The organism is Brachybacterium sp. GU-2, assembly GCF_030866705.2.
GTDB classification, from domain to species: Bacteria; Actinomycetota; Actinomycetes; order Actinomycetales; family Dermabacteraceae; genus Brachybacterium; species Brachybacterium conglomeratum.
In genome coordinates, this window is the sequence record NZ_CP133037.2 from 3,342,316 (window position 1) to 3,399,986 (window position 57,671).

Here is a 57,671-nt window from a genome sequence, read left to right on the forward strand (position 1 = left end):
GGGCGCGGGAGCGGGCTGGACCAGGATATGGAGCGCCGCGGCTCCGTGCCGTTCGGGGCGAGCGCACGGAGAAGGGGCCGGGGCGGATCACCGCACGGTGATCGGCCCCGGCCCCGGTCAGGAGCGCGCCGCGGTCACAGCGCCGCGGAGATCTCCTCGAGGATGCGGTTGAAGGTCGCCGACGGGCGCATCACCGCGGCGGTCTTCTCCGGGTCGGGGCGGTAGTAGCCGCCGATGTCCGCGGGCTCGCCCTGCACCGCGAGCAGCTCGGCGGCGATCGTCTCCTCGCCGCCTACGAGCTCCTTCGCGATGGGGCCGAAGGCGGTGGCGAGCTCCGCGTCCTCGGTCTGCTTCGCCAGCTCCTGCGCCCAGTACATCGCGAGGTAGAAGTGGCTGCCGCGGTTGTCGATCGAGCCGAGCCTGCGCTGCGGGGACTTCCCCTCGTTCAGCAGGGTCTCGGTCGCACGGTCCAGCGCGTCGGCCAGCACGGCGGCGCGGGCGTTGTCCGCGGTGCGGGAGAGGTGGCGCAGGGACTCGGCCAGTGCCAGGAACTCGCCGAGAGAGTCCCAGCGCAGGTAGTTCTCCTCGATGAGCTGCTGGACGTGCTTGGGCGCGGAGCCCCCGGCACCGGTCTCGAACAGGCCGCCGCCGTTCATCAGCGGCACCACCGAGAGCATCTTGGCGCTCGTGCCGAGCTCCATGATGGGGAAGAGATCGGTGAGGTAGTCGCGCAGCACGTTGCCGGTGACGGAGATGGTGTCCTCGCCGGCGCGGACGCGGGCCAGGGTGTGCTTCGTCGCCTCGATCGGGGAGAGGATGCGGAGGTCCAGGCCCTCGGTGTCCTCTTCGGCGAGGTAGGCATTCACCTTGGCGATGAGGTTGCGGTCGTGGGCGCGGGTCTCGTCCAGCCAGAACACGGCCGGCATCCCGGACTGGCGCGAGCGGCGCACGGCGAGCTGCACCCAGTCGCGGATCGGCGCGTCCTTCGCCTGGCAGGCGCGGAACACGTCGCCGGCGGCGACCTCGTGGGTCATCAGCGCCGCACCGGAGGAGTCGCGCACCTCGACGCGCCCGTCGGCGGCGATCTCGAAGGTCTTGTCGTGGGAGCCGTACTCCTCGGCCTTCTGCGCCATGAGGCCGACGTTGGGGACGGTGCCCATGGTGGTGGGGTCGAAGGCGCCGTTGCTCTGGCAGTCCTCGATGGTCGCGGAGTAGACGCCCGCGTAGGAGGAGTCCGGGATCACCGCGAGGGTGTCCTGCTCGGCGTCGTCCTTGTTCCACATGTGGCCCGAGGTGCGGATCATCGCCGGCATGGAGGCGTCGATGATGACGTCGGAGGGGACGTGAAGGTTGGTGATGCCCTTGTGGGAGTTCACCATCGCGAGGTCGGGGCCCGCGGCGAGGTCCTGGTCGATCGCGGCGCGGGCGCCCTCGCGCACCGACTCGTCGAGCTCGTCGATCCCGGCGAGCAGGCCGCCGAGCCCGTTGTTCGGGGACAGGCCCGCCTCGGCGAGCACGCCGCCGTACTGGGCGAACAGGGTGGGGAAGAAGGCGCGGACCGCGTGGCCGAAGAGGATCGGGTCGGAGACCTTCATCATCGTGGCCTTGAGGTGCAGGGAGAAGAGCACGCCCTGCTCCTTCGCCGCGGCGATCTGCTCGCGCAGGAAGGTCTCCAGCGCCGCGACCCGCATGACGGTGGAGTCGACGACCTCGCCGGCCAGCACCGGCACGGACGGCTTGAGCACGGTCTCCGTGCCGTCGGCGGCGACGTGCACGATCGAGAGGGTGTCCTCGGCCTCCATCACCACGGACTGCTCGTTGGAGCGGAAGTCGTCCGCGCCCATCGTCGCGACCGAGGTCGTGGAGTCCTTGCTCCACTCGCCCATGCGGTGGGGGTGCTTCTTGGCGAAGTTCTTCACCGCGGCGGGGGCGCGGCGGTCGGAGTTGCCCTCGCGCAGGACGGGGTTGACGGCCGAGCCCTTGACGGAGTCATAGCGGGCGCGGACGTCCTTCTCCTCGTCGGTCTCGGGGCTGTCGGGGTACTCCGGCAGGGCGATGCCCTGGCCCTGCAGCTCGGCGATCGCGGCCTTCAGCTGCGGCACGGAGGCCGAGATGTTGGGCAGCTTGATGATGTTCGCCTCGGGCGTCTTCGCGAGCTCGCCCAGCTCGGCGAGCGCGTCGGCCTCCCGCTGCTCCTCGGGCAGGAGGTCCGAGAACGCCGCGACGATGCGTCCGGCCAGGGAGATGTCACGGGTGGTGACCTCGATCCCGGCGGTGTCGGAGAAGGCGTCGAGGATCGGCAGGAACGAGGCGGTCGCCAGCATCGGTGCCTCGTCGGTGTGGGTGTAGATGATGCGCGCCATGTGTCGCGGGGCTCCCTCGGGTCGATGCGTCATGGATCTCGGGCCAAGACTATCTTGACGTCAAGAATTCTTCGACGGCGGGCACGGCCGTCCGCCGAACCGGACGCCCCCACGGTACGTGAGCGGGGTGCGGGGCGCAGTCCCGGGCGGCCGGTGGATCGACGGAGCGGCCGACGGGACGACAGAACGGCCGTGGAGGAGGCGAGCCGCCGCGGCGGCGAGGCGGAGAGGCGGCGAGTCGCCGCGGCGCTCAGCCGTCCTCGGGCTCGGCGCCCTCGAGCACCTCGAGGTCCCAGGGGTCGGAGAGCACGACGTGGGTGGCGCCCTCGGCGTCGACCGTGACGGCGAAGGCGTGGGCGCGGTAGTCGCCGGGGGAGAGGGCGCCGTGGCAGGTGCCGTGCGTGGTCCAGGCGGTCTCCGCGGTGCTCACCCCCTCGCCGTCCATCCACTGCAGCGGGATGCTGCCGGCGTTCCGGGCCCCGGCGACGATGACGCCGTCCCCGGGGCGGGTCACCACGATCCCGGTCATCACGGGCAGGGTCCCGTGGTCCTCGGAGGCGGCGGTGACCTGCGCGGTCGCACCCGCGCCCGCCTCGTCCTCGCCCGCCTCGGCATGGACGGCGGGGGAGGGGTCGGAGGCGGTGACGCTCAGCCCGGCGCCGTCGCCGACGGGGGCGAGCTCGCGGCCGCAGCCCAGGGAGGAGAGGTCCGCGGGGGTCTCGCCGTCCTCCGCCGTGACTGCGCCGGGAACGGCCCGCAGGCGGCCGTCGACCACGTCGAGCAGCACGTCGGCGCTCGCCTCCCAGCCGCTGCGCTCCGCGGCGCGGCCGGAGCCCTCCGGGCCTGCGCCGGACAGGCGCAGCAGGTACTGCCCGTCGGGCAGCGGGGCGTCGTCGCAGGTGCCGAGCACGAGCCGAGCGGTGACGGTGGAGGGTGCGGGGCCCTCGGTGGTCGTCTCGACCCGGGCCCGCACCACCATCGGCGGAGCCGGGGCGCCGTCGACGCCGAGCGCGTGCCCGTACCCCTCGGCCGGCGCGCCGCGGTCCGCGGGGTGCGCGGGCACGATCACGGCCTCGGGGGCGAGCCCGCCGTAGGCGGCGTCGGCCGCGAGGGCGAGGTCGCCGGTGATCATCACCTCGTTGCCCTCCGCCTACACGCTCGTGGGGGTCAGCGTCCCCGCGTCGCGGGAGGGCAGGGGGTCCTCCGCCGTGCCGGGCTCGCACAGCCAGGCGGGATCCACCGGGACGGTCTCGGCGCCGGCCACCTGCTCGGGGTCCATCGGGGCCGCGGTCGCCGCCGGGCTCGAGGGGTCCTCGCCGCCGAGCGGTCCGGGCAGCGCATCGCAGGCGACTATGGAGGCGGCGAGCGCGAGCGCCCCGGCGGCGGTGGCGATCCGTACCGGGCGCGCGAGCCCCCTGGCTGTCCTGGTCGACACCGTGTCCCCCTCCTCGTGGTCCCCGCACAGAACCTACCGGAGCGTCACAGCACCAGCAGGGTCACCGCCATGACGGCCATGCCGGCGATCAGCGAGTAGATGACCGTGTGGTGCTCCCCGGTCTCCTCCGCGGCAGGCAGCAGCTCGTCCAGGGACACGAACACCATCACCCCGGCCACGCCGGCCAGGATCGCGCCCATCGCGTCGCCGGTGAGCACGGGGGCGAGCAGCAGGTAGCCGATCACGGCGCCGACGGGCTCCGCGAGCCCCGTCATCGTCGCCAGCCAGAACGCCTTGCTGCGCGAGCCGGTCGCGCGGCGCACCGGCACGGCGACGGCGAGGCCCTCGGGGACGTTGTGCAGGGCGATCGCGGCGACCACGGGGATCGCGACCTCGGGGGCCTGCAGCGCGGCGACGAAGGTCGCGAAGCCCTCGGGCACGTTGTGCAGGGCCAGGGCCGCGGCGGTGATCGCGCCGGTGCGCAGCAGGCGGGCGCGCAGCGCCCGGTCCTCGAGCTGCTCGTCGGGCTCGCGCACCTCGGCCCGTCCGTGGCTGCCGTCCATGCGGCCGGCGAACTCGTGCGGGCTGACGGCGCGGGGGACGAGCCGGTCGAGCACGGCGATCAGCGCGATCCCGACGAAGAAGGACAGGGACGCCAGCGCCGTGCCGCGCCCGGTCGGGGACGCGCCGCCGGAGAGGACCCGGGCGCCCTCGGGCAGCAGCTCGACGAAGGAGACGTAGAGCATGACGCCGGCCGACAGGCCCAGCCCGCCGGCGAGGAACCTCGGCCCGGTCCCGCGGCCGAGCACGCCGAGAGCGGCGCCGATCGAGGTGGCGCCGCCGGCGACGAGGGTGAGGAGGAAGGCGACGAGCACCCGTGCACCCTACTGCGCGGTCCGCGCCTCGACGGGAACCCTCGGCCCGTCCCGTGGTGGGCACCACGGCCGACGCCGGGTGACCGCTCCTAGACTGACCCCATGCCCCCCGCCGACGCCTTCCTCACCGTCACCGACCTGCGCGCCCGCAGCCTGAGCGCCGCCCAGCTCACCGCCGTCCTGCCGCGCGCGGAGCTCGACGTCGCCGCGGCCGCCGAGGCCGTGCGCCCCGTGGTCGAGGACGTCGCCGCCCGCGGCGCCGACGCGGTGCTCGAGGCCTCCGAGCGCTTCGACGGGATCCGTCCCGCGCATCTGCGGGTCCCCGCCGCCGAGCTGGAGCGCGCCCTCGCGGAGCTCGACCCGCAGATCCGCTCCGCGCTCGATGAGTCGATCGCCCGGGTGCGCGCGGTCGACGCCGCCCAGGTCCGTCCCGCCGAGACCGTCGAGGTGGTGCCCGGAGGCACCGTCACCCAGCGCTGGGTCCCGGTGCGCCGCGTCGGCCTCTACGTGCCGGGCGGCCGCGCCGTGCTGCCCAGCTCCGTGGTGATGAACGTGGTGCCCGCCCAGGCCGCCGGGGTCGAGCAGATCGTGCTCGCCTCCCCGCCGCAGAAGGAGTTCGGCGGCCTGCCCCACCCCACGATCCTCGCCGCCTGCGCGCTGCTCGGGGTCACCGAGGTGCTCGCCGCCGGCGGCGCCCAGGCGATCGCGCTGCTCGCCCACGGCGCACAGGACCTCGGCGACGGCGACGGGCTCGAGGGCGTGGACCTCGTCACCGGACCCGGCAACGTCTACGTCGCCGCCGCCAAGCGCCTCGTGCGCGGAAAGGTCGGCATCGACGCCGAGGCCGGCCCCACCGAGATCGCGATCCTCGCCGACGACACCGCCGATCCCGCCTTCGTCGCCGCGGACCTCATCTCCCAGGCCGAGCACGACCCGATGGCCGCGAGCGTGCTGGTCACGCCGTCCGGGGCACTGGTCGAGGCGGTCGAGGCGGCGCTCGCCGCGCAGGTTCCCGCCGCCCTCCACCGCGAGCGGATCGAGGAGGCGCTGCGCGGACCGCAGAGCGGCGCCGTGCTCGTCGCGGACCTCGCCCAGGGCCTCGCGGTCGTGGACGCCTACGGCGCCGAGCACCTCGAGATCCAGACGGCCGAGGCCGACGAGGTCGCCGCACGCGTGACCAACGCCGGCGCCGTCTTCGTCGGCCCCCACAGCCCCGTCAGCCTCGGCGACTACGCCGCGGGCTCCAACCACGTGCTGCCCACGGGCGGCACCTCTCGCTTCACCGGCGGGCTCGGGGTGCAGACCTTCCTGCGCGGCATCCACGTGGTCCGCTACGACCGCGACGCGCTCGCGGGCGCGCGCGAGGCGGCGACCACGCTCGCCCGTGCCGAGGGGCTGCCCGCCCACGGCACCGCGATCGACGTGCGCTTCGAGGGCTGAGCAGGGGGCGCAGGCTGAGCGCCGGAGAGCGGCGTCCCGGAATTCTTTGCCGATTCTTGATTGCCGCAAGTGATGTAAGCGCATACAGTGTGTAAGCGCATACAGTCCGTGGGCACGGCGCCCGGGACGCCGATCCGCTCGACGAGGAGGTGGGCCATGACCGGCAATGGCGATTCGCTCCCGACCGCGACGATCTACCAGGTCGCCGAGCGGGCGGGCGTCTCGATCGCGACGGTGAGCCGCACCTTCTCCGACAGCTCTAAGGTCGCTGCCGGCACTCGCGAGGCGGTGCTCGAGGCCGCCCAGGACCTGAACTACGTCCCCGCTGCGGCGGCGCGCGCCCTCGCCGGACGACGCACTCGGGCGCTCGGCGCGGTGCTGCCCCACATCGACGGGCACTACTACGCGCAGCTGCTGGTCGGCTTCGAGATCGCCGCCTCCGAGCTCGGCCTGTCCGTGGTACTCGCCCTCGCCTCTCCCGACGGGGTCCGCTCGACCGCCGCCCTCGACCTTCTCGGGCGCGTCGACGGCGTCGCCTTCATGGCGCCGAGCGGCGCCGACGACGCCTTCGTCGCCCGCGTGGCCGGAGTGCGCCCCACCGTCACCGTCGCCCGCGGACGCGTCGAGGGCGCCGACGCGATCCACGCCGAGAACCGCACCCCTGCCCGCGAGCTCACCGCGCACCTGCTCGCCCACGGCCGGCGCCGGATCGGCTTCGTCGGCCGGCCCGAGCCCGGCTCGGACATCGCCGGCCGCCATCGCGGATGCCTCGATGCGCTCGAGGCCGAGGGGCTCTGCCTGGTGCGCCTCCACGAGGCGGACCCCGTCGAGGGCGCCGGGCGCGAGGTCGCCGAGCAGATCCTGCGCGGACCGCTCGACCTCGACGCGCTCGTGTGCGGCAACGACGAGCTCGCGCTCGCCGTCGTCGCCCGTCTCACCGAGGGCGGCGTGCGCGTCCCCGAGGACGTCGCCGTCACCGGCTGGGACGACTCGCTCGCCGCCCGCTACATCACCCCCGGACTGACCACGGTCCGCCAGGAGGTCGCCGAGCTCGGCGCCCTCGCCGCCCGACGGCTCGCCGCCCGCATCGACGGGAATCCGGCGCTCGAACCCGTCACCGTCGGCTCCCGGGCCGTGCTCCGCGCCAGCTGCGGCTGCCCGCGCGCCGCCTGACCCCGACCTCCGCGCCGCTCCGCGGTCCGCCCCGCTCCGGACCCGACGACGCGACCGCCGCACCCCCGATCCCGCCCACGCCGGACCGCTTCCGACCCGCAGCACCCGCATCACCGACGAAGGAGTCACCATGTCCCTCACCGCACGCCCCACCCGTCGCTCCGTCACCGCCGGCCTCGGCGCCGCCGCCACCCTCGGACTGCTCGCCGCCTGCGGCCGCCCCGACGCGGAGCCCGGCGGTGGCACCGCCGCCTCCGCCGAGCCGATCGCGGAGGGCGCGGCCACCGGCTCCCTCACCGTCTGGGCGATGGGCGCCGAGGGCGAGAAGCTGCCCGAGCTGCTCAAGGGCTTCCAGGAGCAGAACCCCGAGGTCACCGTCGAGGTCACCCCCGTCCCCTGGGACAGTGCCCACGACAAGTTCACCTCCGCGATCGCCGCCGGCACCGCCCCGGACGTCGCCCAGGTCGGCTCGACCTGGATGGCCGAGTTCGTGGGCCTGGACGCGCTGGAGCCCACGCCCTCCGAGATCGCGACCGACGACTACTTCGCCGGAGCCCTCGACTCCGTGACCGTGGACGAGACCGTCTACGGCGTGCCGTGGTACGTCGAGACCCGCGTGGTCTTCTATCGCAAGGACCTCGCCGAGAAGGCCGGGATCACCGAACCGCCCACCGACTGGGACGGCCTGGTCGCCCTCGCCCAGGCGTACCAGGAGCAGGCGGGCGCCACCTGGGGCATCTCCCTGCAGCCCGGCGGCACAGGGTCCTGGCAGACCGTGATGCCGCTGATCTGGTCCAACGGCGGCAACGTCGTGGACGAGGCGGGAGGTGCCTTCACCTTCGATTCCCCGCGGAACGAGGAGGCGCTGGCCTACTACCAGTCCTACTTCACCGACGGGATCGCGAACCCGGCCCCCGCCGACGGCACCACCGAGCAGGACTTCGTCTCCGGCGCCGTGCCGATGTTCATCTCCGGCCCTTGGATGATGAGCGCCGTCGAGGCCGTGGGCGGGGAGGGCTTCGCCGACAAGTACGGCGTGTTCACCATGCCCGTGAAGGAGTCCGGCTCGAGCTTCCTGGGCGGTGCGAACCTCGGCGTCTTCCAGGGCACGGAGAACCGTGACGCCGCCTGGAAGCTCGTCCAGTACCTCTCCACCCCGGAGGTGCAGGTGGAGTGGTTCGCGCAGTCGACCGACCTGCCCGCGCTCCAGCAGGGCTGGGAGGACGAGTCCGTCGCCTCGAACGAGAAGTTCGAGGTCTTCCGCGCACAGCTCGACACCGCGATCGCCCCGCCCGTGGTCGCGAGCTGGGAGCAGGTCGCCGCGTCCTTCGACGCGCAGATCGAGGAGGTCTGCAAGAACGACCTCGCCCCCGCCGAGGCCCTCGCGGCGACCCAGTCCGAGGCCCAGGGCATCGGCACCGGAGCCTGAGATGAGCACCTCCACCATTCCCTCGGCGGGCCCCGCGCGGCCCGCGGGCGGGAGCACGGGCGCCGCCGGCGGGGGAGCGGTCGCGGCCGGTCCCCGCCGTCGGCGCTCCCGGCGCGGGGCCGCCGAGGCCCGCGCCGGCCTCCTGCTCGCCCTGCCCTTCGTGATCCTCTTCGCCGTCTTCACCGCCTGGCCGGTGCTGCAGTCGATGATCATGTCGTTCACCGACATGCGCATCTCCGACATCCGCACGCCCTTCGCGGTGGACTTCGTGGGCCTCGAGAACTACCGCACGGCCTTCGCCGATCCGGTCTTCCGCCGCGCCGCGGCGAACACCGGCGTGTTCGTGCTGCTCGGCGTGCCGCTGACGATCATCGCCGGGCTCGCCGCCGCGATCGCACTGAACCAGGGGGTCGGGCGGCTGCGCTCGGTCTTCCGGATCGGCTTCTACTCGCCCGTGATCACCTCGATCGTCGCGGTCGCCGTCGTCTGGCGCTTCCTGCTCCAGCCCGAGACGGGCCTGGTCAACACCGTGCTGGGCTGGGTCGGCATCGACGGGCCGCACTGGCTCGGCGACCAGCGCACCGCGCTGCTCTCCCTGGTGGTGATGGCGGTGTGGCGCAACTTCGGCACCTCGATGATCATCTTCCTCGCAGGGCTGCAGGCCGTGGACCCGGGACTCCATGAGGCCGCGGCGCTCGACGGCGCCGGTCGCTGGCGCCGCTTCGTCAGCATCACCCTGCCCTCGATCCGGCCGACGATGCTGTTCGTGCTGGTCACCACCTCGATCGGGTATCTGCAGTTCTTCGAAGAGCCCTTCGTGATGACCAGCGGCGGCCCGCTGAACGCCACCGTGTCGGCGTCGATGTACACCTACAACCAGTTCGGCTTCGGCAACTACGGCGTCGCCGGCGCCATGGCCTACCTGACCTTCCTCGTCATCGGCATCGTCACCCTGGTCCAGTTCCGCCTGATGAGGGAGAAGTGATGCTCGAGCGCCGCAGTCCCGTCCTGACCTACATCGTCCTGACGATCTTCCTGCTCCTGGTGATCACCCCCTTCGTGTGGATGCTGCTCGGGAGCCTGAAGACCCAGGGGGAGCTGCTGCGGGTGCCGCCGACCTGGCTGCCCGAGGCCCCCACTCTCGACAACTTCCGCCGCCTGTTCGACCGTCCCTTCGGCAGGTTCTTCGCGAACTCGACCGTGGTCGCTCTCGTCGTCACGATCGGGAACCTGCTGCTGAGCTCGATGTTCGGCTACGCCCTCGCCCACCTGAACTTCCCCTTCAAGCGGCTGCTGTTCGTGCTGGTGCTGGGCTGCCTGATGATCCCGGGCCTGGTCACCTTCATCCCGCAGTACGTCCTGGTGGTGAACCTGAGCCTGGCAGACACCCTGCCCGCGCTGATCCTGCCTTTCCTGGTCCAGCCCTTCAGCGTGTTCCTCATGCGGCAGTTCTTCCTGGGCCTGCCGCGCGAGCTGCTGGAGGCCGGGCGCATCGACGGCGTCGGGGAGATCGCGATCTTCTTCCGGATCTACCTGCCGCTGGCGGGCCCGGCCTTCGCGACCCTCGGCATCCTCACCTTCCTCGGCTCCTGGAACAACTTCCTGTGGCCGCTGGTGGTGTCCTCGAGCGAGTCCACCTACACCCTCCCGGTGGCGCTCGCCTTGATCTCCACCGGCCAGAACGAGACCGACTACGGCCTGCTGCTCGCGGGCGCGACCCTCATCGTGCTGCCGATCCTGGTGGTCTTCCTCTTCTTCCAGCGCCACTTCATCCAGGGCATCGCCTCCACCGGCATCAAGTGAGTCCCGACGCCGACCGCCCGCCACGTGGCGGGCCGCCGGCACCCCAACCGCCACCACGCCTCGAGGAGGCATCGTGACCCTTCGCCCCCGCGCGACCGGCATCGACCGGCGCACCCTGCTCACCGTCCCCCTGCTCGGCGCCGGCGCCCCCGCGGCGACAGCCGCGGCCCCCGGTCGCGCCGCCGCACCCGCCCGCGCCGCGGACGCCCGGCCCGTCGGACCCGCCGGCCCCTCCGCCCCGTCCGGCGCCGACCGCGCCCTGCTGCGCCGCTGGGCGGCCGACAGCTGGCGCAGCCTCGATGCGATGACGGTGCGACGGACGGGCCTGATCTCGGACAGCATCGACGCGTCCCTCGTCGGCCACTCCCGCCACACCTCGCCCACCAACATCGGCGGCTCCCTCTGGTCCGCGCTCGTCGCCCGCGAGCTGCGGCTGATCACCCCGGGCGACGCCCGTCGGCGCGTCGCCGCGACGCTCACCAGCCTCGAGGAGATGGAGCACCACGAGCCCTCCGGCATGTACGTGAACTGGTACGACGAGACAGACGGCACGATCCTGCGCGCCTGGCCCGGCACCGGCGCCCCCGTCGTCCCCTTCGTCTCGAGCGTGGACATGGGCTGGCTCGGCGCAGCCCTCCACCTCGTCGCCGAGGCCGACCCCTCCAACCGCCGTCGTGCCCGGCGCCTGCTAGACGGGATGCGCTGGGACGTGTTCTTCGACCGCGATGTGGCCGCGCAGCCCGGCCAGATCGTCGGCGGCTTCTGGATCGAGGACCCGGGCCGGGAAGATGCCGAGCTGCTCCCGCTCATGGGCGGGATCCCGGGGTCGGATGTCTGGTACCACACCGGCCACCACTACGACACGGCCGTCTCCGAGGCCCGGATGGTCACCTATCTCGGCATCATCGCGGGTCAGATCCCCGCGGCCGCCTACTTCACGACCTTCCGCACCTTCCCGCCCGAGTGGGACTGGCCCGAGATGCCGTCGGTGGGGGAGTGGACCGAGCACGAGGGCGTCGCCGTCTTCGAGGGCGCCCACACCTACCGCGGCATGGAGATCGTCCCCGGCTGGGGCGGCTCCATGTTCGAGGAGCTCATGCCGGACCTCTTCGTGCCCGAGGCCGCCTGGGGACCCGACAGCTGGGGACGCAACCATCCCCTGCACGTGCGCGCCCAGCGCGAGCACGGACTGGACGAGGCCGGATACGGCTACTGGGGCTTCTCCCCGAGCTCCGACCCGCACGGCGGCTACCGCGAGTACGGCGTCGACGCGCTCGGCCTGAACCCCACCGGCTACTTCTCCGACGCCGCCGGCACCGACTGGCACGCAGGCGAGCCCTACCCGCAGGGCCTGGACGGCGTGGTCACCCCGCACGCCGCGGCGCTCGCCCTCCAGTACGAGACGGACGCCGCGCTCGAGAACCTCTCGCGGATCGAGACCGAGCTCGCCGCCTACGGCCCGGGAGGCTTCCACGACGCGGTCGCCACGCGCACCGGGGTGCGTGCCGAACGGCACCTCTCCCTGGACCAGTCGATGATCATGGGGGCGCTGGGCAACGTGCTCCTGGACGGCCGGCTGCATGAATGGTTCGCGACCGACGAGATCGAGGCCGCGCTGCGCCCCGTGCTCGCCCAGGAGGTGTTCCGTGCCCACGGCTGACCGCTCCCTGCCCCGCCTCCTGTCCGGCGTAGACGGCACCCGCTACCGGGACCTCAACGGCAACGGCGTCATGGACCCCTACGAGGACCCGCGCCTGAGCGCCGAGGAGCGGACCGAGGACCTCCTGGCCCGGCTCTCCCTCGAGGAGAAGGTCGGGCTGCTCTTCCACACCGTCATCGAGACCGGCCCGGACGGCACGCTGCTGGAGACCCCCGGCGCGATCTCCAAGTCGCCGACGACGACGGTCGTCTCCCGGAAGCTGATGACGCACTTCAACGTGCACGGCCTGGAGAGCGCCGAGGCCGCCGCCCGCTGGCACAACCGCCTCCAGCAGCTCGCCGAGACCACCCCGCACGGGATCCCGGTGACGATCTCGACCGACCCCCGCCACGGAGGCGCCCAGAACGCCGGCACCTCCTGGGCGACGTCCTTCTTCTCCCTGTGGCCGGAGCCGCTCGGGCTCGGTGCGCTGCACGACCCGGAGCTCGTGCGCGTCTGGGCGGACACCGTGCGGCGCGAGTACACCGCCGTCGGGATCCGCGCCGGCCTCCACCCCGTCGCGGACCTCGCCACCGAGCCCCGCTGGGCCCGGCAGCGCGAGTGCTTCTCCCAGGACCCCGAGCTCACCGCCGAGCTCGTCGGCGCCGCGCTCGAGGGTCTCGCCGGCGAGGAGGGGGAGCCGTCGGTGCAGTCCACCGTCAAGCACTTCCCGGGCGCCGGGCCGCAGAGGGACGGCGAGGACGCCCACTTCCCCTACGGCCGGGACCAGGTCTACCCGGGCGGGCGCTTCGAGGACCATCTGCTGCCCTTCCGGGTCGCGATCGACGCGGGCGCCGAGGCGATCATGCCCTACTACGGACGGCCCGTCGGGCTCGTGCGCGACGGCGAGGCGATCGAGGCCGTCGGCTTCGGCTTCAACAGGCAGGTCCTCACCGGGCTGCTGCGCGGCGAGCTCGGGTACGAGGGGGTGATCGTCAGCGACTGGGAGCTGGTCAACGACAACCACGTCGGCGACCAGGTGCTGCCGGCCCGCGCCTGGGGAGTCGAGGAGCTCACCCCCTCACAGCGCATGGAGCGGATCCTCGAGGCGGGCGCCGACCAGTTCGGCGGTGAGGAGTGCACCGAGCTGCTGCTGGACCTCGTGCGCGAGGGCGCCGTGGCCGAAGAGCGGATCACCGACTCGGCGCGTCGCCTGCTGCGGGTCAAGTTCCGTCTGGGCCTGTTCGACGACCCCTACGTCGACGAGTCCGCTGCCGCGGAGCGCGTGGGCACCGAGGAGGACCGCCGGCGCGGCCACGAGGCCCAGGCCCGCAGCGTCGTCGTGCTCCACGACGACGGCGGCCTGCTGCCCCTGCGCCCGGCGGGCAGCGGCTCCGGGGGCCGGCTGCGCCTCTACACGGAGGGGCTCCCCGAGGCGGTCGTCGCCGCGCTCGGCGAGCCCGTCGAGCACCCGGCCGACGCGGACCTCGCCCTGCTGCGGATCGGAGCCCCCTTCCAGCCGCGGGACGACCTCTTCCTCGAGGCCTGGTTCCACCAGGGCGACCTGTCGTTCCCGCCCGGTCTCGCGCACCGGCTCGCACGGATCCGGGCGGTCTGCCCGCTGGTGCTCGACGTCGATCTCGACCGGGCGGCAGTGCTCACCGACATCGCCCCCGTCTGCGACGCGCTCACCGGCACCTTCGGGGTCTCGGGCGCCGCCTGGGTCGACGCGATCACCGGAAGGGTGCCGGCGGCGGGCCGACTGCCGCTGGACCTGCCGCGGTCGATGGAGGCGGTGCGCGCAGCGCCCGAGGACGTCCCCGGCGGGACCGCGAACCCGCTGTACCCGTTCGGGCACGGCATGGATCTCGCGGCGGGTCCGGACGGGCACGGCTGACCGCCCGGGTCCTGACGGGCCGGACGGAGAGCGCAGGGCGGAGAGCCGGGGCAGGGGCGGACGCATCACGTCCGCGGCCGGGGCGGGTGCGCGGCGAGGACGCTCGGTGGGGAGGCTCGTCGGGGGCGAGCTCAGCCGGCGCCGGCCGTCCGGTCGGCGCCCGTCGGGGTCTCCTCGACGGCGGCGCGGCGCTCCGCGGCACGCTCGCCCCGGGTGAGCCACAGCGCGATCGCGCGCCAGCCCAGCATCCCGACCGCCAGCACGATCGCGGTGACGATGAGGAAGGACACCTCGGTGCCCGCCCCGAACAGGGTGCGGACCGCCATCCCGGTCGCGAGGGTGATCGCCCACACGAAGAGTCCGTGCGGCCAGATCCGGAACGGGGCGCGCCAGGCGCGGATCGCGAGATGGCCCAGCAGCGCGCCGACGGCGAAGGGCCACCCCACCAGGAAGATGTTCTCGGTGGTCAGGGGCGTGCCGTGCTGCACGAAGCCGATGGCGACGAAGAGGATGACGACCAGCAGGTCGCCGACGAGGGCACCCAGGGAACGGAACATCCCGCCAGGGTACTGGGACGCGGCGGGGAGCTCACCGAGGGAAGGCGCCGGGAGGACCGACGCGGGGATGCGGGGCGAGATGACGATGAGCCACGTCACGTCGGCGACGGCCCCGGGGCCGCGACGCGGACCGGGGGGACCTGCCCCCGCGACGCCAACTACGATGAGTGCCATGTCCGCCTCGCCCGTCCCGACCCCTGAGCCCTCGATCCTGCCCGTCCCCCGCGACGGCATCGCCGGAGCCGCCCCCTACGGCGCGCCGCAGCTCCCGGTCGCGCATGCGCTGAACGTGAACGAGAACCCCTACGGCCCCTCGGAGGAGCTCGCCGCCGCGATCGGCGCCGCCGCCGCGCAGGCCGCGGCGGGCCTGAACCGCTATCCGGACCGGGAGGCGCTGGACCTGCGCCGCGAGCTGGGGGAGTACCTCGCCGAGGAGTCCGGCGTGCCCGCCCCGCCGGCCGAGGCGGTCTGGGCCGCGAACGGCTCCAACGAGGTCATGCACCAGCTGATGCTCGCCTACGGCGGCCCCGGCCGCACGGCGCTCGGCTTCACCCCGCACTACTCGATGTACCCCGAGTACGCGCGCGACACCTTCACCGCCTGGGTCACCGCCGAGCGGGGCCCTGCTCCCGACTTCGCGCTCACCGCGGAGACGGTCACCGCCGCGATCGCCGAGCACCGGCCCTCGATCGTGGTGCTCACCTCGCCGAACAACCCCACCGGCACGGCGCTCGACCTCGACGTCGCCCGCGCCGCCGCCCGCGCGCTCGAGCCCGCCCGCGGGCTGCTCGTGGTCGACGAGGCCTACGGCGAGTTCCGCCGCGACGGGGTGCCCAGCGCCCTCACCCTCCTGGCCGAGCACCCGAACCTCGTCGTGGCCCGCACCATGTCCAAGGCCTTCGCGCTCGCCGGCGCCCGCCTCGGCTATCTCGTCGCCGATCCCGTGATCGTCGACACCGTGCGCGTGGTGCGTCTGCCCTACCACCTCTCCGCCCTCACCCAGGCGGTGGCCCGCACCGCCCTCGCCCACCGGGAGGAGCTGCTGGGGAAGGTCGCGCTGCTGCGCACCGAGCGCGACGCGCTCGCCGCCCATCTCGCCGGTCGCGGTCACGAGGTCGCTCCGTCCGACGCCAACTTCGTCCTCTTCCGCGCCTTCGCCGACCGCGACGACGTGTTCCAGGCCCTCCTGGAGCGCGACGTGCTGATCCGCGCCGTCGGGCCGGCCGGCTGGCTCCGCGTCAGCGTGGGCACCCCCGAGGACAACACCGCATTCCGCACCGCCCTCGAGGAGGCCGACCCCCGATGACCGAGACCGCCCGCCCGTCGCGCACCGCGACCCTCTCCCGCACCACCCGGGAGTCCTCCGTCGAGGTCAGCCTCGACGTCGACGGCACCGGCCAGGTGGACATCTCCACCTCCGTGCCCTTCTTCGACCACATGCTCACGGCCCTGGGCACCCACGCCCGCTTCGATCTCACCGTGCGGGCGACGGGCGATACCCACATCGACGCCCACCACACCGTCGAGGACACCGCTATCGTGCTCGGCCAGGCGCTGCGCGAGGCGCTCGGCGACAAGCACGGCATCACCCGCTTCGGCGACGCGCTGGTCCCGCTGGACGAGGCGCTCGCCCAGGCCGTCGTGGATCTCTCCGGCCGCCCCTACTGCGTCCACTCCGGGGAGAGCGAGGCCCAGGCCACCCACCTCATCGGCGGGCACTTCACCGGCTCGCTGACCCGTCACGTCTTCGAGTCCCTCGCCCACCACGCCGCGATCTGCCTGCACATCCGGGTGATCGAGGGCCGCGACCCGCACCACATCGTCGAGGCGCAGTTCAAGGCGCTCGCCCGGGCGCTGCGCGCCGCCTGCGCCCCCGACGACCGGGTCCTCGGCGTGCCGTCCACCAAGGGAGCGTTGTGAGCACCGACGACACCACCGGCCGCGGGCCCGAGCCCGAGGACATCGACGCCGAGTTCGCCCGCCTCACCGAGGGGCTCTCCCTCGACGACGCGTCGCTGACCGTCGAGGACGTCCTGTCCGACGCCTCGGCCGCGCCCGAGGAGGACGAGGTCCCCACGATCGCCGTGGTCGCGACCTCCGTCGCGACCGCGAAGGCGCTCGCCGGCGTGATCCGGCTGGGCCGCGAGGCGCGCACCGACGGGATCGACATCCCCACCGACTCCCGCACCTTCGACACCGCCACCGGCGCGGTCGCCGTCGGCCCGCTGTCCGAAGCGGCGGCGCACGACCTCGCCGCGATCACCTCCACCGCCCTACAGCGCAACGGCATCGTGGTCTTCTGGCGCCGCGGCGACCGCATGACCGCGACCCGGTACAAGAACGGCGAGCGCGGCGAGGACATCTCGCCCGCGATCGTGCTCGGCGCCGTCGACGACCTCGTCGAGGAGCTGCTGCTGGGCACGACCTCGCTCGACGAGCTCGGCGAGGGCCTCGACCCCGCCTCGCTCACCCGGGCCGAGGCGCTGGAGTGGATCTCCTCCGGCGGGAGGAAGCGCCCGTGAGCGCGACCGAGACCGGGGCGTCGGCCGCCGCGAGCCCCGCGGACGCAGCGGCCACCGCCGGAGCGACGGGTCCCGCGCCGCGCGTGGTCGTCCTCGACCACGGCTCCGGCAACGTCCGCTCCGTCGTCCGCGCCCTCGAGGCCGCGGGCGCCGAGGTCGAGCTCACCGCGGATCGCGAGCGCGCCCTCGCGGCCGACGGGCTCGTCGTCCCCGGCGTCGGCGCCTACTCCGCGACCCTCGCGCAGATCCTCGCCGTCGGCGGCGACCGGATCATCGAGCGCCGCCTGGCCGGCGGCCTGCCGGTGCTCGGCATCTGCGTGGGCCTGCAGGCGATGTTCGAGGCCGGCACCGAGCACGGCGAGCGCACCCGCGGGCTCGGCCAGTGGCCGGGCGAGGTCACCCAGCTCCAGGCCGAGGTCGTGCCCCACATGGGCTGGAACACCGTCGAGCCCGCGCCCGGCAGCGCGCTGTTCGCCGGGATCGAGCAGGAGCGGTTCTACTTCGTCCACTCCTACGCCGCCCGCAGCTGGGACCTGGAGGACACCGGTCCGCTCAAGGCGCCGCAGGTCACCTGGGCCCAGCACGAGCAGGACCGCTTCGTCGCCGCCGTCGAGAACGGGGCGCTCAGCGCCACCCAGTTCCACCCCGAGAAGTCCGGCGCGGCCGGCGCCCGCCTGCTCGCGAACTGGCTGGGCACCCTGCCGCGCCGCGACCGGGAGCAGGACGCATGATCCTCGCGTTCCTGATGCTCTTCGCCGGCGGGATGCTCCTCGGCGGCGCCTGGTCCTTCTACCGCTCGAAGAAGCCCTGGTGGGCGATCGCGGGACTGGCCGTGCTCGGCCTCGTGTGCCTGGGCATCTCCTTCTGGCGCATCCAGAGCGGCTGAGCACGCCTCCCACCCCGTCCGTCCCCGCGCCCGACCGGGCACCACACCCTCAGTCCCAGGAGGACCCCCATGACCGCTCCCGTGCTCGAGCTGCTCCCCGCCGTCGACGTGCAGGGAGGCCAGGCCGTCCGCCTCGTCCAGGGCGAGGCCGGCACCGAGACCGGCTACGGCGCGCCGCTGGACGCCGCACTGGCCTTCCAGGAGGGCGGCGCGAACTGGCTGCACCTGGTCGACCTCGACGCCGCCTTCGGCCGCGGCTCCAACGCCTCCCTGCTCGCCGAGGTCGTCGCCGCCGTGGACATGAACGTCGAGCTCTCCGGCGGGATCCGCGACGACGAGTCCCTCGCCGCGGCGCTCGCCACCGGCTGCCGCCGCGTGAACCTCGGCACCGCCGCCCTCGAGAACCCCGAGTGGACGGCCGACATCATCGCCGAGCACGGCGACCGCATCGCGGTCGGCCTCGACGTGCGCGGCACCACCCTCGCCGCGCGCGGCTGGACCCGCGAGGGCGGCGACCTGTGGGAGACCCTCGAGCGTCTCGACGCCGCCGGCTGCCAGCGCTACGTCGTCACCGACGTCACCAAGGACGGCACGCTCCAGGGCCCGAACGTGGACCTGCTCGCCCAGGTCTGCGAGCGCACCGACGCGAAGGTCGTCGCCTCCGGCGGCATCTCCTCCCTCGACGACCTGCGCGCGCTGCGCGAGCTGGTCCCCGTCGGGGTCGAGGGCGCGATCGTGGGCAAGGCCCTGTACGCGCAGGCCTTCACGATGGGCGAGGCGCTCGACGTCGCGGGACGCCCGTGACCTCCGAGAACACCTCGCAGAACGAGGACCACGGACCGACGGGCCCGGACGCCGACCCCGGCGGACGGGCCCGTCGGGCCCTGCCCTCCCACTTCCGCGAGAAGTCCCCGCTGACCGACACCGCGGGCGTTACCTGGGAGGGGCGCGACTACACCGTCAGCCCGTTCCCCGGCGACGACGGCGCGACGCCGGCGCACCTCGCCGAGGCGCTGCGGGCGCACCGGGCGGGCCGGGACCCGCACCGACGCGCGCTCGTCGCCGCGCTCGCGACCTCCCGGGTGCTGGTGCCGATCATGGCGGTCGCGACCGAGACGGGCGCCACCGCCCACGGCCTCACCGGCGACAACGGCGCCGACATGGCGATGGTCTCGATCACCGCGCCCGACGGGACGACGGTGCTGCCGCTGTTCACCTCGGTCCACCAGCTCTCCGCCTGGCGCGGAGATGCCCGGCCCGTGCCCGTGGTCGCGCCGCAGGCGGCGCAGGCCGCGGTCCAGGAGGGCTGCACCGCGCTGCTGCTGGACGCCGCGACGCCCGAGGCCGAGGGCGGCCCCGTGCTGCTGCCGCGCTCGGTGCTGTGGGCGCTCGCGCAGGGGCGCGAGTGGATTCCGCCGCACGAGGACGGCGAGCTCGCCGCGGAGCTCGAGCGGGTCGGGACCTCCGCCTCGCCCGCCGTGCTGGGCCTCGCGGCCCGCGCCGGCGAGCGCGCCGAGGTGGACCTCCACCTGCGGCTGCGCCCGGGGCTGACCGCGGAGCAGGTCTCCGCGGTGGTCCAGCTGGTGACGCAGGCGCTCGGGGGATCGCAGCTCGTCGCCGAGCGGATCAGCTCGATGCGGCTCGTGCTCGGCTCCTGAGCCGTAGCCGTAGCCGTAGCCGTAGCCGTAGCCGTAGCCGTAGCCGTAGCCCGAGCCGTAGCCCGGCCCGCGACGCCGCGGCCCGGCCTCGTCAGGAGACCCGGCCGGTGTACTTCTCGCCCGGCGCCTTGCCCGGCTCGTCGGGGAAGGGCAGAGCCTCCGCGAAGGCGAGCTGCAGCGAGCGCAGACCGTCTCGCAGCGAGCGGGCGTGCTCGTTGCCGATCTCAGGGGCGGCGGCGGTGACCAGGCCCGCGAGGGCGGTGATCAGCTTCCGCGCCTCGGCGAGGTCCTGGTACTGCCCGGTCTCCTCGTCCTCGGCGAGGCCCACCTTCACCGCCGCGGCGCTCATCAGGTGCACGCAGGCGGAGGTGATGATCTCGACCGAGGAGACCTCGGCGATGTCGCGCAGCTCGTCGGCGCCGATCCCCTCGTCGTGGCTGTGCGGGGCGTCGTGGCTGTGCGCGGCGTCGTGCGCGTGCGGGGTGCTGTCGTGGGAGTGCTCGGTCACTGGGGGTCCTTCGTTCTCGGTCCGCGTCCGGCTCGGACGCGGTGCGGGGATGGTGGTCCGCGGCGGGCGGAGGAAGTGGCTTAGCCGGCCAGGGGCAGGGATCCGGTCATGTCCTCGCCGAAGTCGACGAGGATCGCGGAGGGCTCGGTGCCGATCGGCACGTCGAAGACCAGGTGGACGGTGCCGCTGCCGCCGCCCGGGATCTGGGTGGGCCTCTTGCTGTCGGCGATGTGCACGCGGCTCGCATCGAGGTCGAGCGGGTGGGTGACGCCGTCGGCGGACTCCAGCGAGATCGACTCCGGGGTGAGCGGCGCCGCCCGGTCTCCCTGGTTGTCGATCTCGACGGTGGCGATGACGAACTCGCCCTCCGGCTCGACCGGGTTGCTCCGGCTGCCGACGCTGCGCACGCCCGCCTCGGTGCTCACCGCGGTCATCTCGACCTCGCCGATCGTCGCGCTGCCGCCGGAGGCCCCATCCTGCGGGGCGGCGGTCCCGGCGGGCGCGGACGGATCGGAGTCGCCCGGGTCGTCGGAGCCCAGGGCGCGGAAGGCGAGGATGCCCCCGCCGACGGCGACGGCGAGGACCAGCACGGCGACGAGGACGATCGCACCGATGAGCAGTCCGCGGCGCGAGCCCTTCGCCTCGTCGGGGTCCTGCACCTTCGCGGGCCGACGGTTCGGGACGGCCGGGCGCGGGGGAGGGGTCGGGAACCCCTCGGGCACCGGGCGCAGCATCGCGCGGGGAGCGGTGACGCCCTGGACGCCGGTGACGGAGCGGCGCTCGGTCTCGGAGAGGTCGTCCGGGCCCTCGGTCTGCTGGGCGGGCTCGGCGGGCTCGCCGCCGCCCGGGGCCGGGAGCTCCTCGTCGTTCCCGTAGCCGTACTCGTGGGAGGCGTCCACGGGGCTCTGCGGGGCGGGGAGCTCCGGGGTGCCGGCCGGCTCCGCAGGGGCGGTGCCGGGAGAGAGCGCTGGCCGGCCGTCCTGCTCGGACGCCTCGCGGTCGGTGTGCACCTGTACTCCTCGCTGATCGCGGCCTGGCGGCGCGACGCACATCACCTGGACGTCCGTCGTACTCCTGGTAGGATAGACGACTGGAACAGGTCGAAACCCTCGTCATACGTTCCTCAAGTGGAGTCCCTTCCCACCTCGTGGCATCCAGCCGCTGGGTCAGTATCGCAGTCGGGCGTCATCGTCCGGCGAGCGGGCCATCGCGCCCGACCGCCGTCGCAGCGCTCGCACCTTGGGGCCTCCGCATGACTGCGGGGGCCTTCGTCGTCTTCCGACTCGAAACAAGGTGAGGAGCCAACATCAGCGAACAGCGCATCAACGGTCAGATCAGGGTCCCCAAGGTCCTCCTGGTCGGTCCCAACGGCGAGCAGGTCGGTGAGGTCCGTGTCGAGGACGCCCTGCGTCTCGCCCAGGAAGCAGACCTCGACCTGGTCGAGGTCGCACCGGGTGCGAACCCGCCCGTCGCGCGGCTCATGGATTATGGCAAGTTTAAGTACGAAGCCAATCTGAAGGCCCGCGAGGCTCGGAAGAACCAGGCGAACACGGTCCAGAAGGAAATTCGGATGGGCCTCAAGATCGACACGCACGACTACGAGACCAAGCGTCGCAACGTCGAGAAGTTCCTCGACGGCGGCGACAAGGTGAAGGTCATCATCCGCTTCCGCGGTCGTGAGCAGTCCCGTCCCGAGCGGGGCGTCAAGCTCCTGCAGCGCATGGCGGAGGACGTCTCGGAGTACGGCTTCGTCGAGTCCCACCCGCGGCAGGACGGCCGCAACATGGTGATGGTCTTCGGGCCTCACAAGAAGAAGGCCCAGGCTATGGCCGAGGCCCGCAAGCGCAAGACCGACGCCGAGAAGGCAGCGGCCCGCGGCAAGGACGACGAGTCCGCGCCCGAGGCCGAGGCCGGCGCCGAGTCCTGAGAACGTCACAAGGAGAAACAGGCCAATGCCGAAGAACAAGACCCACTCGGGTACCAAGAAGCGCGTCCGCGTCACCGGTTCGGGCAAGCTCATGCGGGAGAAGGCGAACGCTCGCCACCTCCTGGAGCACAAGTCCTCCACCCGCAAGCGCCGTCTGGGCTCCGACACCGATGTGTCGAAGGCCGATGCCAAGCGCATGAAGAAGCTGCTGGGCCGCTGATCGCCCACGCGGGAGCACGGCTCCCGCGACCCTGAACTTACGATCGAAGGAGTATCACGTGGCACGCGTGAAGCGGGCGGTCAACGCCCAGAAGAAGCGTCGGGAGATCCTCGAGCAGGCCAGCGGCTACCGCGGCCAGCGCTCTCGCCTGTACCGCAAGGCGAAGGAGCAGGTGCTGCACTCGCAGACCTACAACTTCCGCGACCGCAAGAAGCGCAAGGGCGACTTCCGTCAGCTCTGGATCCAGCGCATCAACGCGGCGTCCCGCGCCAACGGCCTGACCTACAACCGCTTCATCCAGGGCCTCGGCCTCGCGGGTGTCGAGGTGGACCGTCGCATGCTCGCCGAGCTCGCCGTCAACGACGCGCCGGCTTTCGCCGCCCTGGTCGAGGTCGCCAAGAACGCCCTCCCCGAGGACGTCAACGCCCCCGCGGCCTGACATCGCTGCCCGTCCAGCGATGACCGAGCGCCCGGATCAGTCCCCGATCACCTCCCCCCGCTCCGAGCGGGTGCGGAAGGTGGCGGCGCTGACCGGGCGCTCGGCGCGTCGCAAGCAGGGACGCTTCCGCGTCGAGGGGCCGCAGGCCGTGCGCTCCCTCCTCGCGCACCGCCCCGAGCTCGCCCTCGAGGTGCACCTCACCGAGCGCGCCGCCGACGCGCACCCCGAGCTCGAGCGCCTCGCCCGCGAGGCGGGGGTCCCGGCCCGCCTCGTCGACGAGCAGATCCTGCGCGCCATGGTGCGCGAGAGCGGCCCGGCCGACACTGCCGCCGACGTCGCGTCCGCTCCTGCCGCCGCCGGGACGGGCGGCGCCCCGGGAGCGCTCGTCTCCCCGCAGGGCGTCGTCGCCGTCGGCGCCCTGCCCGCCGAGGACCCGGACGCCGCGACCGCCGCGCTGGAGGCGCTGCCCGATGAGGGGCCGCTCACCGTGGTCGTGCTCCACGAGGTCCGCGACCCCGGGAACGTCGGCACTCTGATCCGCACCGCGGACGCCGCCGGCGCCGACCGCGTGCTGCTGACCCGCACCAGCGCCGACCCGTACTCGCCGAAGGCCGTGCGGGCGAGTGTCGGCGGGCTCTTCCACCTCCCCGTCCTCACCGGCGCCGAGAGTGGCCCGCTGCTCGAGGCGCTCGCCACCCGCGACATCACCGCCGCCGCGACCAGCGGCTACGCGGACTCGGAGCTGTTCGACGTCGACCTGCCGGACCGGATCGCGTGGATCCTCGGCAACGAGGCGCACGGGCTCGACGGGGTGACCCTCGCCGCCGCGCCGCTGACCGTGCGGATCCCGCTCGCCGGCCACGCGGAGTCGCTGAACGTGCACACCGCCGCGACCGTCTGCCTCTTCGAGACCCTGCGCCGACGACGGGCCGGGGCATGAGCGCGCCCGTCGCGGAGACCGCCCCCGCACGCCGCCGCGGCCCCGGCCGCGCCCTCGGCGCCGCCGCGGTCCCCCTCCTGCTCCTGCTGGCCCTGCTCGCCGCGGGGCTCGGCATGCTCGCCACCGGGGCGCTGTCCCCGGCGACCCTCGTGCCCGCCTCGCCGCTGGTGACCTTCGGGCTGCCCGTCGTGCGCGCGCTGCACCACCTCGGCCTGCTCCTCGCCGTCGGCGCGGGCGCGACCGCCGTGCTCCTGCTGCCCGGCCCCTCGCGCCGCGAGGCGACGGTGCTGGATCCGCTGCGCCGCCGCGCCGTGCGCCTCGCCGCCGCCGGAGCGCTGCTGTGGACCCTCGCCGCGCTCGCGCAGATCCCGCTCGGCGGGCTCGAGGCGACCGGTGCCGGCACCGCGCTGAACGTCTGGGACGTCGCGATGGGCGGGGCGCTCGGCCGACTGCAGATGCTCGTCGCCGTGCTCGCCGCGCTCGCGACCCTCGCCTACGCCCTCGCCCGATCCACCGTGCTGGCCTGCTGGGGGCTCGCCTTCGCAGGCCTCGGCACGCTGTCGCTGGGACTGGTGGGGCACGCCGGGGCGAGCCTGGACCACATCAACGCCGTCAACGCCATGGCGCTGCACCTCGTCGCCGTCACCGTCTGGGCGGGCGGGCTCCTGGCCATCGCGCTGCTCGCCGGGCGCATGGACGACGAGGTGCTCGGCGTCGTGGTCCGCCGCTACTCGCCCTGGGCCCTGGCCGCGGTGGTCTCGCTGGCACTCAGCGGCCTGATCAGCGCCGGGATCCGGCTGTCGGGCTGGGGGGACCTGGTCACGACCGGCTACGGCCGGGTCGTGCTCGCCAAGGCGCTCGGCCTCGTCGTCCTCGCCGTGCTCGGCGCCCTCCAGCGCGCACGGCTCGGCGAGCGGCTCCGCTTCCGCCACCTCGCCCTCACCGAGGGCGTGCTGATGGCCGCCGTGATCGGGGCGTCGATCGCGCTGGGCCGCTCCGCCCCGCCCGTGCCGCAGTCGGTCCCAGCCAGCGGCGACCTGAAGGTGCTCTCGCTGGCGGGCTTCCTCCCGCCCGAGCAGGAGTTCTCGCCCACGACGATGTTCACCGTCGTCCAGCCGGACTGGATCGCGATCGCCCTCGCCGCGGTGATGGCGGGGCTGTATCTGACCGGGGCGGTGCGCCTGGCACGGCGCGGCGACGACTGGCCGTGGCATCGCACCCTCGCCTTCCTCGCCGGCTGCCTCGCCTTCGCCTGGGTGATCTCCGGCGGCGCGGCGGCCTGGGGGAAGTTCCGCTTCGACGCCCACATGGTCCAGCACATGGCGATGATGATGATCGTGCCGCCGCTGTGGGTGCTCGGCGCGCCGGTGACGATGCTGTCCCGCGCCACCTCGCCCCGCACCGACGGCTCCCGCGGGGTGCGCGAGTGGGTGCTGGCCGCCCTGCACTCGGGCTACTCGCGGCTGATCTCCTCCCCGCCGGTGGCCGGGCTGATCTTCGCCGGCTCGCTGGTGATCTTCTACTTCACCCCGCTGTTCGAGCTGGCGATGTACAACCATCTCGGCCATGTGCTGATGACGGTGCACTTCCTCGCCTCGGGCTATCTCTTCGCCTGGGTGCTGATCGGCATCGACTCCTCCACCAGGCCGATCAATCCGGTGCTGAAGCTGATCACGCTGCTGGTGACCCTCGCGTTCCACGCCTTCTTCGGGATCGCGCTGTACTCGGCGACCTGGCTGGTCGCGGAGGGCTGGTACTCGGAGCTGGGGATGTACGGCCCCGACCGGCTGATGCTGATCCAGGAGCGGGGCGCCTCGATCATGTGGGCGATCTCCGAGGTGCCGACGGTCGGGTACGCGATCATCGTGGCGGTGCTGTGGATGAAGTCCGAGGACCGACGGGCCCGGCAGTACGACCGCAAGGCCGAGCGGGACGGCGGCGCCGAGCTCGCCGCGTACAACGCCTATCTGGCGGGCCTGCGGTCCGGGGGTGCGGCCAGCTCGTCCCCGGCCGGGAGTGAGGTTGCAGGACTTCGCGGAGCTGACGGCGCAGCGGAACGACAGGAAGCCGTAGGTGCTGCGGACAGCGGCGACCAGTCTCCTGGTCAGTAGCGGCGGGTCTGTCCAGCACCAGCGCGACGTGATCAGTACGGCGGCGGTTCGCCGGGCGGATGCAGGTCCCCGTCGTGCCCGACCCACCAGTCGTCCTCGCCATCCGGCCCGGTGACCAGGTCGCCGGGGGAGAGGCCCTGCTCCCGCACCCATCGTCGGCGCGCGGCCGCCTCGGCCCGCAGGTATCGGAGGTGCTCGTGCTGCTCCCAGGCGGCGGTCATCTCATCGACGACCTGGGCGGTGGCGAGATCCCGGCCGTCCTCCTGCCGGGCCATCATCAGTCCGGAGCTCTCCCACCAGGTCGTGCCCTCGAGGTCGTCGCGCACCGGGTCCAGCAGGCCCAGCGTCTTCAGCCGGTGGTGCTCGCGGCAGAGCTCGTGCAGGTTCTCCGCGTCGGTCGTGCCGCCGGCGGACGGGTCGCCGTGGTCGTACTCCTCGAGGTGATCCGTCTCAGACAGCATCGAGGAGGGGCGGCCGCAGCCGGGCACCGCGCAGGTGGGATGGCGCAGCAGCAGGTGCGCGCGCATCTCGGCGGTGGGCCGGTAGCGCTGCGCCGGGGCGGGGAGGAAGCGGCCTGATGTCGGATCCGTGAGGACCCGGTACCAGGTGCTCTCGTGCCCGGCGAGCTCGCGGGCCATCCGGCCGGGAAGCGGGATGGTGCCGTCGAGCATGCCGGGAGCGTCCGACTGCCCCAGGAGGGTCATGACCGGTACCGTCACGTTGACGCGGACCTGGGGTGGAGGAGGTGCGGCATCCCCCGTGGCGAGGGCCGAGCTCATCAGCACGTTGTAGCGGGTGCGGGCGAGGGAGGGGATCAGGCAGCTGGCCTCGATCTCGCCTCCCGGATCGACCGGCAGCGGGGTGCCCTGCTCGAAGGCGCGGCGCTGACCGTCACGGACGGCATGAGCCGCGAGATCCAGGCGTCGAGACAGGTCGAGGATCTCCGGGATCGGACCGATGATGCGCAGGCAGCCGGTGCCGTCGGGCCGGGGCGGGTCCAGGACCACCCGGCGGCGGTTCTCGGGCCGGGCGTGCTCCGGCTCCTCGCTGCGCGCGACCGCGGCGGCGAGGAGATGGCCGAGGATCCGCGAGAAGACCTCGGGGGAGACGGAGAGGTCGGTGCGGGAGAGCTCGACGTCGAGCCGCCGGAGGGCATCGTCCTCGAGGCTCCCCGTGCGTTCCAGCAGCTTTTCGAACCACGGCGCGGGGAGCTCGCCGCGGGAGAGCCGTGCGAAGCACAGGGGGAGCAGCGTGGCCACGCGATGCGCCTCGCGGATGGCCGAGCGCGCCTGCGCGCGGGTGCACCGCAGGGCGAGGGAGAGGTGCAGCTCCTCCATCGCGCGCGCCTCGCGGGGGAGCTCCTCGGGGGAGAGCGGGTCGTGGGTCGCCCCGACGATCGCGCGGAACCTTCGGGCCAGCCGCCGCGAGTCCTCGGCGCCGCCGTCCCACAGCTGCTCGAGCAGCTCGGCCGTCTCCGGCGCCCGATGCTCGCCGATGCGCGAGATGTGCTCGCGGGTCGCACGGCGGCGTCGGCGCCGACGGGCCCGGACGCGGGACAGGGCGGAGGCCGCCTCGGGGCTCGGAGGTGCGAGCAGCAGCGGTTCGGCGTCGGCCTCGAACTCGCCCATTCTCACCGCCCCCTCGCGGTCACCTCGGGGGTGCTCCTCACCTCCGGGACATGTGACCGATTCTACCGATCCGTCCCGACTGCCGAAAGGTGTGTGGATAACCCTGAAGGGGATCTGACCTGCGGAGACTGCGTGTCGCGAGCGTCGTGTGCAGGGACGCGACAGACACCGGCGGCGGCCCTCCGTGGAGGACCGCCGCCGGTGTCAGCGAGCGATGCGACGCCTCAGGGCACGCGGCGCTCGGGCGTCGTCCGGATCGAGAGCTCGCTCAGAGCCAGTCGCCCTGCGCCGCCTTCTTCTCCGCACCGATCGTGGTGTCCGGGCCATGGCCGGTGTGCACCACGGTGTCGTCCGGGAGCTGGAACAGCCGCTCGCGGATCGACTGCTCGATCGTCTCCCGTGAGGAGAAGGAGCGACCGGTCGCACCGGGGCCGCCCTGGAACAGGGTGTCCCCGGTGAACACCGCGCCCAGCTCCTCGGAGTAGTAGCAGGTCGAGCCGGGGGAGTGGCCCGGGGTGTGCAGCGCCTCGAGGTTCACGCCCGCGATCGTGAACATGTCCCCGTCGGCGACGTCGTCGTCCCAGGGCAGGTCGCCGTGGGTGAGCTGCCAGACCTCGCGGTCGGCGGGGTTCAGCAGGATCGGGGCCTCGAGCGCCTCGGAGAGCTCCGGGGCGAAGCGCACGTGGTCGTCGTGCGCGTGGGTGAGCAGGATGCCCACGCACTCGCGGTTCCCGACGAGCTCCTCGACCTTCTCGACGTCGTGCGGGGCGTCGAAGACCACGCACTGCTCGTCGTCGCCGAGCACCCACACGTTGTTGTCGACCTCGTGGGTCTCGCCGTCCAGGGAGAACGTCCCCGAGGTGACGGCATGGTCCAGCCGCGCGGTCACTTGGCCACCTCCACCACGGTGCGCAGGTTCGCGCCGTCGTGCAGGCCGTCCAGCGCCGCGTCCGTGCCGGCGAGATCGGTGCGGCCGGTGACGAAGCGGTCCAGCGGCAGACGGCCCTGCAGGAACAGGTCGGTGAGATAGGGGAAGTCCCGCTCGGGGAGGCAGTCGCCGTACCAGGAGGACTTCAGCGCACCGCCGCGACCGAACACGTCGAGCATGGGGAGCGTGATCTCGACGCCCGGGCGGGGCACGCCGACGAGGACCACGCGGCCGGCGAGGTCACGGGCGTAGAACGCGGTCTCGTAGGTCTGCGGGATGCCGACCGCGTCGACGACGACGTCCGCGCCGAAGCCGCCGGTGAGCTCCTGCACCTTCTCCGCGACCTGCTGCGGCGAGAGGTCCTTGGTGCACAGGGTGTGCGTGGCGCCGAGCTTCTCGGCGGCCGCGAGCTTCTTCTCGTCGACGTCCAGGCCGATGATCGTGGTGGCGCCGGCGAGCTGCGCGCCCGCGATCGCGGCGCAGCCCACGCCGCCCAGGCCGATCACGGCGAGCGACTCGCCGCGCTGGACCTGGCCGGTGTTGATCGCCGCGCCGATGCCGGCCATCACGCCGCAGCCCAGCAGGCCGGCGACCTCGGCCGGGGCGTCCTCGGAGACCTTCGTGCACTGGCCCTCGTGGACCAGGGTCTTCTCCGAGAAGGAGCCGATGCCGAGGGCGGCGGTGAGCTCGGTGCCGTCGGTCAGCGTCATGGGCTTGGAGGCGTTGTGGGTGTCGAAGCAGTACTGCTGCACGCCCTTCTTGCAGGCGCGGCACTCGCCGCACACGGCGCGCCAGTTCAGCACGACGTAGTCGCCGATCTCGACGTGGCTGACGTCCTCGCCGATCGCGGAGACGCGGCCTGCGGACTCATGGCCCAGCAGGAACGGGAACTCGTCGTTGATGCCGCCGTCGCGATAGGCGAGGTCGGTGTGGCACACGCCGGTCGCCTCGATGTCGACGACGACGTCGTGGGGGCCGGGATCGGGGATCACGATGTCCACGAGCTCGGCGGGCTTCTTCTCTGCGAGGGCGACGACGCCCTTCACGGTCCAGGACATGCTGGCCTCCTTCGAGGGAACAGGGTCCTGGCCAGCCTATCCGTGTCGCGCCGGATGCGTCGTCCGGTTCGCGGGCGTCAGAGGGACATGGCGCCACTCCCCATGCCGGGCGCCCCGGCGGCGCGGCCTCTCCTAGAATGGTCCGCGGTGCCCGCGTCCCGGCGCGCGCATCCCCGAGCACTCCAGGACGAAAGCGAACCCCGTGTCCGAGACATCCCCCGCGCCCGGCGGGCCCTCGATCGACGAGCAGTCGATCACCGCCGCCGTCGACGCCGCGCTCGCCGCGATCGCCGCGGCCCCCGACACCGCCGCCCTCAAGCAGGTGCGCATCGAGCACGTCGGCGACGCCAGCGTGCTGACCTCCGCGAACCGCGCCATCAAGGACCTGCCCAAGGACCAGAAGGCCGCCGCCGGCAAGCTCGTCGGCCAGGGCAAGGGACGGGTGCAGAAGGAGCTCGCCGCTCGCCAGTCCGAGCTCGCGGCCGCCGAGGAGGAGGCCGCGCTCGCCGCGGAGACCGTCGACATGACGCTGCCGACGGACCGTCGGCCGCGCGGCGCCGCGCACCCGCTGTGGACCCTCACCGAGCGGATCGAGGACTTCTTCGTCGGGATCGGCTGGGAGATCGCCGAGGGCCCCGAGGCGGAGTCCTCCTGGCTGAACTTCGACGCGCTGAACGCCGATGCGGAGCACCCCTCGCGCTCGCTGCAGGACACGCTCTACCTCGCGCCCGAGAACTCCGGGATGCTGCTGCGCACCCAGACCTCCCCGGTGCAGATCCGCGCGATGCTCGAGCGCGGCGCCCCGCTGTACATCGCGTGTCCCGGCACCGTCTACCGGGCCGACGAGATCGACGCGACCCACTCGCCGATGTTCAACCAGGTCGAGGGCCTCGCGATCGACAAGGGCCTGACCATGGCGAACCTCGTCGGCACCCTCGACGCGCTCGCCGCGCACCTCTTCGGCGGCGCGCCGATCACCCGCCTGCGCCCCAACCACTTCCCCTTCACCGAGCCCAGCGCCGAGATGGACTTCCGCTGCTTCGCCTGTGAGGCACGGCTCGGCCTCGAGCACGACGCGGACCCGGACTGCCGCGTCTGCGGCGGCACCGGCTGGATCGAGATGGGCGGCTGCGGCATGGTCCACCCGAACGTGCTGCGCGCCGCCGGGGTGGACCCCGAGGAGTACCAGGGCTTCGCCTTCGGCCTCGGCATCGAGCGCATCCTCATGCTGCGCAACGGCGTGGCGGACATGCGGGACATGGTGGAGGGCGACGTCCGCTTCTCCCAGCACTACGGGACGGAGATCTGAGATGCCGCGCATTCCCCTGACCTGGCTCGGCGAGCACGTCGAGCTCCCCGCGACCGCCTCCGCGCTCGAGGTCGCCACCGACCTCTCCCGCGTCGGCCTCGAGGAGGAGGCGATCTTCGGCGCGCAGGTGACCGGACCGCTCGTGGTCGGCCGCGTGCTCGAGCTCGTCAAGGAGCCGCAGAAGAACGGCAAGACCATCAACTGGGTGCGCGTGGACGTCGGCCCCGAGCACAACGAGGACGCCGACGATCCCAAGGACCCGCAGCCCGGCGAGGAGCGTCCGAGCCGCGGCATCATCTGCGGCGCGCACAACTTCGTCGAGGGCGATCTCGTCGTGGTCTCCCTCCCCGGCGCCGTGCTGCCCGGCGACTTCGCGATCGCCGCGCGGAAGACTTACGGTCACACCTCCGACGGCATGATCTGCTCCGGCGAGGAACTGGGCCTCGGCCCGGACCCCGACGGCGAGGACGGCATCATCGTGCTCGGCCGCGGCCACGCGAAGGGCCTGACCGCCGAGCCCGGTGACGACGCGATCGCGCTGCTGGGCCTCGCGGACGAGGTCGTCGAGATCAATGTGACCCCCGACCGCGGCTACTGCTTCTCGATGCGGGGCGTGGCGCGCGAGTACGGCCACTCCACCGGCGCCGCCTTCACCGACCCCGCGTCCGAGGTCGCGATCACCGCGACCGAGGCCGGGGGAGTGCCCGTCCAGCTGCGGGACGAGGCGCCGCTGAACGGCGCCGAGGGCTGCACCCGATTCGTCGCGCTCGAGGTCGAGGGCGTGGACCCCGCCGTGCGGACCCCGCGCTGGATGGCCCGCCGCCTCACCCTCGCCGGCATGCGCCCGATCTCCCTGATCGTCGACGTCACCAACTACGTGATGCTCGACCTGGGCCAGCCGCTGCACGCCTACGACGCCGAGAAGCTCGTCGGCCCCATCACCGTGCGCCGCGCCCGCAAGGGCGAGGAACTCACCACGCTCGACGACGCCACCCGCCCCCTCGACCCCGAGGACCTGCTGATCACCGACGCCGGCGGCCCGGCGGGAGACCGCGTGCTCGGCCTCGCGGGCGTCATGGGCGGCGAGGACACCGAGGTGTCGGACGCGACCACGAGCATCGTGCTCGAGGCCGCGACCTTCGACCCCGTCACCGTGGCCCGCACCGCGCGCCGCCACCGCCTGCCCTCCGAGGCGTCCAAGCGCTTCGAGCGCGGCGTGGACCCGCAGCTCCCGCTGATCGCCGCGCACCGCGCCGCCCAGCTGATCGTCGAGCACGGCGGCGGCACCGTCTCCGCCCGCGTGGCCGACGAGGGCTCGGTCGCCGCACCTGCCCCGATCAGAGCGGGTCTGCACGACGCCGAGCGCGTCGTCGGCATCGCCTACAGCGACGTGCAGGTGATCTCCTCCCTCGAGGCGATCGGCTGCACCGTCGCGCGCGAGGGCGAGGACGGCCTGCTGGTCACCCCGCCGTCGTGGCGTCCCGACCTCACGATCCGCGAGGACCTCGTCGAGGAGATCGCGCGTCTGGTCGGCTACGCCGAGATCCCCTCGGTGCTGCCGACGGCGCCGGGCGGGCGCGGCCTGACGGTCGCCCAGCGAGGCCGACGCGCCGCCCGCCGCGCGCTCGCCGAGGCGGGCCTGGTCGAGGTGAACTCCGCCCCGTTCGTCGCGGGCTCCGTGCACGACCGGCTCCGCTACGGGACGGACGACGCGCGCCGCGAGGCCGTGCGGATCCTCAACCCGCTCTCCGAGGACGAGCCGCTGCTGCGCACCGAGCTGCTGCAGAGCCTCCTGCCCACCGCGCGCCGCAACCTCGGCCGCGGCGAGGAGTCGGTCGCGATCTTCCAGCGCGGCTCCGTGTTCCTCGCCAGCGGGGGACAGGGCGCCGCTCCGGTGCCCGCCGCCGCGCAGCGTCCCAGCGAGCAGGAGCTCGAGTCGATCCTCGCCGCGCTGCCCGCGCAGACCGGGGCGCTCGCCGCGGTCGTCGGCGGCGCCTCCGGCCCCGACTCCTGGCAGGGCGAGCCCGCGCCATGGGGCTGGACCGATGCGCTCGACCTCGCCCGCCGCGCGGCCGCCGCCGTCGGCGCCGAGCTCGAGGTGCGCCAGACGGAGCGCGCGCCCTTCCACCCGGGCCGCGCCGCCGAGCTGCGCGTCCACACGGCCGGCGGGGACAGTCGCGTGGTCGGCGCCGCCGGCGAGCTGCACCCCGCCGTGCTGAAGGAGTTCGACCTGCCGGCCCGCTCGGCCGCCTTCGAGCTCGACCTCGAGGCCGTGATCGCCGCCGCCCCCGCCGTGGTGCGCGCCGTGCCGGTGCCCACCTACCCGCCGGCGAAGGAGGACTTCGCCTTCGTGGTGGAGGAGTCCGTGCCTGCGAGCGCCGTCGAGGCCGCGATCGTGGTGGGTGCCGGCGACCTCGCCGAGCGCGTCCACCTGTTCGACGTGTTCACCGGCGAGCAGATCGGGGAGGGGAAGAAGTCCCTCGCCTTCGCGATCCGGCTCCGCTCCGGCGAGGGCACGCTGACCGCCGAGCAGATCGGCGAGACCCGCCGGCGGATCATCGCCGCGGTCGAGTCCGCCGTCGGCGGCGTGCTGCGGGCCTGAGCGGCCGCGGCGCCGACGAGGCGCGCAGCAGCCATCACGCAGGGGAGGGGCCCCGCTCGACCGAGCGGGGCCCCTCCTGCGTCCGCGACGCGTCGTCAGACGAACTGCGCTCGCCGTCGGCCCGACGGCGGAGGTCCGGTCTGGATAGGGTGTGGCCGTGACCACGCCTCACGGATATCCAGACCCCGCGGCTCCGTACCCCGAGTCAGCCGCCGGGCCCGTTCCGTCGTACGCGGCGGCGCGCCCCGAGCCGCGCGGCACGATCGCCTGGGCGCTCGGCTTCCTCGCCTACGTCCCGATCCCGTTCGCGAACGTGCTCGTCGCCGGGATCACCCAGCTCGTCGTCGGCCTCCGACAGCGCCGTCACCGCGGCCTCGCCGCCGAGAACGGCGTGCGCGCCGCGAACTGGGGCCTCACCCAGCTGTGCTGGCCGGTGCTGATGGCCCTCTCGCTCGCGCTCGGAGTGCTCACCGGGGAGCCCACGGGCGACGGCGTGCTGTTCCATCCGGCGATGGAGGCCGTCGTGGTCACCGTGGTGATCCTCTACTTCGTGCTCGGGCTGATGCAGCTGATCTACGCGATCGTCGGCACCGTCCAGGCGAGCAGGGGTGCACGCGTCGGCCTGCCCGTCATCCCGTTCGTCCGCCGCCCGCGGGGCTGAGGCGCTGCGAGGTGCCCGGACGGACCCGGCCGCAGGGAGAAGGGGCTGGCCTGTGACCTCGCCGCTGGCCACCCCGCCGTCCACCACGTGAACACTCCGCACCCCCGCTGGCTGTTCATGCAGTTGGCTGTATATACTTCCGACATGACGTCCGAGAGCAGCGCCACCGCCCCCGTCCCGGCGACCGAGCAGGCCGCGCGACGCCCGCGCGTCGCCGTCGTCGGCGCCTCCGGCTACGCCGGCGGAGAGACCCTGCGCCTGCTCGCCGGCCACCCCGGCGTCGAGGTCGCGACCGTGACCGCGCACTCCAGCGCCGGCAAGAGGCTCTCCGAGGTCGCCCCGCACATCGACCTCGGCCACGACCCCGTGCTGCAGGAGACGGGCGTGGAGACCCTGCGCGGCCACGACGTCGTCGTCCTCGCCCTCCCGCACGGCCAGTCGGGACAGATCGCCGCCGCCCTGCGCGCCGAGGACCCGGACGTGCTCGTGCTCGACCTCGGCGCCGACCACCGGCTCGAGAGCGCCGAGGAGTGGGAGGCCTACTACCGCAGCGAGCACTCCGGCACCTGGACCTACGGCATGCCCGAGCTGCCGCTGGCCGACGGCACCCGCCAGCGCGAGCAGCTGCGCACCGCCCGCGAGATCGCCGTGCCCGGCTGCAACGCGACCGCCGTGACCCTCGCCCTCGCCCCGCTGCTGCGCGCCGAGCTGCTGGACGCCGGCGCGCTGAGCGCGGTCCTGCCCGTCGGCTACTCCGGCGCCGGACGCGCCGCCAAGCAGCACCTGCTGTTCTCCGAGGCCTCCGGCACCGCCGTGCCCTACGCCGTCGGCGGCACCCACCGCCACATCCCCGAGGTGCTGCAGAACCTCCGCCGCGCCACCGGCCGCGAGGACGCCCGCCTCGGCTTCACCCCGGTGCTCGTCCCGATGAGCCGCGGGATCCTCACCGTGTGCACCGCCCCGGTCGCCGACGGCACCACCACCGCCGACCTCCTCGCCGCCCTCGAGCACGACTACGCCGGCGAGCACTTCGTGACCGTCCTGCCCGAGGGCAGCGCCCCCGCGACCGGGCAGGTCGCCGGCGCGAACACGATCCGCCTCGGCGCCGCCGTCGATGCCCGCAGCGGCCAGGCAACCGTCATCTCCGCGATCGACAACCTCGTCAAGGGCACGGCCGGCGCCGCACTCCAGTCGATGAACCTCGCCCTCGGCCTGCCCGAGGCGACCGGTCTCAGCCGCACCGCGCTCGCCCCCTGACCGTCGCCCGCCGGGCCCCGCCGGCCCGTCGGTTCCCGTCGGCCGACCGGCGCGCCCGTCCGAGCCCCATCCACCGCGCCCCTCGCCCCACGCTCCCAGGAGACCCCGTGTCGATCACCCGCCCCCGCGGCTTCCGCGCCGTCGGCCTCGCCGCCGGCATCAAGGCCGCCCCCAAGGAGGACCTCGCCCTCGTCCTCAACGACGGCCCGCGCGACGTCGCCGCCGCCGTGTTCACCGCCAACCGCGTCCAGGCCGCTCCCGTGCAGTGGTCTCGTCGGGCCGTCGCCGACGGCCGCGCCCGCGCCGTGGTCCTGAACTCCGGCGGCGCCAACGCCTGCACCGGCCCCGAGGGGTTCCAGGACACCCACCGCACCGCCGAGCATCTCGCCGGCCTCCTCGACATCGCGGCCCAGGACGTGCTCGTGTGCTCCACCGGCCTGATCGGGGAGCGGCTGCCGATGGAGCCGCTGCTGGCCGGCGTCACCTCGGCGATCGACCGGCTCGACGCCGGGGAGGAGGCCGACGCCTCCGCCTCCCGCGCCATCATGACCACCGACTCCGTCCCCAAGACGGCCGAGGTCACGCTCCCCTCCGGCGTCGTCGTGGGCGGGATGGCGAAGGGCGCCGGCATGCTCGCCCCGCAGCTGGCGACCATGCTCGTCGTCCTCACCACCGACGCCGACGTCGACGCCGCGACCGCCGAGGAGGCGCTGCGCGGCGCGACGCGCACCACCTTCGACCGCGTCGACTCCGACGCCTGCATGTCCACCAACGACACCGTCATCCTGCTGGCCTCCGGAGCGAGCGGCGTGACCCTGGGCGTCCAGGAGCTCACCGAGGCGGTGCGCACGGTCAGCGCGGACCTCGCCCGCCAGCTCGTCGCCGACGCCGAGGGCGCCAGCCACGACGTGCACGTCGTGGTCCGTTCCGCCACCGCCGAGGACGCCGCCGAGGCCGTGGCCCGCGAGATCGCCCGCTCCAACCTGGTCAAGGCCGCGATCTTCGGCAACGACCCCAACTGGGGCCGGATCGTGGCGGCGGCCGGCTGCGTGCCCGAGGCCGTCGCCCCCTTCGCCGTCGAGGACCTCTCCGTCACCGTCAACGGCGTGGAGGTGTGCCGCGGCGGCGGCGCCCACCGCGACCGCTCCGAGGTCGACATGACCCCGCGAGAGACCCTCATCGAGGTGGACCTCGGCGCGGGCTCCGCGAGCGCGGACATCTGGACGAACGACCTCACCCACGACTACGTCGAAGAGAACAGCGCCTACTCCTCATGACCACATCGAAGCCGCCCGCCGCACCCTCCAAGAACCCGCTGGCCGACCTCACCCCGGCCCAGGCCGCGGCGCATGCGAAGTCCGAGATCCTCATCGAGGCGCTGCCCTGGATGCAGCGCTTCCGCGGCAAGATCGTCGTGGTCAAGTACGGCGGCAACGCCATGATCGACGACGACCTGCGCCGCGCCTTCGCCGCCGACATGGTGTTCATGCGCCACGCCGGCATCCACGTCGTCGTCGTCCACGGCGGCGGCCCCCAGATCAACGCGATGCTGGGCCGCGTCGGCATCGAGTCCGAGTTCCGCGGCGGTCTGCGCGTGACCGACGAGGACACCATGGACGTGGTGCGGATGGTGCTGGTGGGCCAGGTGGGCCGCGAGCTCGTCGGCCTGATCAACAGCCACGGCCCCTACGCGATCGGCATGTCCGGCGAGGACGCGCGGCTGTTCGCCGCACGCCGCCGCGGCACCGTCGTCGACGGCCAGGAGGTCGACCTCGGCAACGTCGGCGAGGTCACCGAGGTGCGCCCCGAGTCGATCCAGGACCTCCTGGACGCCGGCCGGATCCCGGTGGTCTCCTCGATCGCGCCCGAGACCGACGAGGACCGCCGCCCCACCGGCGCGGTCCTGAACATCAACGCCGACCTCGCCGCCGCCGCGCTCGCCGCCGGCCTGGACGCCGAGAAGCTGGTGGTGCTCACCGACGTCGAGGGCCTCTACCGCGACTGGCCGGACCGCGACTCGCTGATCCCCGAGATCGCCGCGAGCGAGCTGCGGGAGATGCTGCCCGGCCTCACCGCCGGGATGATCCCCAAGGCCGAGTCGCTGCTGGACGCGGTGGACTCCGGGGTGCGCACCGCGGCCATGACCGACGGCAGGATCGAGCACGCCGTGCTGCTGGAGGTCTTCACCGACAAGGGCGTGGGCACGATGGTCAGGAGGGACGACTATGTCTGAGACGCAGACGCAGGACACGACGCCGCAGGGCACGACCCCGCAGGGCGCCCAGGAGCTCGCCGGCCGCTACTCCCGCTCCATGATCGGCGTGTTCGGCACCCCGCAGCGAGTGCTCGTGCGCGGCGAGGGCACGCACGTGTGGGACGCCGACGGGAAGGAGTACCTCGACCTCCTCGGCGGGATCGCCGTCAACGCCCTCGGCCACGCCCACCCCGACGTGGTCGCCGCGATGACGAAGCAGGCCGGCACCCTCGTGCACGTCTCGAACTTCTTCGCCACCCCCACCCAGATCGAGCTCGCCGAGCGCCTGCTGCAGCTGGCGAAGGCCCCCGAGGGCTCGGGCGTGTTCTTCACGAACTCCGGCACCGAGTCCAACGAGGCGGCCTTCAAGATCGCCCGCCGCACCGGGCGGCCCCGGATCCTCGCGCTCGAGAAGAGCTTCCACGGCCGCACCATGGGCGCGCTCGCCCTCACCCACAAGGAGGCCTACCGCGCCCCCTTCGAGCCGCTGCCCGGCGGGGTCGAGTTCCTGCCCGCCGGCGACGTGGCCGCGCTCGAGGCGGCCCTCGCCCCGGGGGACGTCGCCGCGCTCGTGCTCGAGCCCATCCAGGGCGAGGCCGGAGTGCTGCCGCTGACGGAGGAGTACCTCCGCGCGGCCCGCGAGCTCACCGCCCGCCACGGCGCCCTGCTGATCCTCGACGAGGTCCAGACCGGCGTCGGGCGGACGGGGGAGTGGTTCGCCCACCAGGCGATCGAGGGGCTGCAGCCCGACGTGATGACGCTGGCCAAGGGCCTCGGCGGCGGCTTCCCGATCGGTGCCGTGCTCACCTTCGGCGAGCACGCCACCGGCCTGCTGAGCCCCGGCCAGCACGGCACCACCTTCGGCGGCAACCCGCTGGGCGCGGCCGTGTCCCTCGCCGTGCTCGGCACCCTCGCCGAGGACGGCCTGCTCGGGAAGGCCCGCACCCTCGGCACACAGCTGCAGGCCCGGATCCTCGAGCTCGCCGGGCGCGATCCGCGGATCACGGGCGTGCGCGGCACGGGACTGCTGCAGGGGATCACCCTCGCCGCCCCGATCGCGCCGCAGGTCGTCGCCGCCGCCCTCGAGCACGGCTTCATCCTCAACGCCGCGAACCCGAGCACCCTGCGGCTCGCCCCGCCGCTGATCATCACCGACGAGGAGCTCGGCTCCTTCGTCGAGGCGCTGCCCGCCCTGCTCGACGCCGCCGAGCAGGCCGCCGCCTCCACCACCGACGAGAAGAGGTCCTGACATGCCCCGCCACTTCCTGCGCGACGACGACCTGGGACCCGCGGAGCAGAAGGAGGTCCTCGCCCTCGCCCTCGAGCTCGCCGGCGACCGCTTCGCCAAGCGCCCCCTGGAGGGACCGCGCACCGTCGCGGTCATGTTCGACAAGGCCTCCACCCGCACCCGCGTCTCCTTCGCCACCGGCATCGCCGAGCTCGGCGGCAGCCCGCTGGTGATCGACGCGGGCTCCAGCCAGCTGGGTCGCGGCGAGTCCGTCGCCGACACCACCGAGGTGCTCACGCGCATGGTCTCCGCGATCGTGTGGCGGACCTTCGGCCAGGAGCGGATCGAGGAGATGGCGGCCCACGCGACCGTGCCCGTGGTCAACGCGCTGACGGACGAGTTCCACCCCTGCCAGATCCTCGCCGATCTCCAGACCATCGCCCAGCACACCGGGGGACTGGCCGACGGCGACGCCGCGCTCGCCGGGCGCTCCCTCGCCTATCTCGGCGACGGCGCGAACAACATGGCCCACTCCTACCTGCTCGGCGGCGTCACCGCCGGGATGGACGTGCGGATCGCCTCGCCCGCCTCCCACCGCCCCGACCCCGGGATCGTCGCCCGCGCCGAGGAGATCGCCGCGTCGACCGGCGGCGCGGTGCTCGTCACCGACGATCCGCGCGAGGCGGTCTCCGGCGCCACCGCCGTCATCACCGACACCTGGGTCTCCATGGGCCAGGAGGGCGAGGACGGCCGCGGCGAGGAGACCTTCGCGCCCTTCCAGGTCACCTCCGAGCTGATGGCGCTCTCCGGCGGGATCTTCCTGCACTGCCTGCCCGCCTATCGTGGCAAGGAGGTCGCCGCCGAGGTCATCGACGGCCCCGCCTCCGTGGTGTGGGACGAGGCGGAGAACCGCCTCCACGCCCAGAAGGCCCTGCTGACCTGGCTGCTCGAGCACCCCGACGAGAGCACCGCCGCCCACGCCGTCGCGCACGTCCGCACCCGCGGCGCCCGGGAGCGCGCATGAGCGACTCCCGGCGCGCCCTCGCGCAGACCAAGACCTCGCGCCAGCAGCGCATCGTGCAGCTGCTGACCCACGAGGAGGTCTCCTCCCAGTCGCAGCTCGCGCAGCTGCTGACCGCGGAGGGGATCGAGGTCACCCAGGCGACGCTCTCGCGGGATCTCGTCGAGCTGCAGGCCGAGAAGGTCCGCGGCTCCGCCGGGAGCCTCGTCTACCGCCTTCCGCCCGAGGGCGGCACCGCCCGTCCCGTCGGCGCCGAGGGCGAGCTGCTCGAGGCGCGGCTGCCGCGGCTGGCCGAGGGGCTGCTCGTCTCCGCCGAGGCGAGCGGGAACCTCGTCGTCGTGCGCACCCCGCCCGGCGGCGCCCAGTACCTCGCCTCCGCGATGGACCGCTCCGTCATGCCCGACGTGCTCGGTACCATCGCCGGGGACGACACCGTCCTGCTGGTCTCCCGGGACCCCGCCGGCGGTGACCGCCTCGCCGAGCGGCTCCTCGACCTGGCCGAGGGCCGGCGCGAGCTCGGCGCCCTCGACGAGGGCGGCGAGGCGCCGTGACGGCGCGCACCGGGCAGGTCCGCCCGTCGGCCCCCGCCGGGACGACCCCGGCACCCTCGCCTCGCAGACCCTGACCTCGCCCACCTCCGGCCCCAGGGACCGGGCCCCCGTGCCCGTCCCGCCGTCGCACGGCCCGCCCCGGCCATCGCGGCACCACCCCGACCACCACTGAACCCCTACGACCTAGGAGCACCCCTCATGACCGAGAAGATCGTCCTCGCCTACTCCGGCGGACTCGACACCTCCGTCGCCATCGGCTGGATCCACGACGCCACCGGCGCCGACGTCATCGCCTGCGCGGTCGACGTGGGCCAGGGCGGCGAGGACCTCGAGGTCATCCGCCAGCGCGCCCTGGACTGCGGCGCCGTCGAGGCCTACGTCGCCGACGCCCGCGACGAGTTCGCGAACGAGTACTGCATGCCCGCCCTCAAGGCCAACTCGCTGTACATGGATGCCTACCCGAACGTCTCCGCGATCTCCCGCCCCGTGATCACCAAGCACCTGGTCAAGGCCGCGAAGAAGTACGGCGCCACCACTGTCGCCCACGGCTGCACCGGCAAGGGCAACGACCAGGTGCGCTTCGAGGTCTCGATCACCTCCCTCGCCCCCGAGCTCAAGTGCATCGCCCCCGTGCGCGACCTCGCGCTGACCCGCGACAAGGCGATCGAGTACGCCGAGCGCAAGGGCCTGCCGATCGCGACCACCAAGCACAACCCCTTCTCGATCGACCAGAACGTGTGGGGCCGCGCCATCGAGACCGGCTTCCTCGAGGACATCTGGAACGAGCCCACCAAGGACGTCTTCTCCTACACCGACGACCCCGCCTTCCCGCCGGTCGCCGACGAGGTCGTGATCTCCTTCGAGCAGGGCGTCCCGGTCGCGATCGACGGCCGCGCCGTCACCCCGCTCGAGGCGATCCAGGAGCTCAACCGCCGCGCGGGCGCCCAGGGCATCGGCCGGATCGACATCGTCGAGGACCGCCTGGTGGGCATCAAGTCCCGCGAGGTCTACGAGGCGCCGGGCGCGATGACGCTGATCACCGCCCATCAGGAGCTCGAGCGCGTGACCCTCGAGCGCGAGCAGGCCCGCTTCAAGCGCCAGGTCGGCGACCGCTGGACCGAGATGGTCTACGACGGCCAGTGGTTCTCCCCGCTGAAGAAGTCGCTCGACGCCTTCATCGAGGACACCCAGCGCTACGTCAACGGCGACATCCGCATGACCCTGCACGGCGGCCGCGCCACCGTCACCGGGCGCCGCTCCGAGACCGGCCTGTACGATTTCAACCTCGCCACCTACGACGAGGGCGACACCTTCGACCAGGCCAGCGCCCGCGGCTTCATCGACATCTACGGCCTCGCCGCCAAGCAGGCCGCGGCGCGCGACGTGGCGCTCGGCAACGGCGAGGACCTCGATGCCGCCGAGGACCAGGCATGAGCGACGCCCCCTCCGCGAACTCGCACGGGGAGCCGACGGGCGCCGTCGGTCCCGGGGCCGACGCGTCGGCCGCGCAGGAGAGCGCCGCGCTGTGGGGCGGACGCTTCGGCTCCGGTCCGGCGGCCGCGCTGGCGGCGCTGTCCGTGTCCACGCACTTCGACTGGCGGCTCGCCCAGTACGACCTGCGCGGCTCGAAGGCGCACGCGAACGTGCTCCACGCCGCCGGGCTGCTGAGCGACGAGGAGCTCGCCGGGATGCAGGACGCGCTGGACCGCCTCGCGGCCGACGTCGCCTCCGGCGCGTTCGCCGCCGCGCCCGAGGACGAGGACGTGCACACCGCCCTCGAGCGCGGCCTGATCGAGCGGGCCGGGAAGGACCTCGGCGGCAAGCTGCGGGCCGGCCGCTCCCGCAACGACCAGATCGCGACCCTGATCCGCCTGTTCATCCGCGACCAGGCCCGTGCGGTCGGCGATCAGGTCCTGGACCTCGTCGACGTGCTCGTGGCCCGGGCCCGCGAGGTGCACGGCGCGCCCATGCCGGGCCGCACCCACCTCCAGCACGCCCAGCCGCTGCTGCTCAGCCACCACCTGCTGGCCCATGCCTGGCCGCTGCTGCGGGACGTGGAGCGGCTGCGGGACCTGGACGCCCGCGCGGACTCCTCCCCGTACGGCTCGGGCGCCCTGGCGGGCTCGAGCCTGGGCCTGGACCCGCAGGCCGTCGCCCGGGAGCTCGGGTTCGGCGACTCGGTGTGGAACTCGATCGACGGGACCGCCTCGCGGGACCTGACGGCGGAGTTCTCCTTCGTGCTGGCGATGATCGGCATCGACCTCTCGCGCCTCGCGGAGGAGGTCATCCTGTGGAACACGAAGGAGTTCTCGTTCATCACCCTGGACGACTCCTACTCCACCGGCTCCTCGATCATGCCGCAGAAGAAGAACCCCGACATCGCCGAGCTCGCCCGCGGCAAGGCCGGGCGCGTGGTGGGCGACCTGGTGGGGCTGCTGACCACGCTCAAGGCGCTGCCGCTGGCGTACAACCGCGACCTGCAGGAGGACAAGGAGCCGGTCTTCGACCAGGTCGACTCTCTCGACCTCGTGCTCCCGGCCTTCACCGGGATGATGGCGACGCTGACCTTCCACACGGAGCGGATGGCGGAGCTGGCCCCGCAGGGCTTCTCCCTCGCCACCGACATCGCCGACCACCTCGTGCGCCGCGGCGTCCCGTTCCGGGTCGCGCACGAGATCTCCGGCTCCTGCGTGAAGGTCGCCGAGGAGCAGGACAAGGAGCTGTGGGACCTCACCGACGACGAGCTCGCCGGGATCTCCGAGCACCTCGACCCCTCGGTCCGGGAGGTGCTCTCCGTCGAGGGCTCCATCGCCTCCCGTGATGCGAAGGGCGGCACCGCCCCGGTGCGGGTGGCCGAGCAGACCGACGCCGCGGCCGCCCAGGTCGCCGGCCTGCGCGCCTTCACCCGGGACCGCGCCGAGGGCTGACACCCGCGCGACGAGGCGGCGCTCCGGGCCCTGCCTGCCGGGGAGCTCCGCCCCTGGACGGCCGGGCGCCGCGCTGCGACACCCGCCTCCCGGCGCGGTGTCCACCGGAGGGATGGGAGAGGCCCGGGACCTGCACATGACAGGTCTCGGGCCTCTCGCCTGCCGTCCACGACCGCCGACGCCGTCGGGCCCGCGCGCGATATCGCGTGGCACCCCGCCCCGTGAGTGGGGGACAATGACCGTGGCCCCGACCGGGGACCGCACCGCACCACCGAGAGGAAACGATCGATGCATTCCGTCCTGGACGAGCTCGCCTGGCGAGGACTCGTCGTGCAGACCACCGGGCGCGAGGCGCTCGGAAGCGCTCTGGCGGACGGACCGATCAGCCTCTATTGCGGCTTCGACCCGACCGCCGCCTCCCTGCACGTCGGCCACCTGACCCAGGTGCTCACGATGCGTCGCCTGCAGCTGGCCGGCCACCGCCCCTTCGCCCTCGTGGGCGGGGCGACCGGTCTGATCGGCGACCCCCGCATGTCCGGCGAACGCGTGCTCAACGACGCCGAGATCGTCGCGACCTGGGTCGAGAGCCTGCGCGGCCAGATCTCCCGCTTCCTCGACCTCGAGGGGGAGTTCGGCGTGACCATGGTGAACAACCTCGACTGGATCGGGCAGATGAGCGCGCTCGACTTCCTGCGGGACATGGGCAAGCACTACCGCATGGGCACGATGCTCGCGAAGGACACCGTCGCCCGCCGTCTCCAGAGCGATGAGGGCATCAGCTACACGGAGTTCAGCTACCAGGTCCTGCAGGGCATCGACTACCTCGAGCTGCATCGCCGGCACGGGGTGTCCCTGCAGTACGGCGGCAACGACCAGTGGGGCAATCTGCTCTCCGGGGTCGACCTCATCCACAAGGTGGAGGGGCACGAGGTCCATGCGCTGACCACTCCGCTGGTCACCAAGGCCGACGGCACCAAGTTCGGCAAGAGCGAGGGCGGTGCGGTGTGGCTGGACGCAGAGCTCACCAGCCCCTACGCGTTCCACCAGTTCTGGCTCAACGCGGCCGATGCGGACGTCGTGAACTACCTGCGCTTCTTCACCTTCCGCAGCCAGGAGGAGATCGCGGAGCTGGAGCACGCCACCGAGACGGCCTCGCACGAGCGCGCCGCGCAGAGGGCTCTGGCCGACGAGCTCACCACCATGGTCCACGGGGCCCGGGCCACCGAGCAGGCGAAGGCCGCGGCCTCTGTCCTCTTCGGCCGCGGGGACGTGCGCGCGCTGGACGAGCAGACCGTCCTCGCCATCGCCCGTGAGCTGCCCGGGGCGGAGGTCTCCGCGACCACGCCGCTGGTGGACGCGTTCGTCAGCGCCGGCATCGCGCAGTCCAAGGGTGCGGCCCGACGGGACGCCGACGGGGGAGGACTCTCCGTGAACGGGGAGAGGATCTCCGCCGACGACCTCGCACGGGAGGTCGGAGAGCTCGACGCGCTGCCGGGGGCGAGGCTCCTGCTGCGTCGCGGTCGCAAGAACGCCGCGATGGTGCACCGCCTCGATTGACCGGTCCGGCGTGTCGACTCCCCGTGTCGACACGCCGGCGCGGATCCCCCCGCCGCCCCACCGAGCCCCGCCACCCGACGCACAGTCGAGAGGCGGGGCTCGGTGCGCATCCGGGGGCGTACCGGAATGCTGGACCCACGGGCTCTCCGGAGCGACCGTCCGCGGCACGCGATTAAGCGCCGACGAGCTTGCTTGTCAACCTGACGATAAGGACCGGTGACCCCTCTCTCAAGCGTGGGTCACATTCGGGTGAACGAGCGCTTTCCCGGTCGAGCAAAGCAAGGCTGACCTGCGCAAATACCAATTCCGCAGGGTGAACGGAGGCTGAACGGAGCGGCTTGACGGCCCCTCGCGGGACCCGTAATGTTCTTTCTTGTCAGCAGCGAGGACGCAGACGCGAAGGGCCGAGAGCCTCCCCGGGAGGAGCGAGGAACGGAGCGACTGGGACTCACTGCGGGCCCGCCGGGACGAGAGATCGGACCAGCGGCCGTGACTCGGACACGGACGGATCGCACCGCGATTCGGAGGTGACCGGGACCACGCGGAGCGGAGTTGGACCTGGCCGCGAAGAACTGCTAGAGTAGTGACTCGCGCCGGGACGACGAAGCAAGTAGGAGTCGTCGACGGGATCGCCCGCCGGCAACGAGCCTCAGAGATGAACCGCGGAAGCGGGGACTCGACGATGTGCGCGTGTTGCTTGATATCTCAATAGCGTGTCTGTTTATCGATGCCATTATTTTGAATGGCAGATTATAACGGATGATACAGCAGTTAAATGCTGGTTGTTTGTTTATTTTGTCAGGTTTATAGTTTTTCATGATTTTCATGGAGAGTTTGATCCTGGCTCAGGACGAACGCTGGCGGCGTGCTTAACACATGCAAGTCGAACGATGACGGTGGTGCTTGCACCACCTGATTAGTGGCGAACGGGTGAGTAACACGTGAGTAACCTGCCCCCCACTTCGGGATAACCTCGGGAAATCGTGGCTAATACCGGATACGAGCACTCATCGCATGGTGGGTGCTGGAAAGATTTATCGGTGGGGGATGGACTCGCGGCCTATCAGTTTGTTGGTGAGGTGATGGCTCACCAAGACGATGACGGGTAGCCGGCCTGAGAGGGCGACCGGCCACACTGGGACTGAGACACGGCCCAGACTCCTACGGGAGGCAGCAGTGGGGAATATTGCACAATGGGCGAAAGCCTGATGCAGCGACGCCGCGTGGGGGATGACGGCCTTCGGGTTGTAAACCCCTTTCAGTAGGGAAGAAGCGAGAGTGACGGTACCTGCAGAAGAAGCGCCGGCTAACTACGTGCCAGCAGCCGCGGTAATACGTAGGGCGCAAGCGTTGTCCGGAATTATTGGGCGTAAAGAGCTTGTAGGTGGCTTGTCGCGTCTGCCGTGAAAACCCGAGGCTCAACCTCGGGCGTGCGGCGGGTACGGGCAGGCTAGAGTGTGGTAGGGGAGACTGGAACTCCTGGTGTAGCGGTGAAATGCGCAGATATCAGGAAGAACACCGATGGCGAAGGCAGGTCTCTGGGCCATTACTGACACTGAGAAGCGAAAGCATGGGTAGCGAACAGGATTAGATACCCTGGTAGTCCATGCCGTAAACGTTGGGCACTAGGTGTGGGGGACATTCCACGTTTTCCGCGCCGTAGCTAACGCATTAAGTGCCCCGCCTGGGGAGTACGGCCGCAAGGCTAAAACTCAAAGGAATTGACGGGGGCCCGCACAAGCGGCGGAGCATGCTGATTAATTCGATGCAACGCGAAGAACCTTACCAAGGCTTGACATGCACTGGACGGCTGCAGAGATGTGGCTTTCTTTGGACTGGTGCACAGGTGGTGCATGGTTGTCGTCAGCTCGTGTCGTGAGATGTTGGGTTAAGTCCCGCAACGAGCGCAACCCTTGTTCTATGTTGCCAGCACGTGATGGTGGGGACTCATAGGAGACTGCCGGGGTCAACTCGGAGGAAGGTGGGGACGACGTCAAATCATCATGCCCCTTATGTCTTGGGCTTCAAGCATGCTACAATGGTCGGTACAATGGGTTGCGAAACTGTGAGGTGGAGCGAATCCCAAAAAGCCGGCCTCAGTTCGGATTGGGGTCTGCAACTCGACCCCATGAAGTCGGAGTCGCTAGTAATCGCAGATCAGCAACGCTGCGGTGAATACGTTCCCGGGCCTTGTACACACCGCCCGTCAAGTCACGAAAGTCGGTAACACCCGAAGCCAGTGGCCCATCCTCGTGAGGGAGCTGTCGAAGGTGGGATCGGTGATTGGGACTAAGTCGTAACAAGGTAGCCGTACCGGAAGGTGCGGCTGGATCACCTCCTTTCTAAGGAGCATCACCAGTATTGGTGGCCATCGTCGTCTGCGAGTGTCAGGCGGGTGGTTGCTCAAGGGTGGAACATCGATGGATGGGCACTTCATCTGCTGCGCTGATCGCTAGTACTCCTTCGGGATGGAACGTGTGAGGGCAGCGGGTTCGAGGTGGAGACACGCTATTGGGTTGTGAGGCTGCACGCAGCCCCCGTTTGTGGGGGTGTGTGGCTGGTCCCCCCGATCATGACTGTCCGTTGGATGGTGGTGGTGGGTGTGGGGTTGTTTCTTGAGAACTGTATAGTGGACGCGAGCATCTTGTAAGCAATTTTTAAGCGCAAAGTGTCTTTGTGTTGCCGTAAGTTTTAAAGGGCGCACGGTGGATGCCTTGGCACAAGGAGCCGACGAAGGACGTGGGAGTCTGCGTTAAGCCTCGGGAAGTTGACAACCGAACTGTGATCCGAGGATGTCCGAATGGGGAAACCCACCACGAGTCATGTCGTGGTACCCGCTGCTGAATGTATAGGCAGTGTGGAGGGAACGCGGGGAAGTGAAACATCTCAGTACCCGCAGGAAGAGAAAACAAATAGTGATTCCGTGAGTAGTGGCGAGCGAAAGCGGAGGAGGCTAAACCTGGTCTGTGTGATACCCGGCAGGGGTTGCAGGTCAGGGGTTGTGGGACGTGTCTGTGGGGTCTGCCGGCCTTGCGACGTGTACGCGCAGTGGTAGTCGAAGCCGTGGTGAGTGCGGTGGCGTAGAGGGTGTGACCCCCGTAGACGAAACCAGTGCGTGGCGTGACGCTGTTCCCGAGTAGCACCGGGCCCGTGAAATCCGGTGTGAATCTGCCAGGACCACCTGGTAAGCCTGAATACTACCTTGTGACCGATAGCGGACAAGTACCGTGAGGGAAAGGTGAAAAGCACCCCGGGAGGGGAGTGAAATAGTACCTGAAACCGTGCGCTTACAATCCGTCGGAGCCTTGAGGGGTGACGGCGTGCCTTTTGAAGAATGAGCCTGCGAGTTAGTGGTCGGTGGCGAGGTTAACCCGTGTGGGGTAGCCGTAGCGAAAGCGAGTCTGAACGGGGCGTTCAGTCGCCGGCTCTAGACCCGAAGCGAAGTGATCTATCCATGGGCAGTGTGAAGCGCGGGTAAGACCGCGTGGAGGCGCGAACCCACTTCAGTTGAAAATGGAGGGGATGACCTGTGGATAGGGGTGAAAGGCCAATCAAACTTCGTGATAGCTGGTTCTCCCCGAAATGCATTTAGGTGCAGCGTTGCGTGTTTCGTGCCGGAGGTAGAGCACTGGATAGGCGATGGGCCCCACCGGGTTACTGACCTTAGCCAAACTCCGAATGCCGGTACGTGAGAGCGCAGCAGTGAGACTGTGGGGGATAAGCTTCATGGTCGAGAGGGAAACAGCCCAGAACATCAGCTAAGGCCCCTAAGCGTGTGCTAAGTGGAAAAGGATGTGGAGTTGCTGAGACAACCAGGAGGTTGGCTTAGAAGCAGCCACCCTTGAAAGAGTGCGTAATAGCTCACTGGTCAAGTGATTCTGCGCCGACAATGTAGCGGGGCTCAAGCACACCGCCGAAGCTGTGTCACTCCAACTTTTGTTGGGGTGGGTAGGGGAGCGTCGTACAGCCGGTGAAGCTGCGGGGGAACCCAGTGGTGGAGGCTGTACGAGTGAGAATGCAGGCATGAGTAGCGAAAGACGGGTGAGAAACCCGTCCGCCGATTGATCAAGGGTTCCAGGGCCAGGTTTATCCGCCCTGGGTTAGTCGGGACCTAAGGCGAGGCCGACAGGCGTAGTCGATGGACATCGGGTTGATATTCCCGAACCGATCGTAGGAGGACCCATACCGAGGCGGCTGATGCTAACCACCCGAGCTGTCACCGCACCCTTCGGGGTGTGGATGGTGGTGAGGCTGGGAACCAAGGTCGTAGTAGGTCAGCGCGTGGGATGACGCAGAGAGGTAGCTTCCGCGGACTTAATGGAATAGTCCGTCTAAGCGTGCAGCCCGGCCCCGGGTAATGCTGGGGCCATGAGGGTGAGACGTGATGGGGATCCCGTATGGGCGTAGGTGAGTGATCCTGTACTGCCTAGAAAAGTTCCGGCGTGACGAATACGGTCGCCCGTACCCTAAACCGACTCAGGTGATCAGGTAGAGAATACCGAGGCGTTCGAGAGAATCGTGGTTAAGGAACTCGGCAAAATGCCCCCGTAACTTCGGGAGAAGGGGGGCCCGATCCGTGAGAGCGGAGAGGGCCGCAGAGACCAGGGAGAAGCGACTGTTTATTAAAAACACAGGTCCGTGCGAAGTCGTAAGACGCTGTATACGGACTGACGCCTGCCCGGTGCTGGAAGGTTAAGAGGACCGGTTAGAGCTTTTCGGAGTTCGAAGCTGAGAATTTAAGCCCCAGTAAACGGCGGTGGTAACTATAACCATCCTAAGGTAGCGAAATTCCTTGTCGGGTAAGTTCCGACCTGCACGAATGGCGTAACGACTTCTCCACTGTCTCAACCGCGAACTCGGCGAAATTGCATTACGAGTAAAGATGCTCGTTACGCGCAGCAGGACGGAAAGACCCCGGGACCTTTACTATAGTTTGATATTGGTGTTCGGGACGGCTTGTGTAGGATAGGTGGGAGACTGGGAAGCATTCACGCCAGTGAGTGTGGAGTCGTCGTTGAAATACCACTCTGGTCGTTCTGGATTCCTAACCTCGGTCCGTGATCCGGATCAGGGACAGTGTCTGATGGGTAGTTTAACTGGGGCGGTTGCCTCCTAAAGAGTAACGGAGGCGCTCAAAGGTTCCCTCAGCCTGGTTGGCAATCAGGTGTTGAGTGTAAGTGCACAAGGGAGCTTGACTGCGAGACAGACATGTCGGGCAGGTGCGAAAGCAGGAACTAGTGATCCGGCACCTCATTGTGGAATGGGTGTCGCTCAACGGATAAAAGGTACCCCGGGGATAACAGGCTGATCTTGCCCAAGAGCTCATATCGACGGCATGGTTTGGCACCTCGATGTCGGCTCGTCGCATCCTGGGGCTGGAGTTGGTCCCAAGGGTTAGGCTGTTCGCCTATTAAAGCGGTACGCGAGCTGGGTTTAGAACGTCGTGAGACAGTTCGGTCCCTATCCGCTGCGCGCGTTGGATATTTGAGAAGTCCTGTCCCTAGTACGAGAGGACCGGGATGGACTGACCTCTGGTGTGCCAGTTGTTCTGCCAAGGGCATGGCTGGTTGGCTACGTCGGGAAGGGATAACCGCTGAAAGCATCTAAGCGGGAAGCCTGCTTCGAGATGAGATATCCTTGCACCCTTGAGGTGTGTGAGGCCCCCAGTAGATGACTGGGTTGATAGGCCAGATGTGGAAGCACAGTAATGTGTGGAGCTGACTGGTACTAATGGCCGATGACTTACAACAACATTCTTTGTGTTGGTTGTTTGCTGTGTGTGTTCGCGTCCACTGTGCGGTTCTTGGGGAACAACCCTGCTGCTGGCACCTTTTTTGGTGTGGGTGGGTGGCTGGTTGTGTCTCATCGTGTTACGGCGGTCATAGCGTCGAGGAAACGCCCGGTTCCATTCCGAACCCGGAAGCTAAGCTCGATCGCGCCGATGGTACTGCACTCGGGAGGGTGTGGGAGAGTAGGTCGCCGCCGGACATCTTCACTGGGAGTGGAGGAGTGCTTGAACCCCTTGCGGGTGTTCGCCTCCTCCACTCCCTTTTTCATGCCCGGAATCGGGGAGCCGCCACGACGGCAAGGGCGGGGCCGCTCTGCAAGGGCTGGTCAGAGGTCATGGCGCGGTCGGGGGTTGGCGCCGGCCCATGGCGTCTCCGGCTCCGGGAGGGCCCGGTCGAGCGGGTGATCCCTGCAATCCCCTCGGCGGAGCTCTCCGCAGTTCTGCCGGTCACCTCGGGGCCGTACGTCGGCTCAGGGCCCCTGCCTCCCCGGTAGACTCGGCTGTCGTGTCGCTCCTGTCCGGGAGCGCAGTCCGCACTCCGGCCCCGCTCCTCGGGACCGGTTCGATCCCCAGGAGAGACATGCCGTCCACGCTGCCGGGTGTGCCCGACATCGATGATCAGCTCGCGACGAGCATCGTCGAGCGCCTGGGCACCATCGAGCACGGGCTGCGCGATGCCGTCGCGAGCTCCGACGACATGGTGCGCTGGACCGCTCGCCACCTGATGGACGCCGGCGGCAAGCGCGTGCGGCCGATGCTTGTGCTCCTGGCGGCGTCCCTCGGGGACGTCGATGCCGAGGGCGTGCAGGACGCGGCGATCCTCGTCGAGCTGACCCACCTGGCCAGCCTGTACCACGACGACGTGATGGACTCGGCGCCCACCCGCCGGGGCACCGACAGCGCCCACTCGCTGTGGGGCAACAACGTCGCGATCCTCACGGGGGACTTCCTCTTCGCGCGGGCAAGCGCGCTGAGCGCCCGCATCGGTCGCGAGGCCGTGCGGATGCACTCCGAGACCTTCGAGAGGCTGTGCCTCGGCCAGCTGCACGAAACCGTCGGTCCTGCCGAGGGGGACGACCCCTTCGCCCACTACATCTCCGTCCTCTCCGACAAGACGGCCTCGCTGCTCGCCCTCGCCGGCGACCTCGGCGCCTCCCTCGCCGGGGCCCCCGAGGGCTCCGGCGACGTCATGCGCCGCTACGGCGAGAAGGTCGGGGTCGCCTTCCAGCTCGCGGACGACGTGCTGGACCTCGAGAGCGACGCCGCCGCGAGCGGGAAGACCCCGGGCATCGACCTGCGTGAGGGCGTGCCCACCATGCCCACCCTCCTCGTCCGTCGCCGGGCGGCCGAGCAGCGGGACGCGCGCAGCCTCGAGATCCTGCGCAGGCTCGACAGCGATCTCAGCGACGACACCGCGCTGGGCGAGCTCGTGGAGCTGCTGCGCGAGGACGAGGCGCTCGAGGAGACGCGCCGGCTCGCCCAGCGCACCGCCGATGAGGCCGTCGAGATCCTCGGCGAGCTGCCGCAGGGACCCGTCCGCGAGGCGCTGCAGACCTTCACCCGCACGCTCGTCGAGCGCCGTCGCTGAGCTCCTCGTGAGGTCGGCGACCGTTCCCTCCGCCTGACCTGCACGGGGACGGAACGTGACCGGGCGACCGTAGAACGTCGCGCGGGGGACCGGTACTCTGTCAGTTGTCGTGCGCGACCACGTCGACCGCGGGGGTCTTCTCCTCAGTGAGAGCAGCCGGTCGAGGCCGGGCGTGCGCGAGGAGTCTGCACGTCTTCTGGGGGTACCACCATGTCAGTCACCGCTGGACCGAAGAGGCGCCGCGGTCGGCGTACCACGGTCGTGTCCACGGCCGTCCTGTCAGTGGTGGCGCTCGTCCTCACCGGCTTCGCCGTGAACTACGACGGCCTGTCCTCCTCGGAGGTCGAGGTCTCCGACGGCGGCGTCTGGGTCAGCAACGGCGACCGCGGCCTGATCGGCCGCCTGAACGTCGACGCGGGCGAGCTCGACGCCCGCATCTCCTCCACCGGCCAGGACCTCGACATCATCCAGTCCGGCTACCACGTCTTCGAGACCGGGCCGCGCGGCATGACCCCCATCAACACCGCGGCCGCCTCCCGTGCGGGCCTCGTCGAGCTGCCCCCCGAATCCACCGTCCGCATCGGCGGGGACCGCGTCGTCATCGCCGCGCCCGACGGCCGGGTCTGGATCCTTTCCCCGGACGAAGCCTCCGCGTTCAGCCCCGCCTCCGTCGAGCCGGTCCTCGAGACCGGCAACGGCGCGCCTCCCGTCGCCGTCTCCATGAGAGGCGACGTGTATGTCCTGAACGGCGATGAGCTCCTGCGCTACCCCCGTACACCGTCCACCCGGGACACGAAGGCGGACAAGCCGTTCATCGCCGGCGGGGTCTCGAGCGACGCCGCGCACGTCGAGCTCACCGTCGTCGGCGACGTGCCGGTGATCATGGACCGCGAGAACCGCATGCTGCGCCTCGGCACCGAGATGAAGGACTACCCGCTCGAGGACTACGGCATCTCCTCCCTCGAGGTCGGCGAAATCCAGCAAGCCGGCCCCGCCTCCGAGAACGTCGTCCTGTCCACCGCGGACACGATGCTGCTGATCCCCCTCGACGGCGGGAAGGCGGAGTCGATCGCCGTCGGCGGCACCGGCTCCGAGGTCATCGAGCCGGCGCAGGTCGACGGCTGCGCCTACGGCGCCTGGGGAGGCTCCCTCCGCTATGTCCGCGTCTGCGAGGGCCAGGAGCCCGTAAAGGACGTCATCCCCGAGGCGAAGGCCGGGGCGGACCTCTCCCTGCGGCAGAACCGCGACCTGGTCGTGCTCAACGACCAGAAGTTCGGCCTGTCCTGGGAGATCATGGACTCGATGCAGCTGGTCGACGACTGGGTCATCAACCAGGACATCCAGACCGACCAGTCGAAGGAGAAGGAGAAGGAGACCCTCACCACCACGATCGAGAACGTCGCGGCCGAGCGCGAGGAGGAGAACCGGCCCCCGACGGCCAACGACGACACCTTCGGCGTGCGGCCCGGTCAGAACGTGGTCCTCCCCGTCACGCGCAACGACGTCGACCCCGACGGCGATGTGCTCACCGTCGCCGTGGAGGGGAAGCAGCCGGCCGCCGGGCACGTCACCCCGATCACGGGCGGGACGCAGCTCCAGATCCAGGTCGCCGACGACGCCTCCGGCACCCAGACCTTCACCTACGCCGTCGACGACGGGCGCGGCGGCAAGGACACCGCCACCGTGACCCTCGAGGTGCGCCAGGAGGGGGAGAACTCCGCCCCGCAGGCCGCCGAAGAGACGATGACCAAGGTCCAGGTCCGCTCCGGCCAGGAGATCAGCTTCAACATCCTGCCGTACTGGGAGGACCCCGACGGCGACGCCTTCTACCTCTCCAACGCCACGGTCCCGCCGGAGGACCTCGTCACCTTCACCCCCGACGGGAAGATCACCTTCAACGACGCCGGCCTCTCGCCGGGCACGAAGCAGGTCCAGCTCACCTTCCGCGACGAGAACGGCGAGACGGGGGAGGGGACGATCCAGATCGAGTCGGTGACCGACAGCGACCTCCCGCCGATCACCACCGCCGACCACGTCAGCATCGTCTCCGGACGCACCACAACGCTCAAGCCGCTGGTCAACGATCTCAACCCCAACGGCGGCGAGCTCGAGCTGATCAGCGTCGGCGAGTCCGAGGGGCTGGAGGTCGATCCGGCCCTGGACGCCGGGAGCGTCGACGTCACCGGTGCCGGGCCCGGCACCCACTACCTGGAGTACACGGTCGGGGCGAGCGGCGGCAGCACCACCTCCCTGGGACTGATGCGCATCGACGTGGTCGAGCCGGAGGCGGAGAACCTCCAGCCCGTCGCCGTCGATGACCTCGGCACGGTCACCACCGGCACCGACACGCTCGTGGACCCGCTGGAGAACGACGTGGACCCCACCGGCGGGGTGCTGGTCGCGAACTCCCTCGAGGTCCCCGGGGGCAGCGGCCTGAAGGCCACCGTCGTCGACCACCACCTGGTGCGGGTCGAGGCGGAGCCCGGCGCGACCGTCTCCTCCGAGCCGGTCCCCATCACCTACGAGGTCTCTAACTCCGCCGGCACCTCGACGGGCACCATCCGGATGATGGTCGTGAACACGGACACGCAGTTCGCGAACCCGGAGGCCGTCCCGGACCGCACCGTCGTGCGCGCCGGGGACATGGTCAACATCGACGTCACCGCCAATGACGTCTCGCCCACGGTCTCCGACCTCCACCTCGGTACGAACCTCGACACCTCACGCGCCGATGCGCTGGGCAACACCGAGCCGCACCGGGACATGCTGCGCTTCCGCGCGGACGACGACGCGACGGGCGAGGCCGTCGTGCAGTACGAGGTGGTCGACGAGACGGGCCGCACCGGCTCCGCCCTCGCCTACATCACCATCGTGCCGCAGGACGCGGAGAACACCCCGCCGCGGCCGGAGAACCTCACCGCCCGCGCGGTCGCGGGCACCCCGGTGCGGATCCCCGTCCAGACCACCGGCATCGATCCCGACGGCGACTCCGTGATGCTCACCGGCGCGGCGAGCCCCATGCCCACCCTCGGCGAGATCACCAGCGCGAACGGCGAGTGGATCGAGTACGTGCCGCACGAGGACTCGGTCGGCACGGACCGCTTCCGCTACCAGGTGATGGATCGCCACGGCGCGATCGGCACCGCGGAGGTGCTCGTCGGCATCGCCGCGCCCACGGACCGCAACCAGGCCCCCTACGCGGTCGACGACACCGTCGAGGTGCGCCCGGACCGCGAGGTGCAGATCCCGGTGCTCGACAACGACACCGACCCCGAGGGCGACGCGCTCGGCATCGTGCGCGGCGACGTGAAGCCGATGACGGACATCGAGTACGTCGAGCCGCCGGAGGGCACGGAGGACAACCTCCTCACCGTCACCACCCCGGCCGAGGAGGGCACCCACACGGTGCTGTACTCGGCGACCGACGGGCAGCTGAAGTCCAGCGCGACCGCGACCGTCAAGGTCGCCGCGAACGCGCCGCTGCGCTCCCCGGTCGCGGTCGACGACTTCGTGCCGGTCGAGGAGGTCCTGGATCCGAAGAAGGACCACGCCGAGGTCGACGTGCTCGCCAACGACTCCGATCCCGACGGCAGCACCAACGCCCTCGAGGTCGCGCTCGACGGCTCCTACGAGGGCGTGGACCTGCGCGAGGACGGGACGCTGAAGATCGTGCCCCAGGAGGAGCAGCAGCGGATCCGCTACATCATCACCGACCAGGACGACCAGGCCTCGGCCGGCTACGTGTGGGTGCCCGGCACCGCGAAACAGGCCCCCGTCTGGGTGGGCGAGCCGGTGACGGTGCAGGCCGGCGCCGAGGCGAAGATCGACCTCGCCGATCCCGAAAACGTGCGGGTGCGTCCGGGCGCGGAGGGCGTGCAGATCACCGACCCGTCGCTCGTGACGGCAGGCCACGGCGACGGCGGCGAGCTCGTCGAGAACGAGACGACGCTGAACTACCGCCCGGCCGCGGACTTCTCCGGCAAGGACACCATCAGCGTCGAGGTCACGGACGGTGCGGTGGGGGACGCGACCGCGGCCACCGCGACGCTCGCGATCCCCGTCGAGGTCGCGCCCGAGGACGAGAACCTCCCGCCGACCTTCCAGGGCGCGCTGCTCGAGGTCGCGCAGGGAGAGGGCCAGGCCACGGTCGACCTCGCGCCCGGAGTGGACGACCCCGATGACGACACGTTCACCTTCGCCCTCGGGAAGTACACCGAGAACCCGGAGATCGACGTGTCGGTCGAGGGCTCGGTCTTCACCGCGACCGCGACGCCGAAGGCGCCCAAGGGCACGGTGCTCGAGGTGCCGGTGACCGTCTCCGACGGGACGAACGATCCGGTGGAGTCCTCCGTGCAGGTCACCGTCGGCGGCTCGCCGCGGCCCCTGCTCACCACCGTGATGGACGAGGCCACGATCGACGCGGGCACCACCAAGGACCTCGCAGTGCTCGAGAACGACTCCAACCCCTTCCCCGGCGGGGACCGGGAGCTGCTCAGCGCCGGCCTCACCGCCGGCGACGGCACCGTCGAGGTCAAGGGCGACAAGGTCTCGATCACCCCGGACGAGTCCTTCCACGGCATCCTCACCGCGCAGTACACCGTCGAGGACGACACCGGCGACCCGGACCGTCACGTCACCGGCGAGATCCGGACCGTGGTGCGCGGCAAGCCCGAGCCGCCCTCCGCGCCGCGCATCGGGGAGATCGGCGACGGATTCGTCGAGCTGAACTTCGACGCGGGTGCAGACAACGGCGCGCCGATCACCGGGTACACGGTCACCTCGGCGACCGGAGGCTCCGTGTCGCAGCAGTGTGCCTCGACGTCCTGCACGATCACGGGCCTGACCAACGACACGGAGTACACCTTCCAGGTCGTGGCGACCAACGACGTCGGCGACTCGGATCCGTCGGTGCCCTCGGCCGTGGCCCGCCCCGATGTGCGCCCGGAGAAGCCGGCCGCCCCGCGGGCGGAGCGCGGCGATCAGCAGCTGACCGTGGGCTGGCCCGCGCCGGAGAACCGCGGCTCCGCGATCCAGAGCTACGAGGTGCAGGTCCAGGACACCAACGGCCAGGGGATCTCCTCCCAGACCGTCGAGGGCGGCAGCACCCAGACGGTGTTCTCGGGGCTCACCAACGGCGTCGACTACCGCTTCCGGGTGCGGGCCTCGAACCTGGCCGACGAGCCCTCGGAGTGGTCGGAGTGGTCCTCGGCGGAGCACCCGGCCGGCAAGCCCAAGGCCCCGAGCGGCACCCCGTCGGCCGAACGGGTCAACACCGCGCTCGGCGGCGCGGTGGACGTGACGTGGCCGGCGATGACGGATGCCGAGGCGAACGGCGAGCCGATCACGCAGTACGTCGTGAAGTCCTCCTCCGGCGCGAGCCAGACCGTCGACGGCGGGACCACCAAGGCGTCCTTCCGGGACCTCGACCGCGACAGCAAGCACACCTTCACCATCACCGGCGTGAACTCGGTCGGCACCGGCACCGGCTCCTC

At 71.5% G+C, this 57,671-nt stretch carries 43 protein-coding genes and 3 rRNA genes (1 of these 46 running past the window's edge); 36 read left to right on the forward strand and 10 right to left on the reverse strand.

Going from position 1 to position 57,671, the window contains the following annotated elements; genetic code table 11:
- Nucleotides 1–134: 134 nt before the first annotated feature.
- The 4 genes from RBL05_RS15360 to zupT all read right to left on the reverse strand — a co-directional run bounded on the left by RBL05_RS15360 (nucleotide 135) and on the right by zupT (nucleotide 4,673).
- On the reverse strand, nucleotides 135–2,363 hold the full coding sequence (locus RBL05_RS15360) for an NADP-dependent isocitrate dehydrogenase (protein WP_308738739.1): 2,229 nt from the start codon (nucleotides 2,361–2,363) through the stop codon (nucleotides 135–137).
- 250 nt (nucleotides 2,364–2,613) lie between these two features.
- The gene (locus tag RBL05_RS15365; protein ID WP_308738738.1) at nucleotides 2,614–3,495 is read right to left on the reverse strand and encodes a hypothetical protein; all 882 of its coding nucleotides are present in this window, start codon (nucleotides 3,493–3,495) and stop codon (nucleotides 2,614–2,616) included.
- A gap of 18 nt (nucleotides 3,496–3,513) precedes the next feature.
- Entirely contained in the window at nucleotides 3,514–3,798 is a 285-nt protein-coding gene (locus RBL05_RS15370; RefSeq protein WP_308738737.1) for a hypothetical protein, read from the reverse strand.
- Between the two features lie 44 nt (nucleotides 3,799–3,842).
- Entirely contained in the window at nucleotides 3,843–4,673 is an 831-nt protein-coding gene (gene zupT, locus RBL05_RS15375; RefSeq protein WP_308738736.1) for a zinc transporter ZupT, read from the reverse strand.
- Nucleotides 4,674–4,775: 102 nt separating this feature from the next.
- Between zupT and hisD the strand changes: the two genes are divergently transcribed.
- The 7 genes from hisD to RBL05_RS15410 all read left to right on the forward strand — a co-directional run bounded on the left by hisD (nucleotide 4,776) and on the right by RBL05_RS15410 (nucleotide 14,054).
- Complete coding sequence (gene hisD / locus RBL05_RS15380) at nucleotides 4,776–6,113, forward strand: histidinol dehydrogenase (protein WP_308738735.1); 1,338 nt, start codon at nucleotides 4,776–4,778, stop codon at nucleotides 6,111–6,113.
- A gap of 156 nt (nucleotides 6,114–6,269) precedes the next feature.
- Nucleotides 6,270–7,286, forward strand: coding sequence for a LacI family DNA-binding transcriptional regulator (locus RBL05_RS15385; protein ID WP_308738734.1), 1,017 nt, complete (start codon nucleotides 6,270–6,272; stop codon nucleotides 7,284–7,286).
- A 130-nt stretch (nucleotides 7,287–7,416) separates the two neighbouring features.
- Nucleotides 7,417–8,715 (forward strand): sugar ABC transporter substrate-binding protein, encoded by a 1,299-nt coding sequence (locus RBL05_RS15390; RefSeq protein ID WP_308738733.1) that lies wholly within the window; start codon nucleotides 7,417–7,419, stop codon nucleotides 8,713–8,715.
- Nucleotide 8,716: 1 nt separating this feature from the next.
- The gene (locus RBL05_RS15395) at nucleotides 8,717–9,700 is read left to right on the forward strand and encodes a carbohydrate ABC transporter permease (protein WP_308738732.1); all 984 of its coding nucleotides are present in this window, start codon (nucleotides 8,717–8,719) and stop codon (nucleotides 9,698–9,700) included.
- Nucleotides 9,700–10,518 carry a carbohydrate ABC transporter permease gene (locus tag RBL05_RS15400; protein WP_308738731.1) on the forward strand — a complete coding sequence of 273 codons (819 nt, stop codon included), beginning with the start codon at nucleotides 9,700–9,702 and terminating at the stop codon, nucleotides 10,516–10,518. The genes RBL05_RS15395 and RBL05_RS15400 overlap by 1 nt, the downstream gene beginning before the upstream one ends.
- Before the next feature lie 73 nt (nucleotides 10,519–10,591).
- Nucleotides 10,592–12,178 carry a glucoamylase family protein gene (locus RBL05_RS15405; protein ID WP_308738730.1) on the forward strand — a complete coding sequence of 529 codons (1,587 nt, stop codon included), beginning with the start codon at nucleotides 10,592–10,594 and terminating at the stop codon, nucleotides 12,176–12,178.
- Nucleotides 12,165–14,054 (forward strand): glycoside hydrolase family 3 protein, encoded by a 1,890-nt coding sequence (locus RBL05_RS15410; RefSeq protein WP_308738729.1) that lies wholly within the window; start codon nucleotides 12,165–12,167, stop codon nucleotides 14,052–14,054. Before RBL05_RS15405 ends, RBL05_RS15410 begins: the two co-directional genes overlap by 14 nt.
- 131 nt (nucleotides 14,055–14,185) lie before the next feature.
- On the opposite strand, the gene RBL05_RS15415 is transcribed toward RBL05_RS15410, so the two are convergent.
- The gene (locus tag RBL05_RS15415) at nucleotides 14,186–14,611 is read right to left on the reverse strand and encodes a DUF3054 domain-containing protein (protein ID WP_308738728.1); all 426 of its coding nucleotides are present in this window, start codon (nucleotides 14,609–14,611) and stop codon (nucleotides 14,186–14,188) included.
- A 172-nt stretch (nucleotides 14,612–14,783) separates the two neighbouring features.
- Between RBL05_RS15415 and RBL05_RS15420 the strand changes: the two genes are divergently transcribed.
- From RBL05_RS15420 to RBL05_RS15450, 7 genes are all read left to right on the forward strand, one after another.
- A complete protein-coding gene (locus RBL05_RS15420) occupies nucleotides 14,784–15,917 on the forward strand; it encodes a histidinol-phosphate transaminase (protein ID WP_308738727.1) in 1,134 nt (377 codons plus the stop codon).
- A complete protein-coding gene (gene hisB / locus RBL05_RS15425; RefSeq protein ID WP_308738726.1) occupies nucleotides 15,914–16,531 on the forward strand; it encodes an imidazoleglycerol-phosphate dehydratase HisB in 618 nt (205 codons plus the stop codon). The genes RBL05_RS15420 and hisB overlap by 4 nt, the downstream gene beginning before the upstream one ends.
- A complete protein-coding gene (locus RBL05_RS15430; protein ID WP_308738725.1) occupies nucleotides 16,528–17,133 on the forward strand; it encodes a hypothetical protein in 606 nt (201 codons plus the stop codon). The genes hisB and RBL05_RS15430 overlap by 4 nt, the downstream gene beginning before the upstream one ends.
- On the forward strand, nucleotides 17,130–17,864 hold the full coding sequence (gene hisH, locus RBL05_RS15435) for an imidazole glycerol phosphate synthase subunit HisH (protein WP_412523772.1): 735 nt from the start codon (nucleotides 17,130–17,132) through the stop codon (nucleotides 17,862–17,864). Before RBL05_RS15430 ends, hisH begins: the two co-directional genes overlap by 4 nt.
- Nucleotides 17,861–18,019 (forward strand): hypothetical protein, encoded by a 159-nt coding sequence (locus RBL05_RS15440; RefSeq protein WP_010550150.1) that lies wholly within the window; start codon nucleotides 17,861–17,863, stop codon nucleotides 18,017–18,019. The genes hisH and RBL05_RS15440 overlap by 4 nt, the downstream gene beginning before the upstream one ends.
- A gap of 69 nt (nucleotides 18,020–18,088) precedes the next feature.
- Nucleotides 18,089–18,823 (forward strand): bifunctional 1-(5-phosphoribosyl)-5-((5-phosphoribosylamino)methylideneamino)imidazole-4-carboxamide isomerase/phosphoribosylanthranilate isomerase PriA, encoded by a 735-nt coding sequence (gene priA / locus RBL05_RS15445; protein ID WP_263311527.1) that lies wholly within the window; start codon nucleotides 18,089–18,091, stop codon nucleotides 18,821–18,823.
- Nucleotides 18,820–19,677, forward strand: coding sequence for an SseB family protein (locus tag RBL05_RS15450; protein ID WP_308738724.1), 858 nt, complete (start codon nucleotides 18,820–18,822; stop codon nucleotides 19,675–19,677). Before priA ends, RBL05_RS15450 begins: the two co-directional genes overlap by 4 nt.
- A gap of 91 nt (nucleotides 19,678–19,768) precedes the next feature.
- On the opposite strand, the gene RBL05_RS15455 is transcribed toward RBL05_RS15450, so the two are convergent.
- Nucleotides 19,769–20,101 carry a DUF1844 domain-containing protein gene (locus tag RBL05_RS15455; protein ID WP_050815731.1) on the reverse strand — a complete coding sequence of 111 codons (333 nt, stop codon included), beginning with the start codon at nucleotides 20,099–20,101 and terminating at the stop codon, nucleotides 19,769–19,771.
- Nucleotides 20,102–20,265: 164 nt separating this feature from the next.
- Entirely contained in the window at nucleotides 20,266–21,195 is a 930-nt protein-coding gene (locus RBL05_RS15460; protein ID WP_308738723.1) for a DUF4352 domain-containing protein, read from the reverse strand.
- Nucleotides 21,196–21,539: 344 nt separating this feature from the next.
- On the opposite strand from RBL05_RS15460, the gene infC reads away from it, so the two are divergent.
- Genes infC through RBL05_RS15485 form a run of 5 tightly spaced genes read left to right on the forward strand, consistent with a single transcriptional unit; the run spans nucleotide 21,540 to nucleotide 25,822 of the window.
- Nucleotides 21,540–22,112 (forward strand): translation initiation factor IF-3, encoded by a 573-nt coding sequence (gene infC, locus RBL05_RS15465; protein ID WP_318604320.1) that lies wholly within the window; start codon nucleotides 21,540–21,542, stop codon nucleotides 22,110–22,112.
- Between the two features lie 25 nt (nucleotides 22,113–22,137).
- The gene (gene rpmI / locus RBL05_RS15470) at nucleotides 22,138–22,332 is read left to right on the forward strand and encodes a 50S ribosomal protein L35 (protein WP_010550143.1); all 195 of its coding nucleotides are present in this window, start codon (nucleotides 22,138–22,140) and stop codon (nucleotides 22,330–22,332) included.
- A 58-nt stretch (nucleotides 22,333–22,390) separates the two neighbouring features.
- Complete coding sequence (gene rplT / locus RBL05_RS15475; RefSeq protein ID WP_010550142.1) at nucleotides 22,391–22,771, forward strand: 50S ribosomal protein L20; 381 nt, start codon at nucleotides 22,391–22,393, stop codon at nucleotides 22,769–22,771.
- 19 nt (nucleotides 22,772–22,790) lie between these two features.
- Nucleotides 22,791–23,711 carry a TrmH family RNA methyltransferase gene (locus tag RBL05_RS15480; protein WP_308738722.1) on the forward strand — a complete coding sequence of 307 codons (921 nt, stop codon included), beginning with the start codon at nucleotides 22,791–22,793 and terminating at the stop codon, nucleotides 23,709–23,711.
- Nucleotides 23,708–25,822, forward strand: coding sequence for a cytochrome c oxidase assembly protein (locus tag RBL05_RS15485; RefSeq protein ID WP_308738721.1), 2,115 nt, complete (start codon nucleotides 23,708–23,710; stop codon nucleotides 25,820–25,822). The genes RBL05_RS15480 and RBL05_RS15485 overlap by 4 nt, the downstream gene beginning before the upstream one ends.
- A 32-nt stretch (nucleotides 25,823–25,854) precedes the next feature.
- On the opposite strand, the gene RBL05_RS15490 is transcribed toward RBL05_RS15485, so the two are convergent.
- From RBL05_RS15490 to RBL05_RS15500, 3 genes are all read right to left on the reverse strand, one after another.
- Nucleotides 25,855–27,450 carry an HNH endonuclease signature motif containing protein gene (locus RBL05_RS15490; protein WP_308738720.1) on the reverse strand — a complete coding sequence of 532 codons (1,596 nt, stop codon included), beginning with the start codon at nucleotides 27,448–27,450 and terminating at the stop codon, nucleotides 25,855–25,857.
- Between the two features lie 268 nt (nucleotides 27,451–27,718).
- Entirely contained in the window at nucleotides 27,719–28,339 is a 621-nt protein-coding gene (locus RBL05_RS15495; RefSeq protein ID WP_053916913.1) for an MBL fold metallo-hydrolase, read from the reverse strand.
- Entirely contained in the window at nucleotides 28,336–29,436 is a 1,101-nt protein-coding gene (locus RBL05_RS15500) for an S-(hydroxymethyl)mycothiol dehydrogenase (protein ID WP_308738719.1), read from the reverse strand. Before RBL05_RS15500 ends, RBL05_RS15495 begins: the two co-directional genes overlap by 4 nt.
- Before the next feature lie 202 nt (nucleotides 29,437–29,638).
- On the opposite strand from RBL05_RS15500, the gene pheS reads away from it, so the two are divergent.
- The 17 genes from pheS to RBL05_RS15585 all read left to right on the forward strand — a co-directional run.
- Complete coding sequence (gene pheS / locus RBL05_RS15505) at nucleotides 29,639–30,745, forward strand: phenylalanine--tRNA ligase subunit alpha (RefSeq protein ID WP_308738718.1); 1,107 nt, start codon at nucleotides 29,639–29,641, stop codon at nucleotides 30,743–30,745.
- Between the two features lies 1 nt (nucleotide 30,746).
- Nucleotides 30,747–33,347 carry a phenylalanine--tRNA ligase subunit beta gene (gene pheT / locus RBL05_RS15510; protein WP_308738717.1) on the forward strand — a complete coding sequence of 867 codons (2,601 nt, stop codon included), beginning with the start codon at nucleotides 30,747–30,749 and terminating at the stop codon, nucleotides 33,345–33,347.
- A 157-nt stretch (nucleotides 33,348–33,504) separates the two neighbouring features.
- A complete protein-coding gene (locus tag RBL05_RS15515) occupies nucleotides 33,505–34,008 on the forward strand; it encodes a DUF4870 domain-containing protein (protein ID WP_308738716.1) in 504 nt (167 codons plus the stop codon).
- Nucleotides 34,009–34,152: 144 nt separating this feature from the next.
- On the forward strand, nucleotides 34,153–35,265 hold the full coding sequence (gene argC / locus RBL05_RS15520) for an N-acetyl-gamma-glutamyl-phosphate reductase (protein ID WP_308738715.1): 1,113 nt from the start codon (nucleotides 34,153–34,155) through the stop codon (nucleotides 35,263–35,265).
- Nucleotides 35,266–35,372: 107 nt separating this feature from the next.
- Nucleotides 35,373–36,542, forward strand: coding sequence for a bifunctional glutamate N-acetyltransferase/amino-acid acetyltransferase ArgJ (gene argJ, locus RBL05_RS15525; RefSeq protein ID WP_308738714.1), 1,170 nt, complete (start codon nucleotides 35,373–35,375; stop codon nucleotides 36,540–36,542).
- A complete protein-coding gene (gene argB / locus RBL05_RS15530; protein WP_308738713.1) occupies nucleotides 36,539–37,498 on the forward strand; it encodes an acetylglutamate kinase in 960 nt (319 codons plus the stop codon). The genes argJ and argB overlap by 4 nt, the downstream gene beginning before the upstream one ends.
- Nucleotides 37,491–38,768 carry an acetylornithine transaminase gene (locus RBL05_RS15535; protein WP_263312136.1) on the forward strand — a complete coding sequence of 426 codons (1,278 nt, stop codon included), beginning with the start codon at nucleotides 37,491–37,493 and terminating at the stop codon, nucleotides 38,766–38,768. Before argB ends, RBL05_RS15535 begins: the two co-directional genes overlap by 8 nt.
- Nucleotide 38,769: 1 nt before the next feature.
- Nucleotides 38,770–39,771, forward strand: coding sequence for an ornithine carbamoyltransferase (gene argF / locus RBL05_RS15540; protein ID WP_263312135.1), 1,002 nt, complete (start codon nucleotides 38,770–38,772; stop codon nucleotides 39,769–39,771).
- The gene (locus tag RBL05_RS15545; RefSeq protein ID WP_308738712.1) at nucleotides 39,768–40,319 is read left to right on the forward strand and encodes an arginine repressor; all 552 of its coding nucleotides are present in this window, start codon (nucleotides 39,768–39,770) and stop codon (nucleotides 40,317–40,319) included. Before argF ends, RBL05_RS15545 begins: the two co-directional genes overlap by 4 nt.
- A 198-nt stretch (nucleotides 40,320–40,517) precedes the next feature.
- Nucleotides 40,518–41,753: an argininosuccinate synthase gene (locus RBL05_RS15550; protein ID WP_053916893.1), complete on the forward strand. Its 1,236-nt coding sequence runs from the start codon at nucleotides 40,518–40,520 to the stop codon at nucleotides 41,751–41,753.
- The gene (gene argH / locus RBL05_RS15555) at nucleotides 41,750–43,246 is read left to right on the forward strand and encodes an argininosuccinate lyase (RefSeq protein ID WP_010550123.1); all 1,497 of its coding nucleotides are present in this window, start codon (nucleotides 41,750–41,752) and stop codon (nucleotides 43,244–43,246) included. Before RBL05_RS15550 ends, argH begins: the two co-directional genes overlap by 4 nt.
- Nucleotides 43,247–43,534: 288 nt before the next feature.
- A complete protein-coding gene (gene tyrS, locus RBL05_RS15560; RefSeq protein ID WP_053916888.1) occupies nucleotides 43,535–44,803 on the forward strand; it encodes a tyrosine--tRNA ligase in 1,269 nt (422 codons plus the stop codon).
- Between the two features lie 822 nt (nucleotides 44,804–45,625).
- Nucleotides 45,626–47,145, forward strand: a 16S ribosomal RNA gene (locus RBL05_RS15565).
- Between the two features lie 340 nt (nucleotides 47,146–47,485).
- A 23S ribosomal RNA gene (locus tag RBL05_RS15570) occupies nucleotides 47,486–50,553 on the forward strand.
- Nucleotides 50,554–50,674: 121 nt separating this feature from the next.
- Nucleotides 50,675–50,791, forward strand: a 5S ribosomal RNA gene (gene rrf, locus RBL05_RS15575).
- The 16S, 23S and 5S rRNA genes sit together here, the layout of an rRNA operon.
- Before the next feature lie 380 nt (nucleotides 50,792–51,171).
- A complete protein-coding gene (locus RBL05_RS15580; protein ID WP_308738710.1) occupies nucleotides 51,172–52,179 on the forward strand; it encodes a polyprenyl synthetase family protein in 1,008 nt (335 codons plus the stop codon).
- 261 nt (nucleotides 52,180–52,440) lie between these two features.
- Nucleotides 52,441–57,671: the 5' portion of an Ig-like domain-containing protein gene (locus tag RBL05_RS15585; protein ID WP_318603899.1), read on the forward strand. The gene runs 937 nt beyond the window's last position; the window shows 5,231 of its 6,168 coding nt (coding positions 1–5,231); the start codon lies at nucleotides 52,441–52,443; the stop codon falls past the right edge of the window.

Bases quoted from the DNA above. Each gene is read 5' to 3' on its own strand.
- rpmI (WP_010550143.1), top strand. From the start codon at position 22,138: ATGCCGAAGAACAAGACCCACTCGGGTACCAAGAAGCGCGTCCGCGTC.
- RBL05_RS15385 (WP_308738734.1), top strand. From the start codon at position 6,270: ATGACCGGCAATGGCGATTCGCTCCCGACCGCGACGATCTACCAGGTC.
- hisB (WP_308738726.1), top strand. From the start codon at position 15,914: ATGACCGAGACCGCCCGCCCGTCGCGCACCGCGACCCTCTCCCGCACC.
- RBL05_RS15365 (WP_308738738.1), bottom strand. From the start codon at position 3,495: ATGATCACCGGCGACCTCGCCCTCGCGGCCGACGCCGCCTACGGCGGG.
- RBL05_RS15580 (WP_308738710.1), top strand. From the start codon at position 51,172: ATGCCGTCCACGCTGCCGGGTGTGCCCGACATCGATGATCAGCTCGCG.
- RBL05_RS15400 (WP_308738731.1), top strand. From the start codon at position 9,700: ATGCTCGAGCGCCGCAGTCCCGTCCTGACCTACATCGTCCTGACGATC.
- RBL05_RS15390 (WP_308738733.1), top strand. From the start codon at position 7,417: ATGTCCCTCACCGCACGCCCCACCCGTCGCTCCGTCACCGCCGGCCTC.
- RBL05_RS15485 (WP_308738721.1), top strand. From the start codon at position 23,708: ATGAGCGCGCCCGTCGCGGAGACCGCCCCCGCACGCCGCCGCGGCCCC.
- RBL05_RS15500 (WP_308738719.1), bottom strand. From the start codon at position 29,436: ATGTCCTGGACCGTGAAGGGCGTCGTCGCCCTCGCAGAGAAGAAGCCC.
- pheT (WP_308738717.1), top strand. From the start codon at position 30,747: ATGCCGCGCATTCCCCTGACCTGGCTCGGCGAGCACGTCGAGCTCCCC.
- argH (WP_010550123.1), top strand. From the start codon at position 41,750: ATGAGCGACGCCCCCTCCGCGAACTCGCACGGGGAGCCGACGGGCGCC.
- RBL05_RS15420 (WP_308738727.1), top strand. From the start codon at position 14,784: ATGTCCGCCTCGCCCGTCCCGACCCCTGAGCCCTCGATCCTGCCCGTC.
- argF (WP_263312135.1), top strand. From the start codon at position 38,770: ATGCCCCGCCACTTCCTGCGCGACGACGACCTGGGACCCGCGGAGCAG.
- RBL05_RS15480 (WP_308738722.1), top strand. From the start codon at position 22,791: ATGACCGAGCGCCCGGATCAGTCCCCGATCACCTCCCCCCGCTCCGAG.
- argC (WP_308738715.1), top strand. From the start codon at position 34,153: ATGACGTCCGAGAGCAGCGCCACCGCCCCCGTCCCGGCGACCGAGCAG.
- RBL05_RS15415 (WP_308738728.1), bottom strand. From the start codon at position 14,611: ATGTTCCGTTCCCTGGGTGCCCTCGTCGGCGACCTGCTGGTCGTCATC.
- argB (WP_308738713.1), top strand. From the start codon at position 36,539: ATGACCACATCGAAGCCGCCCGCCGCACCCTCCAAGAACCCGCTGGCC.
- hisD (WP_308738735.1), top strand. From the start codon at position 4,776: ATGCCCCCCGCCGACGCCTTCCTCACCGTCACCGACCTGCGCGCCCGC.
- RBL05_RS15440 (WP_010550150.1), top strand. From the start codon at position 17,861: ATGATCCTCGCGTTCCTGATGCTCTTCGCCGGCGGGATGCTCCTCGGC.
- RBL05_RS15545 (WP_308738712.1), top strand. From the start codon at position 39,768: ATGAGCGACTCCCGGCGCGCCCTCGCGCAGACCAAGACCTCGCGCCAG.
- RBL05_RS15360 (WP_308738739.1), bottom strand. From the start codon at position 2,363: ATGGCGCGCATCATCTACACCCACACCGACGAGGCACCGATGCTGGCG.
- priA (WP_263311527.1), top strand. From the start codon at position 18,089: ATGACCGCTCCCGTGCTCGAGCTGCTCCCCGCCGTCGACGTGCAGGGA.
- RBL05_RS15550 (WP_053916893.1), top strand. From the start codon at position 40,518: ATGACCGAGAAGATCGTCCTCGCCTACTCCGGCGGACTCGACACCTCC.
- RBL05_RS15535 (WP_263312136.1), top strand. From the start codon at position 37,491: ATGTCTGAGACGCAGACGCAGGACACGACGCCGCAGGGCACGACCCCG.
- RBL05_RS15490 (WP_308738720.1), bottom strand. From the start codon at position 27,450: ATGGGCGAGTTCGAGGCCGACGCCGAACCGCTGCTGCTCGCACCTCCG.
- RBL05_RS15395 (WP_308738732.1), top strand. From the start codon at position 8,717: ATGAGCACCTCCACCATTCCCTCGGCGGGCCCCGCGCGGCCCGCGGGC.
- tyrS (WP_053916888.1), top strand. From the start codon at position 43,535: ATGCATTCCGTCCTGGACGAGCTCGCCTGGCGAGGACTCGTCGTGCAG.